Annotated in this window: 51 protein-coding genes, 1 tRNA gene and 1 rRNA gene (1 of these 53 running past the window's edge); 8 read left to right on the plus strand and 45 right to left on the minus strand. The window is 57.6% G+C overall.

Features of this window, described 5'->3' with window-relative positions; genetic code table 11:
- The 3 genes from KF767_11860 to KF767_11870 form a co-directional block, all read right to left on the minus strand.
- A 16S ribosomal RNA gene (locus KF767_11860) occupies positions 1–1,118 on the minus strand; the annotation flags it as partial.
- A 332-nt stretch (positions 1,119–1,450) separates the two neighbouring features.
- Positions 1,451–1,526, minus strand: a tRNA-Ala gene (locus KF767_11865).
- A 113-nt stretch (positions 1,527–1,639) separates the two neighbouring features.
- Positions 1,640–2,158: a hypothetical protein gene (locus tag KF767_11870; GenBank protein ID MBX3018579.1), complete on the minus strand. Its 519-nt coding sequence runs from the start codon at positions 2,156–2,158 to the stop codon at positions 1,640–1,642.
- A 253-nt stretch (positions 2,159–2,411) separates the two neighbouring features.
- Between KF767_11870 and KF767_11875 the strand changes: the two genes are divergently transcribed.
- A complete protein-coding gene (locus KF767_11875) occupies positions 2,412–2,717 on the plus strand; it encodes a cupin domain-containing protein (GenBank protein MBX3018580.1) in 306 nt (101 codons plus the stop codon).
- A 75-nt stretch (positions 2,718–2,792) separates the two neighbouring features.
- Here KF767_11875 and KF767_11880 read toward each other — a convergent pair whose 3' ends face one another.
- From KF767_11880 to KF767_11980, 21 genes are all read right to left on the minus strand, one after another.
- Positions 2,793–4,112: an AAA family ATPase gene (locus KF767_11880; GenBank protein ID MBX3018581.1), complete on the minus strand. Its 1,320-nt coding sequence runs from the start codon at positions 4,110–4,112 to the stop codon at positions 2,793–2,795.
- Positions 4,113–4,212: 100 nt separating this feature from the next.
- On the minus strand, positions 4,213–4,806 hold the full coding sequence (locus KF767_11885) for a hypothetical protein (protein MBX3018582.1): 594 nt from the start codon (positions 4,804–4,806) through the stop codon (positions 4,213–4,215).
- Between the two features lie 27 nt (positions 4,807–4,833).
- On the minus strand, positions 4,834–7,092 hold the full coding sequence (gene pilQ, locus KF767_11890) for a type IV pilus secretin PilQ (protein MBX3018583.1): 2,259 nt from the start codon (positions 7,090–7,092) through the stop codon (positions 4,834–4,836).
- Positions 7,093–7,136: 44 nt separating this feature from the next.
- The gene (locus KF767_11895) at positions 7,137–7,850 is read right to left on the minus strand and encodes a pilus assembly protein PilP (GenBank protein MBX3018584.1); all 714 of its coding nucleotides are present in this window, start codon (positions 7,848–7,850) and stop codon (positions 7,137–7,139) included.
- Complete coding sequence (gene pilO / locus KF767_11900) at positions 7,847–8,476, minus strand: type 4a pilus biogenesis protein PilO (protein ID MBX3018585.1); 630 nt, start codon at positions 8,474–8,476, stop codon at positions 7,847–7,849. The genes KF767_11895 and pilO overlap by 4 nt, the downstream gene beginning before the upstream one ends.
- On the minus strand, positions 8,473–9,114 hold the full coding sequence (locus KF767_11905) for a PilN domain-containing protein (GenBank protein ID MBX3018586.1): 642 nt from the start codon (positions 9,112–9,114) through the stop codon (positions 8,473–8,475). Before KF767_11905 ends, pilO begins: the two co-directional genes overlap by 4 nt.
- A complete protein-coding gene (gene pilM, locus KF767_11910; protein MBX3018587.1) occupies positions 9,111–10,163 on the minus strand; it encodes a type IV pilus assembly protein PilM in 1,053 nt (350 codons plus the stop codon). The genes KF767_11905 and pilM overlap by 4 nt, the downstream gene beginning before the upstream one ends.
- A 175-nt stretch (positions 10,164–10,338) precedes the next feature.
- Positions 10,339–11,115, minus strand: coding sequence for a prepilin peptidase (locus KF767_11915; GenBank protein ID MBX3018588.1), 777 nt, complete (start codon positions 11,113–11,115; stop codon positions 10,339–10,341).
- A gap of 22 nt (positions 11,116–11,137) precedes the next feature.
- Entirely contained in the window at positions 11,138–11,899 is a 762-nt protein-coding gene (locus KF767_11920; protein ID MBX3018589.1) for a hypothetical protein, read from the minus strand.
- On the minus strand, positions 11,896–12,786 hold the full coding sequence (locus KF767_11925) for an ABC transporter ATP-binding protein (GenBank protein ID MBX3018590.1): 891 nt from the start codon (positions 12,784–12,786) through the stop codon (positions 11,896–11,898). Before KF767_11925 ends, KF767_11920 begins: the two co-directional genes overlap by 4 nt.
- Positions 12,787–12,839: 53 nt before the next feature.
- Entirely contained in the window at positions 12,840–16,040 is a 3,201-nt protein-coding gene (carB, locus tag KF767_11930) for a carbamoyl-phosphate synthase large subunit (protein ID MBX3018591.1), read from the minus strand.
- Positions 16,041–16,050: 10 nt separating this feature from the next.
- On the minus strand, positions 16,051–16,719 hold the full coding sequence (locus tag KF767_11935) for a hypothetical protein (protein MBX3018592.1): 669 nt from the start codon (positions 16,717–16,719) through the stop codon (positions 16,051–16,053).
- On the minus strand, positions 16,716–17,807 hold the full coding sequence (gene carA / locus KF767_11940) for a glutamine-hydrolyzing carbamoyl-phosphate synthase small subunit (protein ID MBX3018593.1): 1,092 nt from the start codon (positions 17,805–17,807) through the stop codon (positions 16,716–16,718). Before carA ends, KF767_11935 begins: the two co-directional genes overlap by 4 nt.
- Positions 17,804–18,700 carry an aspartate carbamoyltransferase catalytic subunit gene (locus KF767_11945; GenBank protein MBX3018594.1) on the minus strand — a complete coding sequence of 299 codons (897 nt, stop codon included), beginning with the start codon at positions 18,698–18,700 and terminating at the stop codon, positions 17,804–17,806. The genes carA and KF767_11945 overlap by 4 nt, the downstream gene beginning before the upstream one ends.
- A 98-nt stretch (positions 18,701–18,798) precedes the next feature.
- On the minus strand, positions 18,799–19,476 hold the full coding sequence (gene lepB / locus KF767_11950; protein MBX3018595.1) for a signal peptidase I: 678 nt from the start codon (positions 19,474–19,476) through the stop codon (positions 18,799–18,801).
- A gap of 28 nt (positions 19,477–19,504) precedes the next feature.
- Complete coding sequence (gene lepB / locus KF767_11955) at positions 19,505–20,248, minus strand: signal peptidase I (GenBank protein ID MBX3018596.1); 744 nt, start codon at positions 20,246–20,248, stop codon at positions 19,505–19,507.
- A gap of 7 nt (positions 20,249–20,255) precedes the next feature.
- Complete coding sequence (gene lepB / locus KF767_11960; GenBank protein ID MBX3018597.1) at positions 20,256–21,053, minus strand: signal peptidase I; 798 nt, start codon at positions 21,051–21,053, stop codon at positions 20,256–20,258.
- Entirely contained in the window at positions 21,054–22,853 is a 1,800-nt protein-coding gene (gene lepA / locus KF767_11965) for a translation elongation factor 4 (GenBank protein ID MBX3018598.1), read from the minus strand.
- Between the two features lie 15 nt (positions 22,854–22,868).
- A complete protein-coding gene (metK, locus tag KF767_11970; GenBank protein MBX3018599.1) occupies positions 22,869–24,026 on the minus strand; it encodes a methionine adenosyltransferase in 1,158 nt (385 codons plus the stop codon).
- A gap of 127 nt (positions 24,027–24,153) precedes the next feature.
- Complete coding sequence (gene raiA / locus KF767_11975; GenBank protein ID MBX3018600.1) at positions 24,154–24,528, minus strand: ribosome-associated translation inhibitor RaiA; 375 nt, start codon at positions 24,526–24,528, stop codon at positions 24,154–24,156.
- A 77-nt stretch (positions 24,529–24,605) separates the two neighbouring features.
- Complete coding sequence (locus tag KF767_11980) at positions 24,606–26,009, minus strand: hypothetical protein (protein MBX3018601.1); 1,404 nt, start codon at positions 26,007–26,009, stop codon at positions 24,606–24,608.
- 167 nt (positions 26,010–26,176) lie between these two features.
- Here KF767_11980 and KF767_11985 point away from each other — a divergent pair, with 167 nt between their 5' ends.
- Genes KF767_11985 through KF767_11995 form a run of 3 tightly spaced genes read left to right on the plus strand, consistent with a single transcriptional unit; the run spans position 26,177 to position 30,298 of the window.
- The gene (locus tag KF767_11985) at positions 26,177–28,492 is read left to right on the plus strand and encodes a hypothetical protein (GenBank protein ID MBX3018602.1); all 2,316 of its coding nucleotides are present in this window, start codon (positions 26,177–26,179) and stop codon (positions 28,490–28,492) included.
- Positions 28,493–28,517: 25 nt separating this feature from the next.
- Positions 28,518–29,744: a hypothetical protein gene (locus KF767_11990; GenBank protein ID MBX3018603.1), complete on the plus strand. Its 1,227-nt coding sequence runs from the start codon at positions 28,518–28,520 to the stop codon at positions 29,742–29,744.
- The gene (locus KF767_11995) at positions 29,732–30,298 is read left to right on the plus strand and encodes a hypothetical protein (GenBank protein MBX3018604.1); all 567 of its coding nucleotides are present in this window, start codon (positions 29,732–29,734) and stop codon (positions 30,296–30,298) included. The genes KF767_11990 and KF767_11995 overlap by 13 nt, the downstream gene beginning before the upstream one ends.
- Here KF767_11995 and KF767_12000 read toward each other — a convergent pair.
- From KF767_12000 to KF767_12010, 3 genes are read right to left on the minus strand one after another with little or no spacing between them, the layout of a single operon-like run.
- Positions 30,245–31,054, minus strand: coding sequence for an ABC transporter permease (locus KF767_12000; GenBank protein MBX3018605.1), 810 nt, complete (start codon positions 31,052–31,054; stop codon positions 30,245–30,247). The two genes, KF767_11995 and KF767_12000, sit on opposite strands and share 54 nt — an antisense overlap.
- Positions 31,051–31,860: an ABC transporter permease gene (locus KF767_12005; GenBank protein MBX3018606.1), complete on the minus strand. Its 810-nt coding sequence runs from the start codon at positions 31,858–31,860 to the stop codon at positions 31,051–31,053. The genes KF767_12000 and KF767_12005 overlap by 4 nt, the downstream gene beginning before the upstream one ends.
- Entirely contained in the window at positions 31,857–32,960 is a 1,104-nt protein-coding gene (locus KF767_12010) for an ABC transporter ATP-binding protein (protein ID MBX3018607.1), read from the minus strand. Before KF767_12010 ends, KF767_12005 begins: the two co-directional genes overlap by 4 nt.
- A 38-nt stretch (positions 32,961–32,998) precedes the next feature.
- Between KF767_12010 and KF767_12015 the strand changes: the two genes are divergently transcribed.
- Positions 32,999–34,081 (plus strand): spermidine/putrescine ABC transporter substrate-binding protein, encoded by a 1,083-nt coding sequence (locus KF767_12015; protein MBX3018608.1) that lies wholly within the window; start codon positions 32,999–33,001, stop codon positions 34,079–34,081.
- A 1-nt stretch (position 34,082) separates the two neighbouring features.
- The gene (locus tag KF767_12020; protein ID MBX3018609.1) at positions 34,083–34,532 is read left to right on the plus strand and encodes an AgmX/PglI C-terminal domain-containing protein; all 450 of its coding nucleotides are present in this window, start codon (positions 34,083–34,085) and stop codon (positions 34,530–34,532) included.
- A 4-nt stretch (positions 34,533–34,536) separates the two neighbouring features.
- Here the strand turns inward: KF767_12020 and rpoN are convergent, their stop codons facing one another.
- The 14 genes from rpoN to KF767_12090 all read right to left on the minus strand — a co-directional run bounded on the left by rpoN (position 34,537) and on the right by KF767_12090 (position 49,936).
- On the minus strand, positions 34,537–35,946 hold the full coding sequence (rpoN, locus tag KF767_12025) for an RNA polymerase factor sigma-54 (GenBank protein ID MBX3018610.1): 1,410 nt from the start codon (positions 35,944–35,946) through the stop codon (positions 34,537–34,539).
- 33 nt (positions 35,947–35,979) lie between these two features.
- The gene (gene lptB / locus KF767_12030) at positions 35,980–36,702 is read right to left on the minus strand and encodes an LPS export ABC transporter ATP-binding protein (protein ID MBX3018611.1); all 723 of its coding nucleotides are present in this window, start codon (positions 36,700–36,702) and stop codon (positions 35,980–35,982) included.
- Positions 36,699–37,637: an LPS export ABC transporter periplasmic protein LptC gene (gene lptC, locus KF767_12035; GenBank protein ID MBX3018612.1), complete on the minus strand. Its 939-nt coding sequence runs from the start codon at positions 37,635–37,637 to the stop codon at positions 36,699–36,701. Before lptC ends, lptB begins: the two co-directional genes overlap by 4 nt.
- A gap of 53 nt (positions 37,638–37,690) precedes the next feature.
- On the minus strand, positions 37,691–38,281 hold the full coding sequence (locus KF767_12040) for a biopolymer transporter ExbD (protein ID MBX3018613.1): 591 nt from the start codon (positions 38,279–38,281) through the stop codon (positions 37,691–37,693).
- A 1-nt stretch (position 38,282) separates the two neighbouring features.
- Positions 38,283–38,756: a biopolymer transporter ExbD gene (locus KF767_12045; protein MBX3018614.1), complete on the minus strand. Its 474-nt coding sequence runs from the start codon at positions 38,754–38,756 to the stop codon at positions 38,283–38,285.
- A 3-nt stretch (positions 38,757–38,759) separates the two neighbouring features.
- Positions 38,760–39,443 (minus strand): MotA/TolQ/ExbB proton channel family protein, encoded by a 684-nt coding sequence (locus tag KF767_12050; GenBank protein MBX3018615.1) that lies wholly within the window; start codon positions 39,441–39,443, stop codon positions 38,760–38,762.
- 15 nt (positions 39,444–39,458) lie between these two features.
- A complete protein-coding gene (locus KF767_12055) occupies positions 39,459–41,528 on the minus strand; it encodes a TonB family protein (GenBank protein ID MBX3018616.1) in 2,070 nt (689 codons plus the stop codon).
- Between the two features lie 74 nt (positions 41,529–41,602).
- The gene (locus tag KF767_12060; protein ID MBX3018617.1) at positions 41,603–41,842 is read right to left on the minus strand and encodes a hypothetical protein; all 240 of its coding nucleotides are present in this window, start codon (positions 41,840–41,842) and stop codon (positions 41,603–41,605) included.
- Positions 41,843–41,927: 85 nt separating this feature from the next.
- Entirely contained in the window at positions 41,928–42,821 is an 894-nt protein-coding gene (locus tag KF767_12065; protein ID MBX3018618.1) for a tetratricopeptide repeat protein, read from the minus strand.
- A 2-nt stretch (positions 42,822–42,823) separates the two neighbouring features.
- Positions 42,824–46,075 carry a tetratricopeptide repeat protein gene (locus KF767_12070; GenBank protein ID MBX3018619.1) on the minus strand — a complete coding sequence of 1,084 codons (3,252 nt, stop codon included), beginning with the start codon at positions 46,073–46,075 and terminating at the stop codon, positions 42,824–42,826.
- 3 nt (positions 46,076–46,078) lie between these two features.
- Positions 46,079–47,725, minus strand: a complete 1,647-nt coding sequence (locus KF767_12075) for a tetratricopeptide repeat protein (protein ID MBX3018620.1) — start codon at positions 47,723–47,725, stop codon at positions 46,079–46,081.
- Complete coding sequence (locus KF767_12080) at positions 47,722–48,519, minus strand: outer membrane beta-barrel domain-containing protein (GenBank protein MBX3018621.1); 798 nt, start codon at positions 48,517–48,519, stop codon at positions 47,722–47,724. Before KF767_12080 ends, KF767_12075 begins: the two co-directional genes overlap by 4 nt.
- Before the next feature lie 177 nt (positions 48,520–48,696).
- Positions 48,697–49,416, minus strand: coding sequence for an outer membrane beta-barrel domain-containing protein (locus KF767_12085; GenBank protein ID MBX3018622.1), 720 nt, complete (start codon positions 49,414–49,416; stop codon positions 48,697–48,699).
- Between the two features lies 1 nt (position 49,417).
- The gene (locus tag KF767_12090) at positions 49,418–49,936 is read right to left on the minus strand and encodes an HAD hydrolase family protein (GenBank protein MBX3018623.1); all 519 of its coding nucleotides are present in this window, start codon (positions 49,934–49,936) and stop codon (positions 49,418–49,420) included.
- 150 nt (positions 49,937–50,086) lie between these two features.
- On the opposite strand from KF767_12090, the gene KF767_12095 reads away from it, so the two are divergent.
- Positions 50,087–51,529, plus strand: coding sequence for a GNAT family N-acetyltransferase (locus KF767_12095; GenBank protein ID MBX3018624.1), 1,443 nt, complete (start codon positions 50,087–50,089; stop codon positions 51,527–51,529).
- On the opposite strand, the gene KF767_12100 is transcribed toward KF767_12095, so the two are convergent.
- On the minus strand, positions 51,488–52,204 hold the full coding sequence (locus KF767_12100; protein MBX3018625.1) for an iron-containing redox enzyme family protein: 717 nt from the start codon (positions 52,202–52,204) through the stop codon (positions 51,488–51,490). The genes KF767_12095 and KF767_12100 overlap by 42 nt on opposite strands.
- Before the next feature lie 121 nt (positions 52,205–52,325).
- On the opposite strand from KF767_12100, the gene KF767_12105 reads away from it, so the two are divergent.
- The gene (locus tag KF767_12105) at positions 52,326–54,554 is read left to right on the plus strand and encodes a GAF domain-containing protein (GenBank protein ID MBX3018626.1); all 2,229 of its coding nucleotides are present in this window, start codon (positions 52,326–52,328) and stop codon (positions 54,552–54,554) included.
- Positions 54,555–54,571: 17 nt separating this feature from the next.
- On the opposite strand, the gene KF767_12110 is transcribed toward KF767_12105, so the two are convergent.
- The 3 genes in view from KF767_12110 to kdsB are tightly spaced (at most 53 nt apart) and all read right to left on the minus strand, a layout consistent with a single transcriptional unit that may run on beyond the window.
- On the minus strand, positions 54,572–55,531 hold the full coding sequence (locus tag KF767_12110) for a KpsF/GutQ family sugar-phosphate isomerase (GenBank protein MBX3018627.1): 960 nt from the start codon (positions 55,529–55,531) through the stop codon (positions 54,572–54,574).
- Positions 55,532–55,584: 53 nt separating this feature from the next.
- Positions 55,585–57,360 (minus strand): CTP synthase, encoded by a 1,776-nt coding sequence (locus KF767_12115; protein MBX3018628.1) that lies wholly within the window; start codon positions 57,358–57,360, stop codon positions 55,585–55,587.
- Positions 57,357–57,671 carry the final stretch of a 3-deoxy-manno-octulosonate cytidylyltransferase gene (kdsB, locus tag KF767_12120; GenBank protein MBX3018629.1) on the minus strand. The gene runs 429 nt beyond the window's last position, so 315 of the gene's 744 nt are visible here — the last part of the coding sequence; its start codon lies off the right edge, out of view — the gene reads right to left on this strand; its stop codon occupies positions 57,357–57,359. The genes KF767_12115 and kdsB overlap by 4 nt, the downstream gene beginning before the upstream one ends.

The raw sequence follows: 57,671 nt of genomic DNA on the forward strand, positions 1-57,671 counted from the left end.
TCTCTAGAGTGCCCAACTAAATGCTGGCAACTAAAGACAAGGGTTGCGCTCGTTGCGGGACTTAACCCAACATCTCACGACACGAGCTGACGACAGCCATGCAGCACCTGTGAACCGACCCTTGCGGGCGACGGCGTTTCTGCCAATCTTCCGGTCCATGTCAAGCCCAGGTAAGGTTTTGCGCGTTGCATCGAATTAAACCACATACTCCACCGCTTGTGCGGGCCCCCGTCAATTTCTTTGAGTTTTAATCTTGCGACCGTACTCCCCAGGCGGGATACTTAACGCGTTAGCTACGTCACTGAAGGGGTCAATACCTCCAACAACAAGTATCCATCGTTTATGGTGCGGACTACCAGGGTATCTAATCCTGTTTGATCCCCGCACTTTCGGGTCTGAGTGTCAGTGTCTGGCCAGCTATCCGCCTTCGCCTCCGGTATTCCTCCAGATATCTACGTATTTCACCACTACACCTGGAATTCTAATAGCCTCTCCAGCACTCAAGCTCTCCAGTATCAAATGCACTTCCTGGGTTGAGCCCAGGGCTTTCACACCTGACTTAGAGAGCCACCTACACCCGCTTTACGCCCAATGATTCCGAACAACGCTAGGGTCCCTCGTCTTACCGCGGCTGCTGGCACGAAGTTAGCCGACCCTTCCTCACAAGGTACAATCACTTTCTTTTTCCCTTGCAACAGAGCTTTACGAACCGAAGTCCTTCATCACTCACGCGGCGTCGCTGCGTCAGGCTTTCGCCCATTGCGCAATATTCCCTACTGCTGCCTCCCGTAGGAGTCTGGACCGTGTCTCAGTTCCAGTGTGACTGATCATCCTCTCAGACCAGTTAAAGATCGTCGCCTTGGTAGGCCATTACCCTACCAACTAGCTAATCTTACGCGGGCTCATCTTAGAGCGAAAAACCTTTGACCCCTAGAACCTCAGTTCCTGTGGTCTTATGCGGTATTAGCTAATCTTTCGACTAGTTATCCCCCACTCCAAGGCAGATTACCCACGTGTTACTCACCCGTGCGCCACTATGTATTGCTACATCGTTCGACTTGCATGTATTAGGCACGCCGCCAGCGTTTGTTCTGAGCCAGAATCAAACTCTCCAGTTTAAATTCTGTCTTAAGAACAAAGCTTCAAATTTCGCGTTTGCGATTTATTCGAATCATTGTTTTTGGTGTACAAATCTTATTTCTGTACGACTCAATTCACTAGCTATTCAGATTTCAAAGAGCGCTTCAAACTTCGAGCTTTTCAGCTCTTCGTTTCTCAAACTTTCGTTTTTCCGAGAAGCAGAGGTTTATTTCCTCCCCTTCCGCCCGTCAACCCCTTTTTTTAATTTTTTCGAAGATTTTTTTGCTCCGAAAAACATCAAAAGTGGCTGCCTTCGCTCAGGAATCCCATTTTGCCGAAAGCTTCGGCAGAAGCGGGTTTCAAGAGTGTTTGGTGGAGGCAACAGGGATCGAACCTGCGACCTTCTGAATGCAAATCAGACGCTCTCCCAGCTGAGCTATGCCCCCAAACGGCGTGAGAGGCCTTTTGTACTAAGGGAGAAAAAGGGTCAACAGAAAATAAAGAGATGCCCAAACGTCGTTCAGACGCTGGGCTAAGTTATTGAAATGAGGTGGGCAAATTAAGCCGAGGCGCGGAAGGCCGAAGGGGTCAAACGCTCCAACCAGCGGCGTTCGAAGTGCAAATCGAAGCCCGCGAGCTCTCCGCCCTTCAAAATCGCGTGGTACACGCGCTTCAGAATCTCCAACTCGTGCTCCACGAGGGAATCACTCGAGAGAGTTTCTTCGATCGCCTCGAGAACCGAGACGAGATCGGGAGTGGTGACGACCTTCGGAAGCTTCGTCATATCAAGACCCATCACTTGTTCGGGTTTGAAGCCGACAAGATTTTCCGTCAGCAAAACTTTGAGACCCGATTTGAAATTCACCTGAATGAAGACCTTGCCGTCGGTGTCGAAGCGATGAACGACCTCGGAGAGATCTTGCGGATTGAAGCGGAAACACTTTCCGTCGACCGACTGAGTGACTTGCATACGTCCACCATCGGCTTCGATGAAGCTCAGGCCCTGGGCCTGCCCCACGAACGCGGAGACTTCATGAAGAAGCTGGGCGGTATTCACTGTGCTATCCGAGTCGCTCAAACGGAGCCTCCTGTTAACTCACTCATAGCTTCTATCGACGAACGCGATATTGAACTGAAGGAAATCCTGATGAATTTTCTCGGACATTCGCGAGCATACCAGGGTGATACGGGAACCCGGGATTTGTGCCCTCCCGCGCGGGTTTTCAGAGGGGAATCCTCATTCTGAAACAGGCCCTGAGTCCTGCAGGAAAGAATTCCCACGGCACAAGGGCTGTGCTAGAACCGAGTCTCGACAGCAAGGAAATACGATCATGTTGATTACCCGTTGGCAGGCCCCGAACAAACTTTCGCGTGAACAAGCCCAGATGATTCTGGAGGCGGAAGGACTTGAGTCCTTCGAAGAAACCCTCGCCCCGCAAAAGAAGGTGAGCGAGCACCGTCACCCCTTCACCGAGGTCCGCATCATTCTGCAGGGCGAGCTGCTTTACAACATCGCCGGTAATCAAGTGCTTCTACGCGAAGGCGACCGCATCGAGATTCCCGCGAACACCCGCCACTCGCATCTGTGCCAGAGCGGCGAGACCTGCTTTTCGGTCTACGCGCAGAAGATCGTTTAGCGTTTTCAGGCCAATCACGGAGAGAAACGAAAAAACCGGCGGAAGCGCCGGTTTTTTTGTTTTGGAACTCTGGGTTTATTCCGTGGGCTCGGTTCCGGGATCGCGGCTCGCAATCTTCGACTGGCGCAGCCACTGGAGATACTCGATGAGTTTCTTCTCCTGACCGCGACCGGTCCAGCTCATCACGGGCGTTTCGGCGGTCAGGCCTTCGGGCAGGTAGCGCTGCTTCACCCAGCCCCGCGATTCGTTGTGCGGATTTTTGTAGAGATCTTTGCCCTCTTGGGTGAGCGGCGCCGGCACTTTCCACGGATAGCCTTGATCCACCCACTTCGTCGCGTTGCCGGAGCTCACGTAGACCGCGTCGGACTTCGGGCAACTCGCGAGGAAGATCACCGCCTGCGCGATCGTCAGCCGTCCCTCGGGAAGTCCCACCCACTCAAAGCCCTGGGCCGCGGCGACCGCGACCTGCAGCGCGCGCGGCTCGGCGTTCCCGATGTCCTCGGACGCCGAGATGATGAGGCGGCGAAGGATCAGGCGCGGATCGACCCCGCCCTCCATGAGCTGGGTCGCCCACAGAAGGGCCGCATCCGGGTCCGAGCCGCGGATCGACTTGATCATGGCCGAGAGGCCCGAGTGGTAGTCGTCCTCGGGAAGCGCCGGGCGGGTCTGCTCGGACAGGATCTTGAGGGCTTCCTCTTCGGTCAGATCCGTCGCCTGCGACTGCTGGGCCTCCCACAGGAGTTCGAACTGCACGAGCGCGCGCCGGGCATCGCCCGTCGTCGCTTCGGCCACGAACTGCAGAAGCCCCGTCGGAAAGGCGCGCGCGGCCGGCTGGTCCACACGCAAGGTGGCCTCGGCCCTTTCGAGGAGCGGGCGGATCTCGTCCGCGGTCAGCTTCCGAAGCTCGAGCGTGCGCAGGCGGCTACGGAGGGCCGGGCGCAGGAAAAAGACCGGATTTTCGGTGGTCGCGCCGAGCACCACGATGTTTCCCTTTTCCACGGGGTCCAGCAGCGCCTCTTGCTGCACTTTCGTGAGCCCGTGAATCTCGTCGATGAAGACCAGGGTCTGTTTATTCTCCACAAGCTTACGGTGACGTCCTTCCTCGGACAGGGACCGCAACTCGGACACCTTCAGCTCCGAGCCGTGGGCGCGAATCCAGACGCCTTTAAAGTGATTTTCAAGAACGCTCACGATCGAGGTCTTACCGCAGCCCGGAGGACCGTGAAGCAAAAGACTCGGCCAGAATTCACGTCCCGCGAGCTCTTTCAGCCGGGGAAGGACGTGGGTCTGCCCCAAGACGTCGCCCCACTCACGCGGGCGCAGGCGCTCGGCCAGCGGAGAGAGTCCGGAGTTTCGTTCGTTCTGCGTAAAAAGGGTCGGTTCGTTGATCGGCACGTCGTGGATTTAACGGCGATGGCCACGGGGGTCAACGGAAACGGCCCGGTTCCCCGGGCCGTCATACGATCTGGCGGTGAGCGGGAGCGGCAAACTCCGCTTAGAAGATCCCCTGGAACGAGAAGCGGCCGGAAGCGCGTCCCACCAAAGGCGTCTCGCTGCCGTCCGCGCGTTGCTTGATCGCGTAGACGATCATGTTGACCGTCCCGCTGAAAGACGAGCGCAGGGTCCCGTCCGTGGCCCGCAGCCCCCCGACCATGATGGACTTCTGGAAGGGGAAGGTCGCCTGCGCGGGTTTGAGTTTTTCCTCGTCGCGGGAGCCGTTCATCAGGCAGTTCAGATCTTGGCTCGCGATGGTGATCGGCCGGTCGCTGGAGGACAGTCCTCCCGAGACGACGTTCAGCTTCACGTAAACCACCTTCAGCTCGGTATTGGCCTCGCCGTCCCAGGTGATGGTCATGCGGCCCAGGTTCATGTGCAGCGGCGAAACGTCATCCGCCGAAGCATTGTCGATCACCGCGCGGCAGCTTTTGCCGGGCGCATCCAGCAGGATGAACTCCGAAGAGGACAACGCCACGGTGATGTCCCCACCCGTTTGTTGGAGCGGTTGGCACGAGCACAGAAGCGCCACGGCACTCATCAGCGCCGCGCCCCGGATCCCCATTTTGAATTGGCCAAGAGATGTCATCGTCATTGGAAATTCCCTTCCAACACCGCGCCCCTAGAACGAGAAATCGTCAGATTCTCCACTGCTTCCTCCAGTTTGACTCGGAATCACCTGGCTATCAAGCTGGCCGAGGATTCGCGGAGTCAGGAACATCAGCAGCTCGTTCCGCTGCTCGGATTGGTTATTAGATCGAAACAACCAGCCAATGACCGGCAGGCGTCCCAAGCCCGGGACGAGCGTATCAGTATTACGCGCATCATTTTGATAAATCCCGCCGATGACCGCCGTCTGACCGTTCTTCACCATCACGCGAGTCGACGCCTTACGACTGTTGATCGAGGGCGCGCCGTCTTGATTGTTCGCGATTTCCCCCGCGAACTCACGCAGCATATCGATCTTCATCATGACCGCGCCGTCGTTGGTCAGCTGGGGAGTCACTTCCAGCGCGAGTTTCGTGTCCTTGAAGCTGACGGACGTGATCGTCGAGCCGTTCGAGATCTGCGTCTGCCGCACCGGAATCTGCAGGACCTGCTCGATGTTCGCTTTTTCGTTATGCATGGTCACGATCCGCGGTGAAGATAGAACGCGGACTTTCCCCTCTTGCTCGAAGAGGTTCAGCGTCGCATTCAGATCCCCCAGGATATCGAAGGTCCCGAGGTTGAATCCCAAGGTCATGGAGCGGTTCGCGGGCACGTCCGGGTTCACCGAGAAGTTGTTGTTCATACGGACCGGCCCCTGCGAACTCGAAAGCACGTTGCGGCCCGAGCCGATTTGGGTCGGCGCCCCCGTGAAGTTCCACTGAATTCCCATGGACTCTTCGGAGTTCTCGACGGCTTCGACGATTTTACCCTCGATCAAGACCTGCTGCGGAGGCACGTCGAGCGACTGCACCACTTTCGCGGCACGATCGATGTTTTCCTCGAAGTCCGTGATGATGAGCGCCGAAGTCCGGGGATCCGAAACGACGGTTCCCGTTTTGGAGAGCATATTCTTGATCTGCTTCTCGAGGTCTTCGACCTTCGCGTAGTTCACCTGCAGCGTGCGCACCTTCGGGGCCGCATTCTGACGGCGCTGGGCCTGCAGGTCGAAAGAGTCTTTCTCTTCTTTCTGGATGTCCGCGATATTCGCGATCCGCAAGACGTTGCCGCTGCGGGTGTAGCCGAGCTTCTTCGTTTTCATCAGCAACACGAGCGCTTGATCCCAAGGGACGTTCTTCAATTTCACGCTGACTTTCCCGTCGACGCCGTCCGCGAGGATCAAGTTCACGTTCGCTTCGTCGGAAATCAACTTGAAGACTTCGCGGACTTCGACTTCATCCGTTTCGATCGAGATCTTTTTGCCGTAGAAAGTCTGGTTGTTGGCCAAGAAGTCCTCGAGATTTTCCGAAGTCATCAGCTTCGACGGCGGAATGTCGGACTCGGTCGGCCCCTCGTCGTAGTTCTCTTGGTCCATCGAGGTGTTTTGCGCCATGCTGTCCGACGAAGGCATCGGCGGCGACGTCACGACCAAAAGGGCGTTCCCCTCGGCCTGAATGACCGGCTCCGGGCTGTTCGGACGCAGTTGGACGACGACACGGGTGGTGGTGCTGCCCGCGTTCTGGTAAGCGTCGACCGCCCCGACGGTGCCGCCGAAATCGCGTGTGTTCAACGGGCGCTTCAAACGCGCCGGCAACTTCGAGTTCGGGATCTCGATGACGAACTGATTCGTGTCCGAATTCAGGCGTTGGTTGAACTGCATCGGACCGTCGCCCTGAACGACCACCGTGCCGCCGTTGTCGTTCGCACGGAACTGAAGTTCGGTGATATTGACGATTTGTCCCGTGGGCTCGCCCATCGCGGGCTCATCCCCCATGGGAGGCTGCTGCGCCATCGGATCGGAACCGGGGATGTCCGTCGGCGGAATTTCGGCCGGGGGAATCTCTTCCACCGGAGCGTCCCCTTGCGCCTGCTGGTCCATCGGCGCTTCTTCCGCCGGAAGGCCGAGCGGATCTTCACCCGCGAACGAATCGCCGCCACCGGGATCCACGGCCGCATTGCCGTCTTCGCTGGGCGCTTCTTCGAATTGCGAGAACTCATCCGAGCCGCCACCGCCGGAGCTGTCCTCGGCGATTTCACCTTCGATCGCGTCTTCCGCTTCGGTGCCGAAATCGCCGCCGGCGTTATCGCCCGAAGACTCGAAATCCGAGAAATCATCCGCCGCGACGTCTTGTTCGCCTTCAGGGCTATCCACGGACTGCGTCGAGCAACCGGTCACCATCGCGAAGATGACGATCGCCGAGATCCCCAGGCGCATACTTTTTTTGAATCCGTCCATGGCCACTCCTATCCGGGTCCGCATCCTTGCGGTCCCGCGCAAATCTACTTCCGCATTCCAATCACCCGGGTGTTCGCATTCACATACGTTCCATCCGGATTCGGCTCCGCCACCACGATTTCGCTTTCACGAATCGCCACGACGACCGCTCCTTCACGTCCCAAGCGGATCTTCTTACGAATCACGTACGTCTTTTTGTCGCCCGCCAGGATCATCGCCCGCGGTTCGCGCACGCTCCACATCACCGCGACGAGTTTGTACTCGCTGAGCGGGAAGGCCTGGAGCGGATCTTGCGCGTTGTAATCCAGCTCGGTCACGGGCCGCGCTTCCTCCAGAGGAATTTCGGGGCGCCCCTGTCGCGAGGGGAAGAACGGATCGCGCAAGCCTTCGGGGTTGTAAATGAAACCCTCGGGATTCACGTTCCGTTGCATCAGCGCATCGGGAGTCTGCATGTCCAGACCTTCCCCCGGAGGCAGATCCGGTGGCATCGCCTGCCCCTCGGGAAGCGGCATATCCGACGGCGGCGGCGCCCCCATCATATCGGGCGGCAAAGCATCCGACGGAGGAGGCAAAGACCCGTCCGCAGGCGGCGGCAAATCCATGGCCGGCGGCAAAGCATCGCTCGGCGGCGGGAGCGCGCCGTCGACCTGCGCTTGCGCGCTCGAGCCGCGGCCGCTGGCGAAGTAAAGTCCGCTAGCGACGCCTAAAAGCATCATGCCCGCGGCGATTCCCTTTTGGATGGAGAGCTTGGAATTCATCTTCCGGCCCCCCGGCGCGAATTGCTGCGCTTCTCTTTCGCTTTCGGCTCGGGTCCGACGAACTTGAAGCTCGCGATCTCGGCGTCCATGGTCATGCGGTTCGCCGCGGTTCCGCCACGGCGCTTTTCCGTGGGACCTTCGAAAGTAAACGACCGAACGCGGTACACGCGCTCGATCGTGGAAAGATTGAAGAAAAACATCGTCATTTCCGAGAAGCTGCCCTCGGCGGTCACGCGGATGGGATACGACTCAAGGATGTCCTCGCGAATCGCCGCTTTCGGCTCTTTCGTTTTGATGGTGATCCCCGACGTTTTCGCCATCGTATCGACGGTACGGATAACTTCCGCGGAATCCAGATCCGTCGGAATCTGCGAGGACACGATCTGGAACTGTTCCGAGAGCGCCTTGTAGCTGGCCTCAAGCTGCGAGCGGCGGGCGAGGGCGCGGTCGGTCTCTTTCTCTTTTTCGCGCTCGACATCGAGCTGCTTGCGCGTTTCGGCGATACGGCGACGAACCGCCGATCCGTCGTCGTAAGCCGCGCCGTAATAGATTCCGGTGATGATCAAACCGATCACCAAAGCTTTACCCGTCGTGAGGCTAGCGATGCGCGCGAGAATAGGATTCATTGGGACCGATCCATGTTACAGACAATTTCGAATCTTTTGACCGCGCCAATTTCCGCAACCGTCGCTTCGGTGGATCTGACCAATTGAATTTCTTTAAGGTAGGCACTCCGCTGCAGACCTTCCATGAAGGTCGTCAGTTCAGAGTCCGTCGTGGCATATCCCGCGATGCTGAGGCGGCCTTGATTCAGATCCATCCGTTGCAGCCAGACTTTTTCGGGAATTTCGCGTTGAATATAGTCCAGCACCCGAACCTCACGTAGACGATCGCGCTTGATCGCTTCGATGGCATTGATTTGGTTTTGCAGGACCGTTTGCTCGGACTCGAAACGCGCGATCTCTTTCACGACGTCCGCGGCGCCGACGTTCTTCTTCTTCACTTCGTCGAGCTGACGGCGAAGGGACGTCGCCGACGAGCGAAGCGGGGGCACGTTCGACTGCTCGTAAATGTAAAGGGCCAGTACGCCGATCAACATCAACACCAAATTGATGAGCAATGTGCGGTTCGTGTTGTCTACGCTCGCGAATTCATCCGCCAGGCCCGCATCCGAGATGCCCCCCGAGCGCAACGAGAAGTTGCCGAGCCCACCGCCCGACTTCTTTCCGCCCATCCCTTTTTTGGCGAGGTTGACCTTAATCATCCGTCGCCCAGCTTTCTGAGCCCCAAACCGAACGCCACCGCGCAGAAGGGCGCGATCTGCTCCATGTACATGGTCGAGATTTTTTTATTCCCTGAAACCACGCGCTGGCAGGGATTTAAATATTCGAAATTAAGGCGGGTCGCTTGCGACAAATTCCGAATCAAGCCCGGCGTCGCGGCCGCGCCCCCCGTGTAATAGACCTGCGAGATATTCAATCCGCCGGAGCTTCCCGCGAAGAAATCGAAGCTGTTGCGAATCTCTTCGGAAAGCACTTCGGTCGTCGAGCTGAGAACGCTGTGGACTTCGTCCGGCACCGCGCCGCCCGAAGCGGCCGACAGCTTCAACGACTCGGCCTCGCCCAAAGACACGCCCATCTCTTTGTGGATGTCGTTGGTGTAGTTCTGCCCGCCGATCGGCATATCACGGCAGAAGACAACTTCGCCGTTCGCCACCACGACAAAATTCGTGATCGCCGAGCCCACGTTGATCAAGCCGACGGCCTGCCCTTCCGGACGGCCGTAGTTGAATTCGAAGACGTTCGCGAGAGCGAACGCGCTGACGTCCAGAACCCCCATCTTCAGATCGGCGTTCTGCACGACTTGATAGTACTCGGCGACGAGCTCGTTCTGCGCGGCGATCAGCAGGATGTCCATCGTCTCGGAGGCTTCTTTGGGATTGATCACATGGTGCGCGAGCGAGATCGAGTTCACGTCGAAGGGGATGTACTGCTCGGCTTCCCATTTCACCTGTTCGTTCACGAGCTTCAAATCGATCCGTGGAATCGTGATCTTCTTCACGATGACGGCGGTACCGAACATGCCGACCGCGGCGTTTTTGCGTTTGGCTTTGATTTCGGCGCAGACGGTTTTGATCGCGACCGCCAAAGAACTGACATCCGCGATGTCCCCACCGTTAATCGAGTTCGGTGGCGTCTGGATCATGCCGAAGTTCACGAGCTTCGCCCCGCTCTTCGAGACGTCGAGTTCGGCCACTTTGATGGAGCTCGAGCCAATGTCGAGTCCTAACACTTTATTGGCGCTGAAAAACACGACGATGATCCCCCAACAGAAAGTCCTATTCTGATCTTCAAATTATTGAATTCACATGTTTCGTTGTCAAAGCGAAGGGGCTGGACGGACGAAAGGAGCCCCCAGCTCTGGCACGAAGTCCAGCCGAACGGATATTTCCTGGTCTAGGTCCAGGTGGGATGTAGGTCCAGTTCCCTTATCCCGGAGGCGGGAAAAGCCAAGCGAGGGAGCTCGTCGAGATCCAATCCCCCGCAAAAAGCAGAATGAGTGCCGCCAGCGCCAGGTAAGGCCCGAAGGGAATCACGGCCTTCATTCCCGATTTATCCCGCAAGGCGACGATCAAGCCGCCCACGCTGCCGAGAATGCTGCTGCAAAGAATGACGAAGGGAATGCTCTGCCAGCCGAGCACGGCGCCGATCCAGGCCAGAAGTTTCATGTCGCCACCGCCCATGCCGTCTTCTTTGCGCACAAGAAAGTAAACGTAAGCGAGTGACCACAGAAAACCGTAACCGAACACCGCGCCGATCAGAGCGTCCCAGAAACTGCGATCGGGATTTAGGGCGCCGCCCACGAGCCCGATCACGATTCCCGAAAGCGTCAAGATATCCGGCAGCAGAAAGTGATCAAGGTCGATCACCGAGGCCGTCACCAGCGCGAAGATGAAAGGCAAACTTTCCGCGAAACTCCAAGTCCACCCGAAGCGCCAGAAAGCGAGCGCGAAAAGCGTCCCCATCAACAGTTCGACCATCGCGTAGCGAATCGAAAACTTCGCGCCGCAGTTGCGGCACTTCCCCCGCAGGATGAACCAGGTCAGGATCGGGATATTGTCGTACCAAGCGATCTGCTTTTTACAGGAGTTGCAGCGGCTGCGGGGGGTGACGACGCTTTCCCCCTCGGGCCAGCGGAGGATGAAAACGTTCGCGAAACTTCCCCAAAGCGCACCGAACACGAAGAAAAAAACGATCCCGTAAATCGGCGGAAGCGCCGTGATAAGCTCAAACAAGGTCCCTCCGAGAGAAGGACCATGACGCCAGCACCAAGAACAGCGCGAGCCAAAGTCCAAAGTGCAAACTTAGCATCGCGGCGGTCACTTCGGCCGCCCCGATTTCCAAAAATCTTTCCGAACGGAAATTCAGCAAATACAAATTCGGGAAAACCCGCTGGAACACGTCCGCGAGCGCCTCGAACTCTTGGCTTTTCTGCTTTTCCGCGAGGAACTTCATTTCTTCGAGCCAGTTCCCAACCAGGAAAAGGCCGATGCCGCCGAAGACCGCCACGATGGGGCGTACCCATTGCGCCAGGAACAGCACGAACGCGAGCAGCACGAGGTTTTCGGCGAACATGCCAAGCAGGACCGCCGCGAATCGGCCCGCCGGAGCCTGGCCGCCCAAAAGCAAATACAGCAGTATGCCCTGCAGGAAAATGTGCGCGCCCACGAGGAGCGCCACCCCCAGGAATTTCCCGAGCAGGAAAGCGGTGCGACTGACCGGACGCGCCAGCACCATCAAACAGGTCTGACGATCGATTTCACGCTGGAGGGTGAACGCGCCTTGAAAAATAACGAGGCCGAATGCCGTCCAATGAATCGCCCCGAAACCGAGGTGAATCAAAATCCGGCGCTGTTCATCCAGCGACAGCGATCCCAGGAAGGATGACAGGACGACGAGGACGATGGCCGAAAAGAAAAGCAGCGAAACCGTCCGGTCACGGACCATTTCACGCAAGACATTGGCGGTCAGCACCCAAATCGTTCTCATGAGCCGCTGTCCTTCGTGCCGCGCAGGGATTTAAATGCGATCTCGAGACCGACGTGCTCGCTGCCCATCCCCAAGATGCGCGCGTTCTGCCCCTGGAGTCCCTGCAGGGCTCCGATCACTTCCTCTTGTTCGCAAATGAGCTCCGAGGGCGAACGTTCCGTCGGAAGCTGGTACGCGATCCGCACGCGACTGGTCCCGCGCCCGACGAGATCGAGCGTGGGTCCCTGATAAAGAATTTTTCCTTGATCAATCACGATCAGGTCTTCGCAAAGTTCTTCGACATCGCTGAGGTAGTGCGTGCTGAAAAATACCGTGCGTCCGCGCTTCTTTTCTTCGCGCAGAATGTCTTTGATCAGGTAACGACCGTCGGGATCGAGCCCCGACATCGGTTCGTCCAGAATCAACATTTCCGGATCGCGCAGCAGCGCCTGCGCGAAGCCCACCCGTTGCATCATCCCTTTGGAGAACGTGCGGATGCGCTTGTGTTCGGCGTGACGCAAGTTCACGCGATCGAGCGCGCGCGCCCCGGCCTGCGGAAAGTCCGCGCCCCCACCCGTCAGCTCCCAATGAAACTTCAAAAATTCGTGCGCGGTCAGATATTCATAAAGATAAGGACGCTCGGGAAGATAACCGATCTTCGAACGCACGCTCAGGTCCGACTGCGGTCGACCGTAGATCGAGACCTCGCCCCGCTGGGCGTGGATAAAACCGAGAACGCACTTCAGGCTTGTCGTTTTGCCGGAACCGTTCACACCGATGAAACCGGTCGTGACGCCCGCGCGGACGCGAAAAGAAACGTCGAAAAGCACCTGACGGGACTTTTCAAACGCGGACCCAGGGAAAGATTTGTTCAGGCCCTCGACCTTGAGGGCGAACTCTTCACTCATCGTGCCGCTATTGCAGCACGATCGAACTCTCTATTGCAAGGCAATGAGCTCACTCATTGCAAAGCAATGGAATTAGACAACGGGGACACTTCGAACTGACCGGTCCGGGCATTTTTCAGCGCGAGGATGAACGCCTCGGCCGTGTCGGTTTCGGTCAAGCACGGCAGCATCAGATCGATGCACGCGCGACGAATATCGAAGCTCGCTTCCACCGACTTGCGACCGCGGGTCGTGTTGATCACGAACGACACGTTGCCCGAACGCAGACGATCGACGCAATGCGGTCGACCTTCGTGAACTTTGCGGAGCGCGAGCGCCTCGACACCGTTGTCCTGCATGTACTTCGCCGTTCCGCTGGTCGCCGAGATCGTGTAGCCAAGCGACACGAGCTCTTTCGCGAGGCCAAGCATCTTCTCTTTATCCTTTTCCCGCAGCGAGAAGAAGACTTCGCCGCCCGCCGGGAAAGTGACCTGACTCGACAAGAGCGCCTTCATGAGCGCCTCGGGGTAACTTTCGCCGCGGCCCATGCTTTCGCCCGTCGATTTCATCTCGGGGCCCAGGATCGAGTCCGCCTCCGGGAATTTTTTGAACGGGAAGACGACGCCTTTCACCGCGACTTGATCGCCCAGACGCCAGCTCAAGGGAAGGCCGGGCAGCTCGGCTTTACGCATCCCGAGCGTCGCGTGGACGCCGAGATCGATGAGCGGCATGCCGGTCGCCTTCACGATGAAGGGCACCGAACGCGAGCTGCGGGGGTTCGCCTCGAGCACGTAGATGACGTCATCTTTGATCGCGAGCTGCAGGTTCAAATGCCCCAGGACGCCGATGCGGTTGGCGAGCTGGATCGACAGCTGTTCGATTTTTTCGCAGGTTTCATCTTTCAAGCGCTGCGGCGGCAAAACCCCCATCGAGTCGCCCGAGTGCACGCCCGCGGCCTCGATATGCTCGACCACGCCGCCGATCACGCACCAGTCGGGACCGCGGACCAAGTCCACGTCCACTTCCAACGCGCCCTCAAGGAACTGATCGATCAGGCAAGGACGATCCGGCCCGAAGGCCTCGGCGTGACGTTCGAAGTAAGAAACGAGTTCTCCGTCCGTTTCGATGACCTCCATCCGGCGCCCCCCGAGCACGAAGCTGGGACGGCAGATCACGGGGTAACCGAGTTCGGGCATGACGTTCAGCGCTTCGTCGATGTCCGCGGCCATCGCCGATTTCGGGATGGCGAGGTTCAGCTCGCGGCAAATTTTCGCGAACAGGCCGCGATCTTCCGCCAAGTCGATGACGTCCATGCTGGAACCCAAAAGCTTGAATCCACGGGCCAAAAGACCCCGCGTGAGATTGATCGGTGTCTGTCCACCGAGCTGCGAAACGAAACCGTCGACGCGCGCGAACTCCAGAACGTCGGTCAGATGCTCGAGCGTGAGCGGCTCGAAGAACAGGTAGTCCGAGGTGTCGTAATCCGTCGAAACCGTTTCGGGATTCGAGTTGATCATCGCGACCTTATGGCCCAGCCGCTGGAACGCGCGCACGCCACGAACGCAGCTGTAGTCGAACTCGATCCCCTGCCCGATGCGGTTCGGCCCGCTGCCGATGACGGCGACGACGTTTTTCGGCTCGAGTTCGAAAGTCGGCGCCGACCAGTACGTCGAGTAGAAATAAGGCGTCTCGCTTTTGAATTCGGCGGCGCAGGTGTCGACCTGCTGGAAGCTGGCCTTCACGCCCAGCTCGCGCCGCAGATTGAAGATCTCGTCCTCGCTGCGTTCGGTGAGTTTGGCGATGCGGGCGTCCGAAATTCCGAAACGTTTCGCGCGCAGCAGCTGCGGAGCCTTCAGCGCGGCCTTCGGGTCGGCCTTGATCTCGTTTTCGAGGCGGATGACGTCTTCGATTTTTTCGAGGAAGTAGGGATGGATCTGCGTGAGCTCCGCGAGTTCCGCGACCGTCTTCCCGTCGCGCATCGCTTGGAACAGGTGGAATATCCGGCGGCTGTTCGGGAACGAGATCTTCTCGAGTTCGCAGGCGATCTCGGGCACGCCCTCGGGATGCCCCTCCAGCGAGTGCAGCGCCTTCATCATCGACTCTTGCAGCGTGCGACCAATCCCCATGACTTCGCCGACCGACTTCATCTGCGTCGTCAGGATGTCTTTCGCGCCGGGGAATTTCTCGAACGCAAAACGCGGAATTTTGGTCACGACGTAGTCGAGCGCCGGCTCGTAGCAACTGGGCGTCACCTTCGTCACGTCGTTGCGGAGCTCGTCGAGCGTGTAGCCCACCGCGAGCAGGGCCGCGATCTTGGCGATCGGGAAGCCGGTCGCTTTCGACGCCAGAGCGGAAGAGCGGCTGACCCGCGGATTCATTTCGATGACGACGCGCTGGCCGGTCACGGGATGGGTGGCGAACTGGATGTTCGCGCCGCCCGTTTCCACGCCGACCTCGTTCAGGATTTTGCAGGCTTCGTCGCGCATCGATTGGTATTCGGCATCGGTCAACGTCTGCTGGGGCGCGACCGTGATGGAATCGCCGGTGTGGACGCCGCAGGGATCGAAGTTCTCGATGGTGCAGACGACGACGAACGTGCCCGCGCGGTCACGCATGACCTCGAGCTCGAATTCTTTCCAGCCCAGGATGCTCGCTTCCACAAGGACCTCGCTGGTCGGGCTTTCGTGGAGTCCCGTCGCGAGCATGGTTTTGTACTCTTCGGGCGAATAGGCGATGCCGCCCCCGCCCCCGCCGAGCGTGTAGTTCGGGCGCAGGACGATCGGGTAGCCCAGGCGATCGCCCGCCTCGACGCCTTGCTCGAAGGTGCGCACCATTTCCGAGGCGGGATATTTCGCGCCGACTTTGTCCAAGATTCCGCGGAAGGTTTCACGATCTTCCGCCGCGCGAATGACTTTCGGATCCGCGCCCAACAGCTTCACGTTGTACTTTTCGAGGATGCCTTCCTCGTGCAGCGCGAGCGCGAGGTTCAACGCCGTTTGGCCGCCCAGCGTGGGGATGACCGCGTCGGGGCGCTCCTTCGCGATGATTTTCTCGAGGAAGGGCGTCTTCAGGGGCTCGACGTACACGCGCGTCGCGATCTCGGGATCGGTCATGATCGTCGCGGGGTTCGAATTCACCAGGATGACTTCAAGTCCCTCTTTCATCAGCGCCTTGCAGGCTTGAGTTCCGGAGTAATCGAATTCGCAAGCCTGACCGATGACGATGGGGCCAGAACCGATGATGAGGACGCGTTTCAATTCTTGACGACGGGGCATGTTCGTCTCCTTAAGCGCGGGCTTCGTCCGAGTAAATCTTCTGCACGGAAACGTGTTTGTACTGTTCCGTGCGCATGTTCATTTTCAAAAGGCGGAGCATGAGATCCTGCGGACTGAGATCCGGATCTTTGCGATGCGCTTTCACTTCGGCCAGGATGTACTTGCGCGCGTCCTGCGGATGGAAGCAAAAGCCGCGCATGAAAATCCAATTTCCACCGTTGGGAACCAAACGCGCTTCGAAGATCTGTTCACTTTCCACGCCGAAACCGAAGTTCGGGTTCACGATCTGCAGTTTTTCGTTTTTCAGCAGATCCAGGAAGATCACGGTGTCGCCCTTGGTCTTCACGTACTCGAACAGACCGTGGCGATGGTGGCGCATGTGATCGATCAGGACGATCTCTTCCGGATCGAACCGCAGTTCACGCGTCAGGAAAAGCGACTCCAAAGGCGTTTGGCGAAAGCCGTTCAACGAGCGCGTGAAAAAGTACCAGTCGAAAAACTGCGACATCCGCATTTCGAACTGGGGTGAAGACTCTTCCGGCACCGAAAGCGGCTGGAAGAAACGCACTTTCGCGTCCTGAACCTCGTCTTTGTGCAAGGGACCCGCGAAGTGCGCGAGCGACTTCTGAATCACCGCCGCGTAATCGCCGAACAGCTCTTTCGGAGTTTTAATCGTCATGACTTCCCTTTCATGGGTTGGTCCTGGATCATCTGACCCACGAAGAAATCGAACAGCGGACTCGCATCGTGCGGACCCGGGCGGCTCTCCGGATGGTATTGGATTCCCAGACACTTCCGCTCGGCCGAAAAAAGACCCGCCACGGTCATGTCGTTGAGATTCGTCTGCGTGACCTTCACGTCTTTCGGCAACGTGAGCGGGTCGACCGCGTAGCCGTGGTTCTGGCTGGTCATGTACACGCGGTTCAGCAGATCGTCCTTGATCGGATGATTGCTGCCACGGTGACCGAACTTCAGCTTGTAAGTCTTCGCGCCCAGCGCGAGGCCCAGAATCTGGTGCCCCATGCAAATCCCGAAGACCGGCAGTTCGCCGATGAGCGAGCGCACGGTTTCCGGAGCTTTTTGGACATCCGAAGGATCGCCGGGGCCATTCGTCAGCATCAGCCCCTGGGGTTTCACGGCCAAGATCTCTTCCTTCGTCGCCCGCGAAGAGAACACGGTCAGCTCCGAGCAGCGCTGCTCGAGCTCGCGCAAGATGTTCTCCTTCGCGCCGAAATCCATGACGGCGAGTTTAGGTCCCGCGGGATTGGTCCCGCGGCGGACTTCGACGCCACGGCGTGAGGCGGCCCAAACCCAGTCTTTGTCTTTCACTTTTTCTTTGGCGATGAGATCGCGCGCGAGGGCCCGCGCTTCGTCCTCTTTTTCGGCTTTCACGAGGGCGCCCCAGGGGGTTCCGCCTTCGCGTAGACGCAAGGTCAGACGGCGCGTATCGAGTTCCGCCATCGAGGGGATGCCGAATTCGGCCAGCCGATTGACCCAGGTCTTATCGCGTTCGTTGTCCTGGATCTGGAGCGCCATGAAGCCTTGGATCCAGTATTTGCGCGACTCCCAGACCGCTTTGTCGACGCCGTAGTTGCCCATCATCGGCGCGGTCATCAGAACGATCTGCGAGTAGTACGAGGGATCGGTCGCGATTTCTTCGTAACCCGAGTGCGAGGTGTTGAAGACGACTTCGCCGGCACGGTTTTCACCGCCCTTCCAGACGCCTTCGAAACTTTCGCCGGACTCAAGAATCAAAAAGCCCTTCATTGCAAATCCCCTTTCAGCACCGCACGGAGGAGCGCCTCACGCAACCACACGCCGTGCGCGACCTGGTCCAAAATCAAACTACGATGGTCACGATAGACCTCGGTGTCCAGCTCGACCCCGTGATTGACGGGGCCGGGATGCAGAATCAACGTCGACTCCGGAATCCGCGCCAGATGTTCTTTCGTCAACGCGAAGTCGCGGCGAATCTCCGCCAGAATCTTCGAATCGCTCGCTCCCGAGCCGTGCCGTTCATTCTGATAGCGAAGCGCGATCACCACGTCCGCCCACTCGAGCGCCTCATTCACATTCGCAAAACGTGCGACGCCCGAATCCGGAAGCATCGAAGCGGGGCCGCAGAAACGAACCTCGCCCCCGAACTTCGGCCACAACTCCAGATGGGATCCCGCCACGCGGCTGTGTTTCAGATCCCCCAGAAAAACGACCTTGAGACCTTCGAGGGGACGGCGCTCGCCGATGGTGAACAGATCGAGCAAGGCCTGCGTGGGGTGCCCGCGCTTCCCCCAACCCGCGTTGATCACCGGAATTTTGAAGTCCCGCGCGAAAGTGTCCAAAGCCAGCTCATCGCCCCCGCGCACGATCATCACCGAAGGCCCCATCGCCGCCACATTGGCGAAGGTATCCTCGGGCGTTTCGCCCTTTTCCATGGAGGTCCCCGCCCCACCTTGGAAAACCAAGGGGCCGAGCCCCGCACGGTAACAGGCCGATTCGAAGCTCAAGCGCGTACGCGTGCTGGCCTCGAAGAACAAAAGGGCCGCGGTTTGGCCCAAAAAATCGGGACGACCGGGTTTATTTTTAAGGGAACGCGCCAGGGAAAAAAGGCTCTCCGTTGATGTTTTGGAGATTCCGCTCAGAGAGAGTAGGCCGTTGGTCATTAAAAACCCAAGCTAGCGGCCACCCCGGCCCCCGTCAATGAAACCCGTGTCAGTTCTTTTGCAATTTGGGTCAAGACGCTTCTCGAGTGAAAAAGCGACTAATCGACGCGCATCCAAAGGCGGTCCGTGCGCACCGAGGGCGGCCACTTCGCTTTCGAGCCCGCCCAGTCCAGGGACAGCCAGATCAAAAACACGCGGCCCTCGATCCGCTCGAGCGGGACCGAGCCCCAGTACCTGGAGTCATCGCTCGAATCACGGTTGTCGCCGAGAAGGAAAACCTGTCCCTGGGGCACCAAAATCGGCCCGAAATCCTGGCGGACCGCGTTCCGCTTGAGCAGAACCTCGCGGGCTCCCTCCGTGGCCATCTCACGGTAAACGTCGAGACCGTCAAAACCGGGAAGGTCGCGGATCAGTGACGCGTCCCCGGGCTCGTACTTCATTTGCACGCCGTTCACTTCGAGCCGACCCGCTTTGATCTGCACCAGATCACCCGGCAGCCCGATGACGCGCTTCACATAGTTCACGCGTGGTTGATCCGGAAAGGTGAAAACGACCACTTGGCCACGGCGGGGGGCCTCGATGCCCACTTTGATTTGCGTCAGCGGAATTTTCAGGCCGTAAGGAAGTTTGTAACTGAAAATGAAGTCACCCGGCTTGAGCACCGGCGCCATCGTGCTGGTCGGGACACGGTAGCCCGAAACGACGAACGTGCGCACGACCAGCGCGAGCAGCACGGCGATCAAAATGCTTTCGACGTAGTCCTGCCAACGGCGCAGGCCTGGAGAGTTCTTCTTCACACGTTGTTTAGTCTACGCGCTCATGAATGGATGTCAAAAGGCGGGTCCAGCGAATCGTTTCTGGATCGCAAACGAAAGGCGCCGTCGCCAGCGTGTCCCGGCACGCGAGCCAAATGAAAGATGCACGTCCCAGGACATTGTCGCGGGGAACGAAGCCCCACACGCGCGAGTCCGCCGATTCGTCGCGGTTATCCCCCATGACAAAAAGGGAGTCGGGCGGCACCTCGAAGTCCTCGGCGGGATTCTGGATCATGTCTTCGTCCGCTTGAAAGCGCACCCAGTGGTCATTCTCGGTGAAGTATTCGTAATCGTGATCGGCGCCTTCTTCCGGCGACCGAATATCATCCGGCAAAGAGGACAGATCCGCTTTCGCCCGGCGCGCGACTTCTTTTTCGTTGATGAAAAGACGGCGACCGTCGACGCGAATGCGATCTCCGGGAAGTCCGATGACCCGCTTCACGTAAAAGACTTCGGGATTTTCCGGATAGTGAAAAACGATGACGTCGCCACGGGCGGGCGCGCGCCAAGTGACCATCCACTGCCGCGAGAACGGAACCCGAATTCCGTAAGAGAGCTTATTCACGAAAACGTGATCGTGGATCAGCAAGGTCGGAATCATCGACCCCGAAGGGATCACGTAGGGTTCGATCAACAGCCAACGACTGATGGCGATCAGAAAGATCGGCAGGAAGAAAGAAAACAGGGCCCGGGGCCATGTCGTTTTCAGGCTGGTCCCGGTCGGCGCGGACATGCGCGACTCAATTCACGCCGTGGAAGAAACGGGTCCAGCGCAAGGTCAGCGGGTTACACAGGATGTTCACGACCGGCAGGGTCTCTTCGCACGAGAGCCAGACGATGCTCGCCCGCCCCAGGATCAGGTCACGGTGGAGCATGCCCCACACGCGGCTATCCGAGGAGTTGTTGCGGTTGTCGCCCATCATGAAGAAATGCTCGGCCGGCACGGTCACCGGACCATAGGTATCGAAGTTTTCGCCCTTGCGGACCAGAATGGAGTGCTCTTTGTTTTCGAGCACTTCCGTGAAGTGCACGTAGTTTTCCAGAACGTCCTGGCGTCCGCCGTCGGTACCGAGGTCTTCGTCACGCATCCACTGCAGATCGTCGTTCGACACCGGGGGCTTGCGCTCCATGGGTTTGTCGTTGATCCACAAGACGCCGTTTTCATAGAAGATCTTATCGCCCGGAAGACCCACGATCCGCTTGATGTAGAAGATGTCGGTGTCGTTCGGATATTTGAAGACGATGACTTCGCCGCGCTGGGGTTCGTTGAAGCGGGTCATCCACTTCGAGCTGAACGGAACGCGCAGACCGTAGGTGAACTTGTTCACGAAGATGTGATCGTGGATCAAAAGCGAAGGCAGCATTGAACCCGAGGGGATCACGTAGGCTTCGAAGAAACCCCAACGGATGAACAGGGCCAGCAGAACCGCCAGCGCGATCGAGCCCCAGCCTTCTTTCCAGAAATACGCGCTCCGGATATTCCAGGTGTCCGCGTTTTTAGAGGTGTCGGTCTGAGTCTCGGTCGGTTTTTCAGCCACTTAATCTTCGACTTTCAGAATGGCCAAGAAGGCTTCTTGCGGGACATCGACCGTGCCGATCTGCTTCATCCGCTTCTTTCCCTCTTTTTGGCGTTCAAGAAGTTTACGCTTCCGAGAAATATCTCCCCCGTAACACTTTGCGGTCACGTCTTTACGCAAAGCTCCGAGAGTCTCGCGCGCGATGATCTTCGCGCCGATCGCCGCCTGAATCGCGACTTGGTACTGCTGCCGAGGAATGAGTTCTTTCATCTTTTCCGTGAGCTTGCGACCCTTCGTCACCGCCTTCGAACGGTGGACGATCAACGAAAGCGCGTCGATGGCCTCGCCGTTGATCAAGACGTCCATTTTCGCGAGGTCGGACTCTTCGAAGTCCATGAATTCGTATTCCATCGAGGCGTAGCCTTTGGAAATCGACTTCAAGCGATCGTAGAAATCCATGACGATCTCGTTCATCGGCAGTTTGTACTCGATCATGACTTTCTTTTCGGTCACGTAATCGAGCTTCAACTGCACCCCACGCTTGTCCTCGCACATCTTGAGGATCGCGCCGATGTATTCGGTCGGCGTGTGGACCGTCATCTTCACGTAGGGCTCTTCCATCTTAAGGATTTTCGGCTCGGGCGGAAGCTGCGACGGATTGTCGAGAGTCATGTGCGTGCCGTCGGTCAAATGGACTTGGTAAACCACCGTCGGCGCCGTCGTGATGAGGTTCAAGTTGAACTCACGCTCCAGACGCTCCTGAACGATCTCCATGTGCAAAAGCCCCAAGAAACCGCAGCGGTAGCCGAAGCCCAGGGCTTGGGATTTCTCGACTTCGAAAGTCAAAGACGAGTCGTTCAAGCAAAGTTTGTCGAGAGCGTCGCGCAGGCTTTCGTATTCGCTGGCCACCACGGGGAACAGCCCCGCGAAGACCATGGGCTTCACGCGCTGGAAGCCGGGCAAAGGCGCGGCCGCCGGCTTCTTCGAGTCGGTGACCGTATCCCCGACTTTCACGTCACGGATGTCCTTGATCCCGCAGATGATGAAGCAGACTTCGCCGGCTTCGGCGCCTTCGATCATTTGTGGGAAAGGAGCATACTTACCGATGCGCAAGATCTCGTAGTCACGATCGGTCGCCATGAACTTGATCTTGTCGCCCTTCTTGAGACGACCTTCGACCATACGGACCAAGACGACGACGCCCTGATAAGCATCGAACCAGGAATCGAAGATCAGTCCGCGCATCGGCGCGTTCGGATCGCCCTTCGGCGGCGGTACGCGTTTCACGACGGATTCGAGAATATCGCGAATGCCGACTTTCTCTTTCGCCGACGCCTTGATGATGTTCGTGCAGTCCAGGCCGATCGTTTCTTCGATCTGCTTCGTGACCCCTTCGGGGTCCGCGGCGGGCAGGTCGATCTTGTTCAGGACGGGAATGATCTCGAGATCGTTCTCGATCGCGAGGTAAACGTTCGCGAGGGTTTGCGCCTCGACGCCTTGACCGGCGTCGACGACCAGGATCGCGCCCTCGCAGGCGGCCAATGAGCGCGAGACTTCGTAACTGAAGTCCACGTGCCCGGGAGTATCGATCAGATTGATCTGGTAGGTTTCCCCGTCGTCGGCTTTGTAGTTCAACGAGACGGTCTGCGCCTTGATCGTGATGCCACGCTCGCGCTCCAGCTCCATATTGTCGAGGAACTGGTCTTTCTTTTCACGATCGGAAAGCGCGCCCGTTTCACCCATCAGGGCATCGGCGAGCGTCGACTTCCCGTGGTCGATATGGGCGATAATGGAGAAATTCCGGATTTTACTCTGATCCATGAGGTCCCCTGGCGATTACGCCAGGGTCTTTGCCGCGTCTTTGAGTTGATCGACTTTATTCAGCTTCTCCCAAGCGAACTCGGGACGACCGAAGTGACCGTAAGCCGCGGTCGGCGAGTAGATCGGCTTCAGCAGATCGTAGTCGCGCAAAATCGCGCCGGGCTTCAAATTCCAAGTCGCGCGAACGGCTTTTTCCAGTTTTTCGCTACCGACTTTCGAAGTGCCGAAATCGTTGACGTAGATTGAAACGGGATCCGCGACGCCAATCGCGTACGCCAGCTGAACCATACACTTTTCCGCCAGGCCCGCGGCCACGACGTTCTTCGCGACGTGACGAGCGGCATAGGCTGCCGAACGGTCCACCTTCGAAGGATCTTTGCCCGAGAACGCGCCGCCACCGTGAGCGCCGTGCCCACCGTAGGTGTCGACGATGATCTTACGGCCGGTCAAACCGGCGTCACCCATCGGCCCACCGGTCACGAAACGACCCGTCGGGTTGATGAAGTACTTGGTTTTCGCGTCCAACCAGTTCGTGGGGAGCGATTTTTTGACCAGCTCTTCCATGATGAATTCTTTGATCTGGCCTTGCGATACGTCTTCCGCATGCTGGGTCGACAGAACGACCGCGTCGATCCGCTTCGCTTTGCCATCCACGTACTCGATCGTGACTTGAGACTTCGCGTCGGGGCGCAGCCAATTCACCTTGTTCGCTTTGCGCAGGCTCGCGAGGTCGCGCACCAGTTTGTGCGAAAGCGCGATCGAAGCCGGCATCAGCTCTTCAGTTTCGTTCACGGCGTAACCGAACATGATCCCTTGGTCGCCCGCGCCCTGCTCTTCCGAAAGGGTCTGCTTCACGCCCATGGCGATGTCGGGGCTTTGCGCGCCGAGCGCGACCATGACCGCACATGTGTTGTAGTCGAAACCTTTGTCCGAATGATCGTAGCCGATTTTTTTGACGGTCTCGCGGACGATCTGCGCGACATTGATGTGGGCTTTGGTGGTCACTTCGCCGCCAACGACGACAAGTCCCGTGGTCAACATCGTTTCACAAGCCACGCGACCCGTCGGATCTTGCGCGAGAATCGCGTCCAGAACCGCATCGCTGATTTGATCGGCCATTTTATCCGGATGGCCCTCGGAAACGGACTCACTGGTGAACAGAAAATTCGACATGAAGACTCCTCAGTATGAATCCCGTCAGAGCTATCCCATGTCCCCCCTGAATGCAAGAAGGCAGGGTCCTTGGCCCTGCCTTCGAAAGATGCAGTAAAAACGAGTTTGGAATGCGGCGAGTCGCCCCTTAGGCGCTCTTCCGGAAGGACGTCGGATCGTATTCGAGCATATCGTTGACGTTCTCCAGCTGTCCGGCACGTGAGCGCATCGGGCTCTTGTGGGTTTGCAGTTGATCTTTGCGGCGCTGAAACTGCTTTTCGAGCTTCTGCGCGGCTTGATCGACGGCGACGTAAAAGTCGGCCGCGGTCGCGGTGGCCTTGAAGTGACCCCAGGGTCCCGAAACATTGACCTCGACGTTGTAATCGTAACGGCCCATCGAAAAGGCGACATTCCACCGGCTGTCTTTCAGCAGCAGGCGACCCACACGTTCAAATTGCTCTTGCGAGTACGCGTTGAGCGAAGTGGATACGTCGACATGGCGATAGGTGAAGTTGAACTTCATGCAAGCTCCTTGGTTACTTCTATTATCGGTCTTTTCGGAGCCTGGATAAAGGGCCGGAAGCGAACTCCCGTGATTTTTCACTCTTCGGTCAACCACTGAGCGCTGCAAGGCGAGACGGAAGAGAAGTCCGTATTGGGACGGAAGGCGCTATTGGGAATGATCTCTTCGGTGCCGTCGGGTTTCGTCCAAAAGAGCTTCAAATAGGACTGCCCCACCAACGCCGAATACTCGATCACGATCGGATAGTGATAACCCTTCGTCAGTTCGTAACCGATCGAATGCGCCTCGCGGATGGCGTTCTCGCCCTTCATCAAAAAGATGGGTTCGGATTCGATCGAAATCTTCAAAGGATCCATCCCCTGAACCCGGAAAACGTAAACCCCGTCCGTCGGCGGAATCAGAAAGCCCGTGTAACGAACCGAGAAATTGTCAGTCGAAACCCCCGCCACCGGAGCCGAAGCCCCCCAGTTGAAATTGATGTAAGGCTCGATCTTTTCGACCCGGACGTCACGGAAATCGGTGCCTTCCGCGTACCGTGCGAAGAGCCCCCGGGAGGGATCCAGCGTGGGCGCCGTTCCGCCATCCGAAATCGGCGCGTAACCGTACATGATCCGCACCGAGTTGATGTCTCCCAGAGACAACCCCAGACGCTGCCCGATCGTGATTCCCGCGGGGACGGCCACTTTCGGCGTGATGGTGTCGGACACGAAGTCCGAGGCGAACGCATTCCGGGTGTAGTGCATGATCGAGCCAAAGTCGTAGAAGTTGTAGTTCTGGTACCCGTCCACGATCTCGAAGTTCAGCTTATACGCCGGCGCGATGTTCGAGTAGTTGATGGTGACGTAGTTGTTTCGGTCCAAGCGATTCTGCTCGTGATCGAGGCCCACGATGTGGCCGATTTCGTGCGCGACGTTCCCCGCGCCGCAGTCCGGCCCCACGTTCACGGGGTGAATGCCGTCTCCGGCCAGGAAACCCACCGGCGCCGAGCAGCCGCTGTTCACTTTCGTGAAGCGCAGATAGTCCGACTGAGTCGTCCGCGGAATCAGGGAAATGACACCGCTCAAATTTTGATTCCAATGCGTGATGGCGTCCGTCACCCGTTGCTTATCCGGCAGCGTGGGATCGATCTCGTAAGGAATGACCCCGTCCTTCCAGCGACCCGAGGCCGGCACTCCGACCCCTTGCGATCCCGGAAGCGGTTGGGACGGCAAAATGCCGCCCTTCACTTTCAGCAGGCGGTCCCCGTCGACCAGAATCCAATCGTCTTCTTGCGGAATGTAATGGACTTTGCTTTGGCCGATATAGCCCACACGGTAGTCGTCTTGCCGGTATCCCGACAAATGCGTCTCGTCTTGGCGACACATCGATTGCAGATCGAGGTCATCGTCATTCGAGAATTGAAAATTACGAGAGCAGGCGTTCCCGAATCCCATAAGGACGACGATCGAGACCAGCCACACCCCTAGAACCTTGCGACTCATGTCTAGTTAGTATCGGCGAATTCGAGACGGAAATCATGGAAGCTCCGTCGAAAAATGTCTCGCGTTTCAAGGTGATGCGAACGTCTTAACCAAACCTTCGAAGTGGTGAAAAAAGATCAAGACCTGGCCCAAACTGCCGATCTATTATTCAGCAAGAGGAGAACTCCGTGCAGTTGAACCACCGTGTCTCGAAATTAGACCGCCGAACTCAACGCGGATACGTGTTGGTGGAGGCCTTGCTCGTCACCGTGGGTATCGGATTTCTCGCCGTGGCCTCGATCAGCTTGCAAGATACGTTGACCCGCAACCAAGCGAAGGTTTCGATCCACTCGCAGCTTTCGGAAATGCGCCGGATGGTCATGGAGAACCTCAACAATCCCGGCGTCTGGGAACAGATCGTTCAAAATCCCGAAAACGGAATTAAACAATGTCTGTCGGACTCGGATGAGGTCTGCGACTACCGTCCGCCGAAAGCGATCGGTCTTGAAGTCAGCGCGGCCTCGAAACTTTATATTGATCCGAAGAAACCCGAGATCGGCTTCGGGATGAACCTCGAGGGTTGTGAAACCTTCGAACTGAAAGAAAGTCCCGCCACCGCGTGCCCCTTCCAAGCGAGTCTGCTGTGGCAACCCATCTGTTCGGTCGGGGGGGATTGCAAACAAGTCGAAGTCTCGGTCGATCTGAAGGCCGATCCGCGCTTCGAAAAGCTGTACTCTTTTTCGTCGGAGTCCTACTCGCTGAAAATCAAGAAAAACGTCAGCCTGAAGAGAACCGAAATGGTTCCGGGCAGCCGCACTTTGAGTTTCAAAGCGGACTCGAGCGCGCCGAAAGCGGTCAAAGTCTTTCTGATCGTCGATAACTCGACCTCCATGACCGATAACCGCGAGACGATGGCGAAGGGACTCGAAAGCTTCGTCGAAGGCATGAAGGGTTATGACGTTCAGTACTACGTTTACACCACGGAATCGATCGTCAACGCCATCTGGAATTACTATCCCTACATCGACGAGACCGAACTTTCGCCGACCCGAGTTTGGGACTACGGCCCCGGAATCTGGACGATGCCGGATAACTCGACCAAACCGGGCCGCTTCGATTGGATGACCGTTCCCAGTCAGAAATTCAAACGTTGGGACGGACGGATTCAGCTCGCGCCCGACATGGGTCAACGCTGGAACCTCGATCTTCACCAAGATGCGAACGAAACGAATCTTGCGGGAATCAAAGCGACGCTCACCAAAATCATGAGGGATGTCGAGAATCCGAAGGCCGATCTCGAGGGCGGTCTTTGCACCATGGCGCACATCCTGAACGATACCGGACCGAACAGCCCCCTCAAACCGGGCGATAGCGCGATCTTTCTGACGATGTCCGACGAGGACGACGTCGGTTTCACAAACGACGGCGGTTACAGTACGATCTGTCCGGGAAATATCGGCGTTCGTCCGAATGACGAATCTCTCGTTCACCACGCTCACTGTGATCGGAGTAGGCCCGAGACTTGCGACTCGATGCAAATCTCTTTGCGTAAGCCAGACAAGTACTACAAGACCCTCTACTTCCAGTGGAAGCAGAAGGATTCCGTGTGGGACGCGTGGGCGGACACCTGCGAAAGCTTCGTAAAAGGCGAATGCGGCGAGACCGGAACGGAAATGGCCTGCACACGCGCCGAAGTTCCCTGGGCGGACCCGGACGGCTGGAAGTGGAACAATAAATGTACCGCCAAAGTCCAGCGATCGACTCAGGAAGAGTGGTGGCTCCTGGATCGAAAAGACCTCGATAGCGGAAACGTGAATCCCAACAAAGACTACTGCACGCAGCCTTTCACCTACAAAGGCGTGAACTATACCGACGCGAAAGATTTCGCCGTCCGCTTCGGCAAGATCGACCTCGCGTCCCTGCACGCAACCAAACCGACGTGCTGGCTCAACTTCTACACGCACGAACCCTTCCAGGAAGCGCAATGGGCGATTCTGAACTCGGAGCACGAAACCGGGAACGATCTATGGGACTGGAAAAAGTATCAAAAACCAATGGAGACTCTGTACGCGTCCATCCCCGGGAAACTGCGCGAAACCTTCGGTCAGGATGGATACGGTGTTTACACGGTGGTGCACGACAAGGATCGCGATGCCTCGGCAGGTTGCGTGCTCGCGGAGGACTCGGGTTCTTACGGCAGCAAATACAAAGACGTTCTTCTGGCCACCGACACGCCCGGGAACTTGATCAGCGTCTGCCAAGACAACTACTCGGCGTCGATCGAACACATGCGAACCCAGGCCCAACAGATCGCGCGGGATACGTACGTCCTCGATCCGTTTGATCCGAACACCGAGAGGGTCTATTCGGTGCAGGTCCAGCGCGGCGGCGCACCGCTGATCTTGACCAAAGCCGACTACGGAATCTCGGGCAGCAACGTCCAGTTCAAGGCGGGCTTCATTCAGGGAAGCGACCAGATTACGGTTGTCATCGTTCCGAAATAAGTTTCTCATTGAAGGGATGGGAGCGATGAACGACCGCTACGGACAACATGGATTTTCATTGCTCTCGGTCGTCGTCGCCAGTCTGATCATGACGATCAGCTTTCTATTCATCAGTCAGATCCTTCTGCAAACCCAGACCATCGGCCAACAGCAAGAGCGTTTCGCGCAGTTCAACGATCTGCGCGACGACATGATGGCCCAGCTTTCGAACAAATGCGCCATTGCCAATACCGTGATCGCCCAAGACAACGCCGAAGGAATGCGTTGTCTGTACGAAGGCGATTGCCGCGCCGGCGAACCGCGCGTGCTCAATCTGCGCGATGACCGCAACGAAAGCGTTTACGACGAAAAGTCGACGAAGAATCGCCAATTGAACGGCCAAGGTGCGCCCTGCACCCCCGAGCGCAACGACTGCAGTCACGAGTTTCACATGCAGTACACGTTGAAATGCGCGGACGGTTCGGCCTGTAAACTTCCATTCCTTCTGGTGGAAGGTAAGTTCCAGGAGTTTCCCCAGAAAAAAGACGATCCGAAAGAGGAAGGCGAGGAAGCGCCTCCGACTCACGGAAAGAACTCGGTGAACTACAACCTCTACCGTTTCGAAAAGCAGGTCGTTTACTCGCGCCCGTACAAGAACTGCAAGGAAGTCATGTCACGCGGACTCGCGCAGTCCCCGCCGATCCAAATGGCCTCGGGCATTTACACTCTGGATCCCGATGGGGCCGGTGGCGAGTGTCCCTTCGAGGTCTACTGCGACCTTGCCCCCACCAGTGATGGCGGAGGCTGGGCCCTGGTCGCGAACCAAGGACTCGCTTCGGAAATTCTGACGGAACGAACCCCGCCGCTTCACCAAGGCATGACCGGGCGACTGCCGGAAAAGATCTTCAAAGTGCTTCTCGAAAATTCCGCAAGCCCCGGCCACAACAACGTCCGTCTTAAAATCGACAGTCGCATTTCGCGAAAACACGTCCTGAGCTTCAGCATCCCGAAATCCGCCACCCCCGGCTCCTACGTGACGGCGCAAACTTACTGCCAGTCCGTCGAGCCTCAGGCCGAAAGCACGAGCTTTGAAAAGGGCGGGGTTTATTCCTTCCGCGCCGCCAGCCCGGCGACAACGATCGGTTTTTCGGATCAGAAGTTTCAATGCAATTCGTGTGACCCGACGGTCGTCAATACCGTCTGCAACGAAATGCCGAACGCCGGCTGCTGTTCCGCGACCACTCCGGTGGAAGGCTCCGTATGGATTCGCTAGCGCCCCGCTACCTACGGGATCAGCGCGGCTTCGGCTTCGCCCAACTCATGGTCATCATGCCCATCGTGTTGATCATCATGGGGTCTGCGGCCAGCTACTTTTACGACAAACTGCTGACCAACATTCAAGTGCGCGCGCGCTCAAATTTCGAAATCCATCACCAGAACATGATGACGGACCTCGAGAACCCGATGGTGTGGGACGAAATTCTGCGCGTGAATGAAGCGTTTCATTGCATGGAAGACGAGACCTGCTCGACCGTCGCCAAACGGGACTTCATCGTGGTCGGCGTCGACGGCAAATATCTTTCAGGCCCGACCACGCCCGGCTATCGAATGGATGGCACGCCCTGCAAACCACCTCAAGCCGGTGAAGAAGATCAAGTCTGCCCGATCCGGTGGCGCTTCCAGTGGCGGCCGATGTGCTCACGCGCGGACCAGTGCCCTTCGGATAGCGAGGTCGAATTTTTCGGAGAGCTGGTCGAAGACGCGCTTTTCGAATCAAACCTCAATCTTGATCGCTACAAGATCGTCCTTTACCGTCGGCTGTTCTGAGCCTAAAAGCCCGCGCAAAATACGCGTCCGCGACAGCCACAACACCAAGAGTCCCGAAATCAGACTCATTAGAAATGCCAACGCGTTGGTCTCGTTCGTCATGCCGGTTTTCATCGACGAATAAAGTTTAATCGGCAACGTATCCGAGCCGACCCCGTTCACGAAAAACGAAATCAGAAAGTCGTCGAACGACAGCAAAAAGCAAAGCATGCACGAGGCGCCCAAACTGGGCAAAAGAAGCGGCAAAGTCACACGACGGAAGGTCTGCCAGCCGCCCGCGCCCAGATCCGCCGCGGCCTCGAACAGCGCCGGATCCAAACGTTCCAGTCGGCTGCGCAAGATCCAGAACGCGAAACTGACCGAGAACGTGATGTGCGCGAGGATCAGCGTGTTCAGCCCCAGCCGCAATCCCAGCGCCGAGAACCACAACAGCAGCGTGAGCGCAAAAACGATCTCGGGCATGACCATGGCGGCCGCCATCATCGCGCCCAAGACGCCAGGACGACGGTTCGCGAGCGCGAGCGCCGCCAGCAGACCCAGCAGCGTGCTCCCGACCGCACTCGCCAACCCCAGCCACACGCTGCGCACCAAAGCGTCCATCCAGTAAGGATTCTCGAGCACGCCGACGAAGGCCGCGAAGTCCCAACCGTCAGGCCCGCGAAAGGCGCCCACGGCCATATTCACGAGCGGAAAATTCAAAAGAATCAAAGTCAGAATCAGCAGCGCGAAACAGGCGCGCGGAGCGGCGGGTCTCATGATTCGCGTTCTCCCCAGCGGCGGAAAGCCCCGACGAAAAAGATCATGATCGCGACAAGGACCACCGCCAGTGCGGCGCCAAACGGCCAATCGCGACTTTTCAGGAACTGCTCGGTCACCAGCCCCCCGGCCATCATCGAGCGAGCCCCGCCAAGCAGATCCGGAATGACGAACTCACCCAGCGCCGGCACAAAAACCATCACCGAGCCGGCCGCGACGGGTTTGCGTAGCTGCGGCCAGATCACGCGACGAAGCTGCGTCCATGAGCTCGCACCCAAGTCCTGCGCCGCTTCGATTTGCAGATAGTCGAATTTTTCGAACGCCACGTAGACCGGAAAGAACATGAACATCAGGTAGCTCGAAACCATGCCGTAGAGGACCAGCCCCCACTCGGCCCCCACGGCCGCGATCCAAGTCCCCAAAAACGCGAGGGGTCCATCATACCCGAGCACCCCGCGAATGGCGTAAATGCGGCTGATCAGATTCACCATGAACGGCAACGCGAGCAGGATCAGCCAGGTCAGACGCTGACTCGCGGGGCGGGTCGCGATCGCCCACGCCAGCGGGATGGAAAGAACCAAACACAGAAGCGTCGTCGCCGCCGCAAGCCCCAAACTCTTCGCGAAGATGAGCAGGTAAAGACCGTCGAAGAGTCGCAGGTAATTTTCGTGAGTCAGGGTCCACTCGACCCTGCCGTAAAGCCCCCGGGTCGCGAAGCTCATTGCGACCAGGATGCCCATGGGCGCGACCATGAAGACGCCGAACCAGGCCAGCGGCAACCAGCCCGTCTTGGGGGAACTTTTCATGTGGCGGCCCGGGCCGTGACCGTTTCGGTCGCGGACCAGAAAATGCGGGTGTCGGCCGGATCGAACGCGACTTCGACGCGCTCACCAACTTGGTAACCGGCGCCCCCCGCCTTCACGGGACGGTAAAACGACAGGGCGTCGCCCGCTTCGGTTTCCAGCAGAACTTCGATCCAGCCGCCCCGGAAGGTGCTCTGGCGAACCACGGCCGACAGCGAGTTCATCCCCTCGGCCGCGGAATCGCCGCAAGTCAGGCATTCCGGGCGGATGACCGCGTAGGCCTGCCCCTCGCGGCTGGCGCCAACCGGCATTCCGCGCAGAAGGCGACCGCGATAATCCACTTCGACCTGCTCCGCGCCCTGCGAGGACACCACGCCCAACGGCAAACTGGCAGCCGCTCCGACGAAACGGGCCGAGAACAGGCTTTGCGGCTGCAGATAAAGCGAGAGCGGATCACTGATCTGCTCGAAGCGGCCTTCGCTCATGACCGCCACGCGATCAGACATCGAGAAGGCTTCCTGCTGATCGTGCGTGATGTAAACGAAGGTGATACCCAGATTTTTTTGCAATTGGCGAAGCTCCAACTGCATGGATTCACGCAGCTTTAAGTCCAGCGCGGACAGCGGCTCGTCCAAGAGGATCACCTGGGGACGGCCCGCAATCGCCCGGGCCAGCGCCACGCGCTGGCTTTGCCCGCCGGAAAGCGAGTCGGGTTTACGATTCGCGAATTCGGTCATTTTGACCATCTTCAGCGCGTTTTCCACGCGCTCGCGGATCTCGGTCGGGGGCAGTTTTTGCAAACGCAGGCCGAACGCGACGTTCTCGAACACCGTCAGGTGCGGAAACAGGGCGTGACGCTGGAAAACCATGTGGAAAGGGCGCTCTTGGGGGCTGAGGTCCGTGATGTCACGGCCATTGAACAGCACTTTTCCCGCATCCGGCTTCTCGAGCCCGGCGAGAATACGCAGCAGCGTCGTTTTTCCGCAGCCCGACGGCCCGAGCAGCGAGAAAAACTCTCCAGACTCGATCCGCAGGCTGATGTCGTTCAGCACGGGAGTCGTAGAGTTGACAAAATTTTTCCGAATGGAAACAATCTCGATCATTTCGAAAATGTGTGTGACTGAAGCGAGGGAAAATCACAATGAAAAATCGCGTGCGGGACGGCTTCAGAAAATTATTTAACTTCGGAAACCTGGGTTTGCTCCTCGCGCTCACGCTCACGGCGTGCACGGGCAAATCCGGCGAAGAAAAATCCGCCAAGCGCCAGCTTAATCTCGCCATCTGGGGCAACTACTTCGAGCCCGGCGAAGAAAAACGTTTCGAAGAGCTGACCGGCATCGACGTGCAGATCACCAACTACTCGTCGAACGAGGAGCTCCTGGCAAAGATCCAGGCCGGCGCGGGCGGCATCGACGTCGCCGTCCCTTCGGACTACATGGTCGATATCCTGATCAAACAAGGGATGCTCTTCCCGATCGAAAAATCGCAAATCAAACACCTGAGCGAGATCGACCCCCAGTACCTGAAACAAGCCTACGATCCCGAAAACCAGTTCTCGCTGCCCTACGCGTGGACCACGACCGGAATCGCCGTCCACCGGGATCTCTTCAAAGGCGACGTGGGTTCTTGGAAAAAACTTCTGGAATCCCCCGAGCTCAAAGGCAAAGTCTCGATGCTCGACGACACCCGCGAGGCCTTCGCGGTGGCGCTGAAAATCCTTGGCTTTTCGGTCAACGAAAAGGACGAAGCCAAGATCGTTCAGGCCAAGGATTACCTGGTCAAAATCCGCCCGCAGGTGAAGGCCTACCGCTCGGATGTCATCGACCTGATCCTACGCAAGGAGGTCGCGGCGGCGCACGCTTACGGCACCGAAGCGGTCCAAGCCTGGAAGAAGTCCGGCGGCAAGATCGAGTACCTCTTGCCGGAAGAGGGCGGTACTTTTTCGATCGACAACATGGTCATCCTGAAGTCGGCCGAAAACGTCCAAGAAGCCCACGCGCTGATCGACTTCTTCCTGACCCCCGAAACCAACGTGAAGTTCGTCGAGCGGATCCTGGCCGGCCCGGTTCTGAAAAAAACCCGCGACATGCTGCCCGCGGATCTGAAGAACCATCCCGGGCTTTTCCCGCCCACGGAGGCGCTGAAGAAGTTCGAACGTATCGAAGATATCGGCGAAGCCACGCGCGTGTATGATCGCGCGTGGACCGAGCTGAAGAGCCGGTGACATGAAACGCGCCTACGCCCTGCTGCTCGCGCTGTCCTTCTTCAACCCCGCGCCTGCCGCCGCGTCCACGACGCTGCCGCGGCCGGGCCTCACGCCGACGCCGGAGCCCGCGTCGCCGCCCTATCTGGAACTTCTCAGTACCGATTTGCGGACTCCGAAAACCCTCAGCCACGAAGCCACCGAGAGGGTGATCCGCGCCACGCTCGCCGATCTGCGGGCCTGCCATCGCAAGCACCGCCCTCACCTTGCCGGTCGGCGGATCGCGGGACGCCTGCACGTCACCGTCGGAGCCCGAGGCAAAGTAACGAGCGTGCGTTTTGAATCGAAGGACGCGGTCGAAGACGAACTCCGTCGCTGCATCGCGGACCGCGTCTCGCGGCAGCGCTTTCCCGACCCGACGGCAGAAGCCCCCGCCGACGTGAGCGTGACGCTGACCTTCACCGAAGAATGAAGCCCTAGAAAAGTTTTTTACGGCGCGACGAGGGCAAGATCTTCAGCAAATCGCGATATTTCGCGACCGTGCGGCGAGCGATCTGGATGCCCTCTTTCTTGAGCAGATCCACGATCTCTTGATCCGAAAGGGGGGACTTGATGTCTTCCTTCGAGATCAGCTCTTTGATCTTGAGCTTCACCGACTCGGAAGCGAGCGACTCGCCATCCGTCGTCGAAATCCCCGAATTGAAGAAGTACTTCAGCTCGAAAATCCCTTGGTGGGTGTGAACGTATTTATTGGTGGTAACCCGCGAAACGGTCGACTCATGCATCCCGATGTCGTTCGCGATATCGCGTAGAACCATGGGTTTGATGAAGGCCGAGCCCTTATCGAGGAAATCGCGCTGGTGCTTCACGATCGACTCGGTCACCCGGTAGATCGTGCGCTGACGTTGGTGGATCGATTTGATCAGCCAGACGGCGGATTTCAACTTCTCTTGGATGTACTCTTGAGTCGTCTTTGTCCCGTCCCCGCCCGCGCCTTTCAGCATGTTGCGGTAGAAGTTCGAGATTTTCAGACGCGGAAGACCGTCTTCGTTCAGCGAAACGACGTAGTCATCGCCGACTTTGTAGACGTACACATCCGGCGTCACGTAGTGCGTATCGGGAACCGCGTAAGCGCGTCCCGGCTTGGGATCCATCGCGAAGATGATTTTACACATATCCGCGATTTCACGAATATCGCGGCCCATCGCCTTCGCGATGCCGTCGTAATTTTTCTTCTCAAGATCTTTCAGGTGATTGTTGATCAGGTTCACCAGATCCGACGTGTCTTCCTCGACGGCTTTCGCCTGGATGAGCAGACATTCGCGCAAATTGCGCGCGCCGACGCCCGGAGGGTCGAATTCTTGCACGAACGGAAGAACGTCTTCCAGATCCTGCACGGTGACCTTTTCGCTTTCCGCGATCTCTTCCAGCGGGGTCAGGATATAACCGTCGTCATCGACGTAATTGATCAACATCTCGGCGAGGTTCAGCTCTTCATCGTTGAAGCCGAACATCTTCGCCTGCCACATGAGGTGATCGAACAACGTCTGTTGCGTCGAGATCACGTTCTCATAGTTCATGATCTCTTCGTTACCGCCACCCGACTGTTGCGGCGGTTTATAATTGTTATCGAGGTAGTTTTCCCACTCGAACTCATCCTGACGCTGCGGATTTTGATCCGCATCTTGGCTGGCGGGCGTGACTTCCGCGTCCGCCTCTTTCAGACGGTTTTTGTCCTCGTCTTTGAGATCGAGGGTTTCTTCCAGGATGGGGTTTTCATCGAGCTCGGTGCGAACGGCATTTTCAAGTTCCATGCGCGACAGCTGGAGCAATTTGATGGCCTGTTGCAATTGAGGAGTCATCCTCAATGTCTGGCTCATCTTCATTTGCTGACTCATCTTAGCCATTACGCCGTACCCCTATAACTTAAAATTTTCGCCCAAGTAGAACTTTTTGGCCAGCTCGTTGTTCGCAATCTCATCCGAGGTCCCCTGGACCTGAATGCGGCCTTCTTTCAGGATATAGGCGAAATCGCAAATTCCCAAGGTTTCACGGACATTGTGGTCGGTAATCAGGACGCCGATGCCGCGTGCTTTGAGCTGACGGATGATTTCTTGGATATCCGCGACCGCGATGGGATCAATTCCGGCGAAAGGCTCGTCCAACAGAAGAAATTTTGGTGAACCCGCCAGCGATCTTGCGATCTCGACCCGACGGCGCTCACCGCCCGACAGGGCGTAACCGAAGCTATCGCGGATGTGCTGGATACGGAAATCGTTCAGCAGCTCTTCGAGCTTGTCCTTTTTTTCGGCGCCGCTGAGGCCCTGCGCTTCCAGCGCGACGATCAGATTTTCGGTCACGGTGAGCTTGCGGAAGATGCTCGCCTCTTGGGGCAGGTAGCTCAGGCCGATGCGCGCGCGGCGGTACATGGGCTCGGTGCCGATGGACTCACCATCCAGGACGATGTCCCCGCTGTCGGGCTTCACGAGCCCCACGACCATGTAGAAGCTGGTGGTCTTGCCCGCGCCGTTCGGGCCCAGCAGTCCCACGACCGCCCCCGACTCCACGGAAAACGAAACGCCCTGAACGACTTTGCGCTTCTTAAAGCTTTTCGAGATGTCTTCGACCTTGAGGATACTCACTTCTTACTTTCCACTTTCACTTTTTTGCCGCCATCGATGAACGTGATCTGCTCACCGTTGATCTCGTCTTGATTCTGCACCAGACGAGGCCCTCCCGACAGTACAAACTGATTCAGCTCGGGGTCAAAACGCACGGTTTCAGCGGTGGCATATTTGTCGATATCGCTGACTTTAACGCCCCCGCGAATCAACACGGAGCGCAGAAAATCCGTTCCGGAGCGATATTCAAAACGGGCCTCGGGCCCCTCGATTCGCATCGAGTCGACCTCGATCCGGACCTGATCGGTAAAATGCGCCGAGGTATTCTGCCCACTGAGTTTCAAGCGCCCCGACTGGACGGAAAATGAGCGCCCCCGTCCCAACTCCCGGCGCGCGGTGACGCCGCTCTTAATCAGAATTTCTTCCGCGTCGACGCGCGACTCCAGCTGACCACCGGTCACATGAAGCTGGCCGCCCTGCTCATCCTTCGGGCCGACGACGGTGACCTTCGAGCGACTGGAAAGAAAACGCCGCTCGGCTTGATAATCCATTTCACTGGTTTCGAAAGTATAGCCATTCGAGGATTTCGTGCGGACATTGCCTTCAATCCGCAGATCCCGCGTTTTGGCGTCGATCCGTCCGCGATTGCCGGTGACGACGAACTCCATTTTTTGATTCGAATAGAACTGCACGCGGACCTGCTGCAGCTCCCAATTGCCTGCGCCCTCCGAGCCCGTGGCTTGATCGGCGAAAAGCTCCCAATCGCGATTGCCTTCACGGCTTTCCACGAGGTGAACCTTCTGCATGACTTGGGATTGCTCGGGTCGAGAGAGAACTTCTTGCGCGAGGGGATCAGGCTCGGGCGCTTGCTCCAGGTGGATCGGAAAGCCGATCAAAACCTGAAAAAAAATCGCCGCGAGCAAAAGAGCAAAGATGACTTGTCCGATACGGGTCATTCAAGCATTTCCCCGGCATTTTCGCCGCTGGCACGTGGCGAGTGTCGAGTTGATTACTCGGTATCGCTCCGCTTCATGACCGCGAAATTGATTTCGCTCGCGCCAGCCTCGGTGACCGTATACATGACCTTCTTGACGGTCAAGAAATCGATCCCTTTATCGGCTTGAACGGTGATTTTGCTCCAGGGCGTGGGCTCGTCGGGAACCGGCTCACCCGGCGCCGTCGGCGGTTGAATCGCCTGACGAAGCTGATTGCCCAGTTTCGCTTCGTGCTTTTGCTTGGCCAACTCGATCGCTTTTTTCAGCGGCTCGGACAGGGGTTGCAGCAGCCAGTCTTCCTGGGTGCGCACGGCATCGAACGTCATCACCGGCGTTTTGTCGATCAAGAGTTCCTTGGTGGAAATCGTGACGACGACCGCGGGTTTCAGTTCTTTGATTTCGGTGGCCTTCGGCAGCGTAACTTCCTTCGGGATGTAGATGATCTCGCCCGTGGACGAGTAGCTCTGCAGCAGGAAGATCACGAGCACCGTGAACATGTCGACCATCGCCGTCAGCGACAGCGCAGCGACCATTTCGCGCTTGCCGCCCCGACGAGACAGCAAACGGTGGTAGCGGAATTTTTCGCCTGGACGATGGATTGCCATACTAGTTCGGGCCCCCTGTGAGGACGGAAATTTGCGGGAACTGCGCTTGGATCATGACATCCATCGCTTTGATCAAATACTCGTAGGGAAGTTCATCCGACATCGCCACCGCACCGTCTTTTTTGTTCGGGTACTGTTGTTTGGCGTAGTCGAGCTGCTGTTTCAGCGCGACATCGTCGTATTGTTCACCCAATTTAGGAATCTGGTACGTGTTCTTCGCGAGCACCAAAACGTATCCGTTCGGACGCACGTCCAAACGCAGCGGCACGTCCGCTTCCTCGGGAACAGGCGGAGGAGGAGAATTCTCCGTTTTCTTCCCGTAAATGGAAGTACCGATCTGGATCATCGAAACTTGCGTCCACACCGCGGTCAGCAGCAGGAACGTGATGAGGACGGACATCAAGTCGATGAAGGGGACGAGGTTCGGTTCGAATGTCTTCTTTCGTCCCCCGCCGGATTCCTGAACTTCTGACATTGTTTACTCCCGGATCTTATCCCGGTTTGCGGTCACGAGATTCATCAGGCTCATCGAGCTTTCGAGAATTTCGTTTTCCGCGCGTTGGATTTTCTGCATGAAATAACCGTAAGCAACGATCGAGATGATCGCGACCGAAAGACCGAACGCCGTACAGTTCAGGGCGTGCGAGATACCTTTCGAGAGTTCTTCCGCTTTCGAAGCGGGATCCGCCGCCGCGACCGCCGAGAACGATTGGATCATACCGATGATGGTTCCGAGCAGACCCGCGAGGACCGCGATGTTACCGGTGACCGCCAGATAAGCCGCCGAACCTTCGATGCGGGGCTGTTCGCGCAGGACCGAAGCATCCATCGCCACTTGTACTTCTTCGTCGGGACGTTTGTTCATCGCCTGCACCAAGCCGGCCTTGATGACGTTGGGAAGCGGAGCCGGACGCGCATCACAAAATGCGATGGCCTGGCGGATATCGCCGCGGATGACCATTCCGAAGATCTGATCCATGAAGTCTTTGCGATCAACCAAAAGGCTGCCGAAGTCCATGAAGCGCTTCGCGATGATACCGATCGTGGCGATCAAGATCAGCAAGATGATGATCATGACGGGGCCACCCTCTTGGAAGGCCTTGATCAGCCAAAACTGATGCTCTTGGGGGACTTGGGCGACTGCTGCTGCTGTAGGTTCCATATTTCTCCTCGTAAATTACTTTTGCATTCCGAAAACAAAGGGATAATCCACTTCCGCGATCGTTCCCGCGGGCGGATCGGGGAAGCGCTGTTCGCGAATCCGCATCGCGACGCAGGCCTCGACATCACGATCGTTCAACGTCGAGCTCTTCGTATCCGCGCGACGGACGCGGCCTTGCTCTTCGATCACGAACCGGATGACGACTTTACCTTCAAGGCCCGAGTTGTTGCGTAAGCGACGCTCGTAGCACGACTTGATCTGTGACAGGATACTGCGGATCACGCGACGAACGGCCTCGCGATCGATCGATCCTTCGAAGACTTCTTCCGATCCTCCGGCATCAATCGCGACCGAGCCCTTACCGCCCGATCCGATCCCACCGTACGCCGAGGTTCCGCCCGCGCGGCCTTTGGTGCCGACGCCCGCGATCCCTTCGGTCGCGGTGCCTTTACCACCGGCGCCCGAGTCTTTGAAACGTGAACCGATGCCGTCACCGGCGCGGTTTTCGTTCTGACCCGAGGTTCCGCTCGACTTATCCGCCATCCCCAGAAGCTCGCCGGCTCCCGAGTAGGCTTTATCCAGTTTGGAGTTGATCCCGCCGCCACCGAAGGCGCTGAGAAGTCCCGTCTTCGTCACGTCTTTCGCGGACTGCGCATTCGCGCCGGCCTTTTCACCCATTTTCACCGCGCCACCTTGGCGGGTCGATGTCATGGTCTTTTGTCTATCCAGCGAAGGCTTCGGACGCACTTCCGCCGCACGAGTCGCCGCACGCTCCGCGGTGGCTGCTTGCGAGGGATTCTTTGCCTGCGCGGCCTTGGCCGTCTCGGACACCTTGATCACCTTCGGCGGAGGCGTCGGCGTGGGACGCGGAGTGGGCGTCGCGCGCGGAGGCGGCGGAGGTGTGGGTTGCGGGGGCGGAGGCGGCGTGGGCGTCGGCGTGGGAGTCGGGTTCGTCGGCTTGTTGTAGACGAACTGCGCGACCCGCATTTCTTCTTCGGGCTTCGGCTGCTCAGGCGGCGTCAATGTCGACACGTACACCGAGAACAGAATCGCCAAGATGATCGAACCGACCATCGCCGTCAGCTCACCCGCGCTCAAATTGATCGGCGAAGCGAGGATCGGCACCGGTGCGGCCGGCACGAAGCGAACGAAAATTTGAAAGTTGCCGTCACCGAAAGTCATCGCGACCAGATCACCCTGATCCAAACGGATCGCGGTGCCCGCCGCCTGGCGAGTCGCCTTCCCTTGGCGCTGCAGTTCGTTCATGTCCGCGCGACCGCTCAGATTGATCGTCTCGGCGGTCACGGAATCGGGAACGAAGATACGTGTTCCACCCTGCAGTTCGATGAACGGCATGGGCTGCGGAACGTATTGAATCGGCGCAAAGACGTCGCCCTTCGGTCCCAGGTTCAGAACGCGGGTGCCGACGAAGTGGTGCGTTTGCAGAATGCGCTCGCGCCAAGCCGTAATGACCTCGACGATGGGTCCCTTCGTGGGACGCAGGTAATCGCGAAGGTCCTTGATCTCCGACGGGGGAGCGAAGCCTTCTTTGTGTTTCGTTTTATGAGTGCCACCCACGCTCGGCGTGCGCACGGAATCCGGCAACTTCGGCGGAGCCGACGAGGCCGGAGTCGTAACCGTGGCGACGGAAAGACCGCCTCCACCCTGCGAGGGGATTGACGGAGGAGCCTGGGGCGTCGTCGCCTTCGCGGCGGGAGGCGTTTGCACCGCCCAAATCTGCGGAGTCGTCGAAAGCCCTTCGTTGGGATTCAGATTTTTCGTTTTTTCGGTCGTGGCGTCCAAGGCCGCCGGGGGCGTCGGTGTCGCTCCGGGAACCGTCACGCTCGGCGGCGCCTTCGGTTTCGGTACGCCGACGAAGAAATGAATGGTGAATGGACCAAAACCGATTTGATCGCCCGAAGAAATGGGCTCATCCAAAATCGGCTTACCATTTTTGGTCGTTCCCGACTGCGAACCCAAATCACAGATGTAATAACCCGAATCGCGCAATTCGATCAGCGCGTGAATCGGCGATACGGACGAGTCCGGAAGATCGACGTGAACTTCACCTTCGTGACCGAAGATGATCTGGTCGAGGTCGTATTGTTTGACCTCGAGAAGATTCCCGCCTTTAAAGATCCGGAGAATAATCGGTGTCTTCAATTTGAACCCCGCCCGCGCTGCACGTCTTCAGATGTTCTTCTCATTTCCGGCACAAAATTCTCACGGAGTTTGATGAGTCGCTTGAAGTTGAAGTTCTTCTTTTGGAAGAGGTAGAACAGCTCGGGCTTCGCCGTCGCGCCTTCGACCAATTCATCTTCGAAGCTCAGCGACTTGGTTTTTTCACCCGCGGCGGGTTTACCCTTGGCTTGTGCTTGCGCATTCTCGAATGCACGCACGAATCCACCTCTCTGAAAAGAGGCGAACGACACGAATAGAACTAGAATCGTCGTCAATAATTTCATGCTGCAATTCCCGCGCTCACTACTTATTAGAGCCTGACTTTGCTTTATTTTCCAACGCATTAATTCGGTCCCTCATACCATCAGCCAGACCGAGGAAGCGGAGCTGATTCAAAGTATCAAGCCCACCATTCCAATCGTTCAGATGATCTACCTGTAGGATTGCGAAGTTAAAAAGGGCGTCCCTATTGTTACGGTCGAGTTTGATCGCTTCTTTGTAGATCTCTTTCGCGTCTTCGTACTTCCCGGTCGCGGTCAAAGCGATCCCGTAGTTGTTGAAAATCCGCGAATCTTTGATCCCCGCCTTGATCGCGCGGTCGAGGACCATCTGCGCTTTGACGTAATCGCCTTCCGCCGAATAGATCGAACCCAAGTTCGCCGCCGCCGCGCCGTCATTCGAGTTGAGCTCCATCGCTTTTTTGAAAGAGCGAATCGCATCCCGACGTTCATCCAGCGCAAGCTGCGTGAGCCCCATATTCGTGTAGCAGTCGCTCATGTTGGGATTATGTTTCAAAGCATTGTTGAAGTAGTACATCGCCGCCAGATAACGGCCACGGCGATAGTTCACGAGTCCCAATGCATGCAGCGCCTTCGCATCCGAAGGATTTTGCGCGAGCAGCCCCGAAGCCACCCGTTGCAAAAGCTCATCATCATTTTTCCGATGGGCATCGTTGAGCGCACTCGCCGCCTGCTGGGCCGTGGGCGCCTTCGCTGCCGGAGCCGTTGGGGCCTCCGTCGCGCTATCCGTTTTCGATGAGGATGCCGACGAAGGCGTCTCGACCGAAATCGTATCGCTACCGCCTGCGCCGCCTTCACTCTCCGCGGACTTCTCGCTGGAAGAACACGCCGCCAGGGTTGAAACCAACAGTGCGGCCGCCAACAACTTCATTTCGGATTTCATATTCGCGGTTCCCATGATTAGTTCGCCCAGCCCGTCTGTTTAAACTCCGAGGCCCGCTCGCCACCGAAGTAAACTTCCTTCGGCTCCCATTTGCCCAGCATCTCACGCGCTTTCTTATACTCGGGCGAGTAGGTCTCGAACTCGTTGCCTTTGTCGATCGCGGCCTTCAAAGATTCTTTCGCCTTCGCGAAGAACGGATCGGCCAGCTTCTGCACGCCCGCCTTGTACTGCGCGATCTCTTCCGGCGCTTTCAGTTCGCCCGGAACCGGCGATCCGGTCAGCGACTCGCCCATGTGCAAGTTCGCCTGACCCAGCAGATACAAACTCGCCACGACCTCTTCCGGAGAATCGTACGCGATCACGTTGGCCAGTTCCTTGTTCAGACGGGTCAGGAACGAGATCTTTTCATCCACGTTTTGCTTCAGCTTGCTGGGGTTGCGCAGCGAGATCCGACGAAGCTCGGTGTACGTCTCTTGGGTATCCAAGAACTTGATCTTCGCGGCGTAGCTCGCGCCCACGCCCTTCTTGTTCGGAGCGTAGCGCGCCTGCATGCCGACCGTCTTGCGTTTCCACTCTTCCGCGTCGGTCGTGCGTCCCACGCGACGACTCAACTCGTAGATGTGATACGCGCTTTCGACGTTCTTTTCTTGCTCGGTTCCGCCGTAGTTCAGGAACTCTTTGTAATGCTCGATCGCGCGGGTCAGACGCTTGTTCTTGCGGTGAATCGTGGCGATGGAATAGTGCGCATCCGCGCGGTCCTTCGCCTTCTTCGTCTTCGCCATGAACGCTTCGTAGTTCTTCACGGCGGCGGTATCGCGGCCCAGGGCCTCGTTGATCACCGCGGCGTTGAAGAACAAGTTGCCCGCGATGGGATCGTTACCGGCTTCGATCGCCGTCTGCTCAAACGCGGTCGCCGCTTCTTCCAGCAGACCCGAATCTTGATACAACTTGGCGATGATCCGGCGCGAACGGGGCTTATACTTCGTCGCGTTTTTGTCGTTCGACTTCAGGATCGCGTTGTGCGCGCCAATCGCTTTGGCCGTCGCCCCCGCACGCTCGTGGTTGATCGCGGCGTTGAACATCGCGGTCAAAGCTAAATCCGACTTCGGATTCTGACGGGCGAAAGCGTCGAACTGATCGGCGGATTTGCCGTATTCCTTCTGGGCTTCCAGCTCTTGCGCTTTTTTGAAGTTCGCCTTCTCGAGGATGCCGCGGATATCCGCGCCCACCTGCGAGTTTGCGAGGGGACCTTGCAGAAGTTCCCGACCGGTTTTCTCCAGGCCGGCGTAGTCTTTCTTCAGGTTGTACAAATCCAGCAGCAGGTTCGCCGAGTACTCCGCGTACTTCGTTTTCGGATACTTCTGGATGATTTCCTTGAAGGCCGGTTCCGCACGATCGAACTGGTTGTGCTGATAAAGCAGACGCGCGATACGGAAGCGAATCTCGGGCGTCTTTTCCGTATTCGGGAACTTCTGCACGTACCAAGCTCCCGCCTGGACGAACTTTTCCACTTTGGGATCGAGCGGGACGGGGTCGACGGTTTTGCCGACCTTCTCGACGATCTCTTCATCCTTGGGGACGTTCTTTTCCAATGCGAGGACCATGTTTTCGCCCGCTTTGGCCGCGAACTTCGAAGTGGGAGCGTTATCCACGACCCACTTGTACCGCGCGCCGGCGTCGTCGAAACGACCCATGTCGTACAAAAGTTCCCCGTAATAGAAGTGCATGTCCGGCGCCTGCGGTGCCGAGCCGAACTCGGTCAGATACAAACGATAGCCTTCGTAGGCCAGACCCTGCGCGAAGGGCGTCCGCGCGTTCTGCGCCGTCTGGTGCTGTTGCAGAACCCAAGTGCGCAGCGTCTGTTCGCGCAGCTTGTTCGAGTTGTCCACCAGGTCTTTGTTCGCCTTGTTCGCCTGTCCCCACGCCGTCGTCGCCGAGAAGTCCTTCACCCAAGAGTAAAGTTCTTCACGGAACTCACGCGTACGGTTCGCGGTCGAATAGGTTTGCACGATCTGGTACTTGTAATCGAATGCCTTCGGCGAGGTCGGATTGCGCTCGATCAAGTAGTTGAACAGGAAACGCGCGCCTTCGCGGTTTCCTTTGTCCGCGTAGAAGTACGCGAGTTTTTCCAGATAATTGCCCGCATCTTTGCCGGCGAGCGACTGGAAGTAGCGGGGCGCATTCTGCGCATCGCCCACTTCCGAGTAGAAAAGGACCATGTCACGCAGACCCTCGGCCTCGAGACGTCCTTTGTTCAGCTTCTTGTTCCCCGCCTCGGCCACCATGGCTTCCTGCTTCGATTCACGAATCAGGCGCTCCATGACGACCAAAGCTTGCTTCGCATTGCCGCCGCGGAACAAACACCACGCCGATTTGTACATCGAGAAGACGTACAAACGATGCTTACGATTGCGGGTGACTTTGTCGTAGAAGGTTTTCGCTTCGGCCCACTTTTCGTTCTCGAAGTAGAACTCCGCCAGAGCGAACGACGATTCAACCAGGTACGGGCTACGGGGATAGTTTTCGGTCAAACGGGTGTAGTACTCGGTCCCCTTCTTGGTGTTGCCGACTTCGTAGTAGTTGTAACCCAGGAAGAAAAGCGCTTGATCGATCTTGGGATCTTTCGGGAAGTCGCGCACGAACCATTCGTAAAGCTGGATCGCCTTCTGGTTGTACTCGCGGGCTTCCGAGGCATCGAGTTTGGGGCGAACTTTCGTTTTGCCTTCCTCGAACGCTTTCAATTTGGCGTCGTATTCATCCTGTTTGCGGAAATCGATGATCCCCGCCTTTTCCACATATAGTTCCGCCAAGCGCAACCACAACTCCCCGCGCTGGGGCGAGGACTTAAAGCGTTGGGTCAGCTTGAAAAGTTCGTTGATCTGACGATCGGTGATCGACTCGAGGCGCGCTTTGTCGTCATTGCCGTCCTGATAGAAATTGCGCGTACGGGGCGGCTTCACTTCCCCCAGATTCACGTTTGACGTGGCTTTCTGGTTGAAAAGATCCTTCTGCACGGTGGGCAGCGAGGTATCGCCTTTGTTTCCCAGATCGACGTTCTGACCGCGATCCGCGCTTTTGAAGAGCTCACCCACTGTCTTACGCTGACTCGAAACCCCTTGCTGCGACGGCGCTTTGCCGCGGGCCGCGGGTTTCGCCTTGGACTTCGAGCGGTTGTTCTGCGCGGAAGCGCTCGTGCCCGCGGCAACCAAGGCCGTCAGCACGGTCACGAGAAGGAACTTCGGAATGGATTTCGGCTTTTGCACTGTCATCGCTTACTCGCAGTTCTGTTTTCCGAGATAATGATAGTTCCCGATTTCATCGATCCAGTATTCACCCTGGAACGGCCAGTATTCGAATCCGTTCTGGATATAGAAATCGCGGTCGATATTGTCGTCCACGGCCTCATTTTCTTTACCGGCGATTTTCTTCTTCAGGATTTCCTTCTTACCGTTGATCGTCTCGTAACGGATGAAGCTCGCCTGTTCGAAGAAGTCGCGCATATCCGAACGGATGTTTACCAGGTGCGCGCGCACCATCTCGCCGACCGCGATTTTGGTGTTTTTGAAGCGGTTCGAAAGGACCTTCAACGAATAGACGCCCAGCGGGCTACGCGCGAAGCCGCCGTAGCTCTCAAGCTTCAAACGCTCGTCGTTCAGCGACCGCATATATTGGAAGGAACGTTTCACGTCCCCCTCGTCCAGGATACGACGCGAAACCATGTACGGGACTTTCAAGCCCATGATGGGCTTGCGGTCGCGACGAATCGTGTAGGCACGTTCAATTTCATTGAAATAATGGATCGGATCTTTCACCGACTGCAGGTAGCGGTCGATCGAGGTCAGCACGGGCTGGTAGGTCTTCTCGAACAAGTTGAGCGTCTTGTCGGTCTCGTCAAACTTACAGATGTAGAGGTAAACGATCCCGCGAACGAGCAAACTTTCGGGGATGAAGTAGTCCTCGTAGAAGGCCGAGTGCAGGGACTGCAGCGCGCTCAACGTCGTCCGGAATTTCGCCGCCCGCAGCGACGCCCAGGTCGATTCGAACAAAGAGTCATGCCAGATCTCGGTATCGCGCGGGATATCGCGGTAATACTCCAGCGCGCGATCCCAGTCCTGCATCTGGTAGTACGAACGGGCCAGGGCGATCTGCGCCTGCACCTTCGTCAAATCCGTCACGGGAGCACCCGCGCGGCTGTTCAAGATGTCTTCGAAAATCGGAATGGCTTCTTTGGGGCGGTTGCCTTCAAGTAGCGCCGTCCCGCGACGGTACTGGGCCGCTTGGTAGTACCGGCTGTTCTGGGTCACCCGGCCGAAAAGCTGTTCCGCTTCGGTGGGATTGCGGTTTTTCTGCCGAATCTCGCCCAAACGGTAATAGACGATGTCTTTCTGGTTCGGCGGGAACTCATCCACGCGCACTTTCGAAATCGCGTAGTTCAAAAGCGTATCGTCGCCGAGCTGATCGGCCACGATCGAAAGCTTCTCGAGGGCCTGACGGACGTACTTGCTATCGCCGCGACGAACGACGTCGACGAATTGGAACGCGGCGATTTGGTAAAGCTTCAGTTCCATTAACGAGACGCCCAAGATGTACTTAATCTGCATCCGCTCGCTGGTGAACTCCGGGCGACGGGACAGGCTGTAAAGTTGGGGCGCGGCCTGCAAATGTTGACCGGCGCGCACGAGTTGCAACGCTTGAGTCAATTGATTCGCGGGCGTGACTCCGGAGCGGCCCGTGGCGGGACGTGCCGGACGCGAGGGGCGCGCGGTTCCCGTATTCGGACGTTTCACATTCTGCTTACCGCCCGCACCGGGACGGATCACGCGACCCGATTTCCCACGCGATCCCGAGGATTGCGCGTAAGCTTCACCGGTCATCAAAGTCAGACAAAGGCCGATTAGAATCAGGTTTGATTTTCTCATCTGTACTTCGCCTCCGGGAAGAAGAAGCTGGCGCCGATCGTCAGCAAGAGGTTGTTGAACTGACTTTCCCCGGGGGGCGTTCCCGTCGATCCGGGAGGCGGGTTCGGAGTCGCGTTATAGAAATTCCAGCTCAGATCCCAACGGAAGCCGATGCCTTTCGACATTGCGAAGATCTGACCGCCGCCCACGTGAAACGCGGTCGCCGAGGACTGCTTCGCGTTCGTGATGCCCGCCTGTCCGCCCCCGATCGAGAAGTACATATCGAACGGCACGATCCGGCGGTTGAACAGACTCATCTTGCCGTAGATCGGCGACCAAACCAAATCGGCGCCCAGGTAGTTTTGCGCCGAGATGATCGAGTCGGTTTTGACCAAGTTGTTATTGCGCAGATCGCGAACGGCGTCTTTTTCCGAACTCGACAGGAAGGCGAAGTTCGCTTCGATCGCCAGGGACTCGGTGAAGTGATAGCCCAGACGGCCCGCGCCGCCGACGCCCCAGAACCAGGGATCATTCGAGATCGCGGTAAAGCCCATGAAGAACTGAAAACGTTCGGTCTTCGGCAAGAAGCGACGTTGGATCACCGACACTTCACTGAAAGGTTGGAGCTTACCGAGATCCGAAAGCCGCTCGGGCTCTTTCAAATTCGGCTCAGGAGTTTCTTGAGTTTTCGCCGGAGCCTGTGTGCCGCCCGGGGCCGAACCACCGCGATCGATTTCCGCTTCGATGGTGTCGAGGTCAACATCCGGTTCTTCACCCATATCTTGCGCGAAGGACGGACGCGCGACGGCGAACACGAGAAGGCTGAGACAAATTGTCTTCGCCCAAAAAATACGAAATGGTGGGACAAAACCCGAGCGCGGTTCGATCATGTGCGGATTGCTCCTGTCATTCTAAGATAGCGAAGCGACTTGCAAAAAAGTAGTTTGCAAGCGCAGCTCTCGACCTCTGTCGATGTTAGAAGGACTATTCTGTTACAGAAGGATGGTGAAGCCGGCGTCGAGGATTGTGCCGAGATAAAATTTGTCTTCGAAATCGCTGGGCGACGGCTTGGGATTTCCGGTCAAGATGCCTCCGCGCAAGAACGGATTCACCCCTTGGGCCATTTGCAATTTGAAGTCGAAGCGTAAGGCGACGCTGTTGGTGAAGTAAAACTTCATGCCCAACCCCGCGTTCACGCCCGGATAGACCTTGTGCGTGTACTTGGACATACCGATGCCCATGATCGGGTACAAATGCAGATTCGTGACGGCGTATTTCGACATCGACATTTTGCCGTAGTAAGCCTTCATCTCGTAGTTTCCCCACACGGCCATTTCCAAATTCGGCGCGCGGTTGAAATCAAGACCCTGTTTCGCCAGAAGATCGGTGTACTGCGCGTTTCGCCCGTCCATCCACTTCACGAAATTGATCATGAAGGCGTGGGTTTCGTCGAAGTGGTAGCCCAGATTCAGGCCCGCCTTCGTTTGATTATAGATCGGCTCGGTGAAGTTCCAACCCGCGTAGGCCCCGAGTTCCAGACGGCCCGCAGTCGTCACCAAACGATTCTTCACGGCCTCGCCACGCTCGAAACGAGGCAGGACGGATTCCTTCGCGAGTTCCTCTTCGGGAACGTCGAGCTGAGCGAAAGCCACCGATGACAAGGACAAAGCGAGCATCAGGAAAGCGGATTGCAGGAAGTATTTCGAAGCCATGCTATTTGTCCTTACCCGTGGCCGGTTTCGGCGTTGCGTGTTTCATCAGAAGTTCGCAGATTTCCCGAACCGCCCCATTCCCGGCGGGGCGTTTCGCGACGTAGTGCGCGCACTTCTGCGCGCTCTCCATGGCGTCACTGACCGTGGCGGCGAACCCCACGGCTTCGAGGATCGGGACGTCAAATTCATCGTCGCCCATATAGGCCATTTCTTCGAACTTGAGTCCGGACGTCTGCGCGAGCTCTTGAAGACAAGACATCTTTTCGAGATGCCCTTCGTAAAAAAAATCAATTTGCAAATGGCGCACGCGCTCTTGAATATCGCGCGCCTTCGATCCGGTGATCACGGCCGTCTTGAAACCCGCCTCTTTCAGGCGGGCGATCCCGTAGCCGTCGCGAATCGAAAAGAAACGCCGCCACTCTCCGCTCGAATCCATAAAGACTCGGCAGTCGGTCATGACGCCATCGACATCCAGAATCAACATCCGGATTTTCTTCAATCTTTCGCTCAGATCAGCCATCTGACTTATTGTTTGGAAAATTCACGCCAAGGGCAACCGCACGCGCGTCCCCTCACGACTTACGTCGTGAGAATGAATCAAAGTCCGCGCGAATTGCGTAACACCTCGATTATGAGTCAAGCCGCCGATCCCGCCCGTCGATAATCAAAAGTGAGCACCGCCCGCCAGCTGAAACCCAAAAACCCCGAGATGACCCAGCGACATCAAAGTCGTTTGGAGATCCGTCTCAGTGACGGGATCAAGGCCCACGTTATCCTCAGCCCCACCGATCGTTTTGAAGTCGAAGTCTTCGACCTCAATTCTTTTGGCGCAAGCATCGTCTATCGCGGAAGCGACGACTCGCGTTTCCAGCAAGGAACCGAGATCAGCCTGCATATTCACTTCCCGGACGGCGCCGCACTTTCTTACACCGCGCGGGTCTGCTGGATCGCGCCGTTGGGTTCGGCCGCCCGCATCGGCGTCGAATTCGCGGGACAAGTCGGCGTGCCGCACCCGTGGAAATCCGAAAGCGATGTTGTCCGGTTCGAACTTCCCGACTACTTCGCGATTACCGGATTTTTCTACAAGCCCTATATGTTCCTGGAGCGCGGGCACTTGCGGGTGTCCCATGTCTCGGCGACGCATCTGGGATTCATTTTTTATGACTCGGAAGTCATTTTATTCCGAGGGCAAAAACTGAAAGTCTGGATTCTGGGAGGTTCGCGGGACAGCGACGGACTGGAAATCGAGATTCAAAATGTTCGTCGTGGCGACGGGCGCTCGGTCCTGGTCGATGCCACGATCACGCGCGCGCCCAAGTCCTTCCTGGAGTGGCTGGCGCACCAGCTCATCTTCATTTGCGAAAAATCCCCCTCCGACGTTCGCAAATACGGATTCACCGTGAATCGCGTCAGCAACGGGTTTCGCTTTCGTTTCGTCCGCACGCAAGAGGAATACGAAGCTGTCCTCGACCTTCGCTACCAAGCCTATCTGGAGGCAGGCAAAATCGACGCGACCAAAACTCCGGCGGATATGGCCGCGCCCCTGGACCCCAAAAGCCGCATTCTGGTTTGCTATCATGGCGACCGGATCGTCGCGTCGGTCGCGATCTCGTTCCCGAGTCACGACGACGAAGTGTTGGATACCGAACGCGCCTTCGTCGGCGGCTACCCGAAACCGATGCCGCCCAAAACGCAGATGGTGGAAATCTCGCGTCTGTGCACGGATTCCGACTATCGCAAAACGGATCTGCTGAATCGCATGTTCGAGTACACCTACAAAGTGACCGTCTGCGGGGACCGCGACTATATCACGACCTCGACCGACGCGAAATTGTGGCCGCTCTACAAAAAACTCGGCTTCAAAAAGACCGGGATGAGTTACGCGCATCCCTACCTCTCGGGTCTGGAGCACCACGTGATCGTGGGCAAACGCACGCAGCCCGATTTCGGCAATCAGATTTCGCCGCTGGTGTGGAACTATCTGTGGCGGGACATGAATCAGTTCATGGATCAACGCGGTCTGATCGAAATGACCTGGGGACGTCGCCTCAAGAACCGAATGATGGTGGCCTTAGGACGACTTCTGAAGATTCAAACCGACCGCATGTACTGACGCGTCCGCGCCGAACATCTTTTCGCCGTTCTCGAAAGCCGCTTCCAGCATCCGCGTATGCAGCACGATGCACTCACGCAAACATCCCAGGAAAAGCTTACGTTCGTCTTCCGTGCGTACGACCTCGCTCAGGTAAGTGCGCATCAACTTCAGATGATTGATGTCGACCGTCGAATGCTCGTGCAGAAAGGTCAGCGCGCCCTCGGGAACGCCCTTCGCTTTCAGCATTTGCATGATCGCGGGCCCGTTCTGGGTCGGCGTGTATTCCAAATGAAAGAGGTAGGAAAGATAAGACGCCGGTCCACGCGATTGAATGCTGTAAACCGTGTTCGCGAAAAAAGCGCGGGTTTCGGGTAAAGGTTCCGACGACAGAACTTCAGTGCGCGCAACGCCCAAGGCTTCCAAATCTTCAATCGCGAGCAGATCGTGACCCAGCTCCGAAATCGCGTGCTGGAAGAACTTTTTGAAAGCGTCACGCGGCCGCCCGTCGATGAACAGCGTCGCGTAGGCCTGCAGTTGCGGATTCAAGCCGGCGTTATGATACGTTTCGAAGAGGAAGCCTTTGTAGTGAGCTAGACCAAGGTCCCCGCTCGCCAGGCGGCGATTCCAAGGACGGGTCGCCTGCTGCGCCATCTCTTGGTTCCATACTTCAACCGCGTCTTCGAAAAGCCCCATACGTGCACCTCTGCGGTCAGTTTCCGTGAGGATTCGGACGATGACAAACGCGCCTCGACCGAAGCTGGTCGTACGTCGGTCGGATTTAAAATTCTTAATGTTCTGCCGATAGATAGAGTGGATGGCCGCCCTCAATTACGAACTCACCAAACAGCACTTTCACGTTCGGATCTATCGATCCTACCTGAAGTATTTGGCGGATCACTACCCCACGGTCGACACGCGCGCGCTTTGCGAAAACGCGGGTCTACCTTTCGAGTATCTGCAAAGCGCCGACGGTTGGGTTTCGATCGAGTTCAACTCGCGCTTCATGGCCGAGATCCGCAAACACGTTCATGAACCCGACTTCGAATTCCAGGTCGGTCAAATCTCGTTCAGTCCGCAGATCATGGGCCCCGCGTATTACGCGATGAAGCTCATGCCGCTGGAAGAGATCTACGCGAACATCTGGCGCCTGACCGGACAGTTCAACAAGGCCCTGCGCTTCGAAGCCCGGAAGGTGGGCCTGGGTCAAATCGAAATCCGGATTCTCGCCTCGGACAACGAACTCACGAAAACGGAACGCCAGATTCTGGTCGACTCGATGAGCGACATCGTACGCAACTCGATGGGCTTCTACGCCGGTTTCGCGAAAGAGAAAAACGTCTCGGACGTGCGTTCCTCGACCACGAAGGTTTCAGACCTCGAGTACAAACTGAACCTCAGCTATCCCATCGCCGATCGGCGCGTTCTGCGTGGAGTCTTCTACCCTTCGCTCGCCGCGATCCTCGCGTTCGCATTCGATCAGTGGATCGTCGGGGACTCCCTTCTGACCGGCGGCGCGCTGGCCGGCTTCGGCTTTCTGGCCGTGTATATGTACTTCGCCCGCCGCAGCACCCAGGATCTGCGTTCGGCCCTGAACGAGTCCGAACAGGCGCGCACCCACGTCGACACGCAATACCGTATGCTCGTGGACGCGAAGATTTCGCTGCAACGACGCCTGAGCGAAGCCGAAGCGATCAACCAACTGACCGCCGCGCTCTCGCACACCTCGAGCGAGGACGAGATCTTGCAAAAGGCCACCGAGGCTTTGACGACGGTTCTTTCATTCGACCGCGTCGTCTTGATGCTCGCCAACAGCGAAATTCAAATGCTCGAGGTTCGCGGCTATTCGGTTTTGGATCCACAGATCACGCAAGACGTGAAGTTGTTCAAACTGCCGATCGACATCTCGAGCAGCGATCCGACCAAAGTTTCCAACATCTACCGCTTCGGTCATCCCGTCTTGATTTCCGACGTGGCGGCGCACATTGATTCTTTGAATTCCGAGTCCCGCGCGCTACTGCAAGCCTCGCAGTCGAAATCCTTCGTGGCCGTGCCGATTCGGTCCGCCGAAAAGGCGCATGGCGTGCTGTTGGCGGATACCTTCTACTCGCAACGCGAACTGACTGTCGAGGACAAGGACATCCTGACCCTGGCCGGACAACAGATCGCCATGGCCCTCGAAAAGCATCATGCGCAGGCCGAAGCCGTCGAAGCATTCGTCGAACTCGAGATGATGGCGAAGTCCTACAGTCGTTTCGTCCCTTTCCAGGTCATCGAACTTCTGGGTTACAAAAAGGTGACCGACATCGAAGCCCGCGCGGGCAAAGAGATTTCGATGGCGGTCCTGTTCTGCGACATCCGCGGTTTCACCTCGATGTCCGAGATCATGTCCCCTGCGGACGCGATCGCCTTCCTGAATTCCTACTTCACGCATCTGGCGCCCACGATTCAGAATAACAACGGTATCATCGACAAATTTATGGGCGATGGCATCATGGCGCTGTTCATGGATCCCAAGGACGCGCTACGCGCCTCGTCCGAATTCCAGCATGCCTTGCGGAAATTCAACGAGGTTCACCGCTCGGGCGGCGTCCGCAAACTGATCCGCACCGGCATGGGCATCCACTTCGGTCGCGTGATCTTGGGCGCGGTCGGTTACGAGGATCGCCTTTCCATCAGCGTCGTTTCGGATTCGGTCAATCTGGCTTCGCGACTGGACGGCCTGACGAAAAAATTCGGGGTCGATATCGTCTGCTCGGAAGAAACTTATGCCTTTGGCGAGCCCGAAAACTTCCGCCTGATCGGCCACCTCAGCGTCGACGGTCGCCAAGGCTTGAATCGCATTTACGAATATTTCGGACACCTGAGCGTCGCGGACAAACAGAAACGCCGCGCCTCGAAGGAACTTTTGCGGCAGATCGTGGAATCCGAGAATGAAGAACGGATCTTCGAGGTGCCGGCGACGCTTCTGGAAGATAGCGTCTTCCGTTACTACGCCGAGCAGGGGCGCATTCACGCCCCCGGCATCGACCGGCGCGGCGCTTAGCGTACGATCTTTGAGTGCTAACGCACTTTCGCTCTGATGAGATCTTGAACGTGGATCACCCCGACGGGGCGACGCGGATTTGGCGCCTCTTTATCCAGAACGAACAGCACGTTGATACGGAATTGCTCCATCAAGAAGAGCGCTTTTTCCGCAAGCTCTGCGGCGTCGATGGTGCGGGGATTCTTGGACATCAACTCCGAAGCCGTACCCGAGAACGGATCCTGATCGCCATCCAAACGACGGCGGATGTCCCCGTCGGTCACGATACCGATCAACTGTTCTTTTTCATCCAACACGCCCGCCGCGCCACGAACGTCGCCCCGGCTCATGACCGAAAAGACTTCGCGCATCGGCGTCGTCAGCGACAGAATCGGCAGTCCCGCGCCCCCGTGCATCAGGTCGCGCACTTGCGACAAACGGAAGCCGATCCCCCCGCCCGGATGGTTCTGGAAGAAGTCCTCCGAGCGGAAACCTTTCGCGTCCAGCACGACCATCGCCAGCGCATCGCCGATCGCGAGCGTCGCGGTGGAAGACGCCGTCGGCGCCAGCCCCAAAGGGCAAGCCTCTTTCGGGATTTTCAGATCCACGATGACCTGCGCACGTTTCGCCATTTCGCTTTCGGGATTCGCCGTCAGCGCGATGAGCGGTACGCCCTTGCGGCTGCAATAACTCAAGATCGGCAACAGCTCTTGCGAACCGCCGCTGTAACTGATCGCGACCACGAGGTCTTTCTTTTCGACGAACCCCAGATCGCCGTGGGAACTTTCCGCGGGATGCAGGAACATCGCGGGCGTACCGGTCGAAGACATCGTGCTCGCGATTTTACGCGCGATGTGACCGCTTTTACCGATGGCCGTCCACACGACCTTCCCTTCGCAAGCCAAGATCAGCTCGACGGCTTTCTGAAAATTCTCGTCCAGCCGGTCCTTCAAGGCGAGGATCGCCTGCGATTCGATCTCGAGGACTTTGCGCGCCAGTTCTAAATTGTGTTCGGTACGGGACACTCGGTAACGCCTTCCTAAGATGGACTCTAAGACTGGATATTCAGCGCTTTCGCGCCCGCACGGGTGGCGGCGGATGTGGTTTTCACACTCGACGTCGAACGGCGCTCCAGCAGCTCTTTGCTCTTCAAACTCGCCTTCACGAATTGCGTGAACAGCGGATGCGGAGCCAGGGGTTTCGATTTGAATTCAGGGTGGAACTGCACGCCGATGAACCACGGATGATCGACAAGCTCGACGATCTCGACCAGATCGCGCTCTTTGCAGATTCCCGCCGCGTTCATCCCCTTCTTTTCGAACAACGCTTTGTACTTGTTGTTGAATTCGAAGCGGTGACGGTGGCGTTCGAAAATCAGATTCGACTTGTAGACCTGATGGGCTTTCGAGCCGGGCATCAGATTGCAGCTATAGGCGCCCAAGCGCATGGTGCCGCCCTTGTTCTGGATCCCACGCTGCTCGTTCATGATGTCGATCACGAAACTTCCACGCGCGTTCTTGTCCTCATGCCATTCACGCGAAGTCGCGTCACGAATACCGCAAACGTTGCGGGCGAATTCGATCGCCGCGAGCTGCATGCCGTAGCAAATACCGAAGAAGGGAATCTGGCGCTCGCGCGCGAACTTGATCGCCGCCAGCTTGCCCTCGACGCCGCGGGCGCCGAAGCCCCCGGGTACCAAGATGCCGTGAACCTGCGATAGCGCCTGCACGACGTTGCGGTCGTTCACTTTGTCGGAGTCCACGTAGACGATTTCGACACGCGAGTTATTCGCGATCCCGCCGTGCACGATCGACTCGTGCAGCGACTTGTAGGACTCACGCAGATCGACGTATTTCCCGACGACGGCGATACGCACGGTCTTCGCGGGACGTTTCAGGATCTTGACGATATTTTCCCAACCGCGGATGTCCGGTTTGCCGCCTTCGAGCCCCAGGCGCTCAACCAAAAGACCGTCGAGATTTTCGTGGGACAACTTCAACGGCACTTCGTAGATCGTCGACGAATCCTGCGCGGCGATGACCTGTTCGGGTTTCAGCGAGCAGAACAGACCGATCTTCGCTTTCAGTCCTTGATCGAGCGGCTTCTCGGTACGGCAAACCAGGAAGTCCGGCTGCAGACCGATTTCGCGCAGCTCTTTCACCGAGTGCTGCGTGGGTTTCGATTTCAACTCACCGACCACGCCGATGTACGGCACGTAGGTGACGTGGATCAGTACCGAGTTCTCGTGTCCGATATCGGTGCGCATCTGACGAATGGCTTCCAAGAACGGTAGCGATTCGATGTCACCCACGGTCCCGCCGATTTCCACGATTGACACTTCCGCGCCCTGCGAGGCTTCGAAGATGCGGGCTTTGATTTCGTCGGTGATGTGGGGAATGACTTGGACGGTGCCGCCCAAATAGTCGCCGCGACGTTCGCGCGAAATCACGGTGTCGTAGATCTGCCCGGTGGAAACCGAATTCGACCGCGTCAGGCTCACGTTCGTGAAACGCTCATAGTGCCCCAGATCCAGATCGGTCTCGGCGCCGTCCTCGGTGACGTAGACCTCACCGTGTTGCAGCGGCGACATGGTCCCCGGATCGACGTTGAGGTAAGGGTCCATCTTCATGAGGGAGATACGGATCCCGCGCGCTTCCAGCAACGAACCCAGCGACGCCGCCGTCAGTCCTTTACCGATGCCCGAAACGACCCCGCCCGTCACGAAGACGAACTTCTGCTGGAATCCTTTTTTGGTCGTTTTTTTGGTCGAAATTTTCGCGCGCGCGGGTCGGGATGCCGTTTTGGTTTTCTTTTTCGAAGTCTTCATTCATCCCTCCAGATTTCATTCAGTTTTACAAGATCGTCCGGGGTGTCAACTCCCAGGCTGCGGCCTTCAACGCGGGTCACGAAGATCCGCTCCCCCATCTCGAGCGCCCGCAGCTGCTCCAGGCTTTCCGCCCGCTCGCAGTAGCTCGGAACGGTGCCGCAGAACTCATCTAAAAAGCCCTTCCGGTAGGCGTAAAAGCCCATATGCTTCAGCACGGGACCGGCGCCCATCTCCGCGAAGCTCTGCCGCGAATACGGCGCGGCGTAGCGGGTGAAGTAGATCGCGTGGGATTTGGAGTTCACGATGGCCTT

The organism is Pseudobdellovibrionaceae bacterium, assembly GCA_019637875.1.
Classification (GTDB): domain Bacteria; phylum Bdellovibrionota; class Bdellovibrionia; order Bdellovibrionales; family Bdellovibrionaceae; genus JAHBUW01.

Bases quoted from the DNA above. Each gene is read 5' to 3' on its own strand.
- metK (MBX3018599.1), bottom strand. From the start codon at position 24,026: ATGTCGAATTTTCTGTTCACCAGTGAGTCCGTTTCCGAGGGCCATCCG.
- KF767_12050 (MBX3018615.1), bottom strand. From the start codon at position 39,443: ATGGAACCTACAGCAGCAGCAGTCGCCCAAGTCCCCCAAGAGCATCAG.
- KF767_12100 (MBX3018625.1), bottom strand. From the start codon at position 52,204: ATGGGGCTTTTCGAAGACGCGGTTGAAGTATGGAACCAAGAGATGGCG.
- KF767_12070 (MBX3018619.1), bottom strand. From the start codon at position 46,075: ATGACAGTGCAAAAGCCGAAATCCATTCCGAAGTTCCTTCTCGTGACC.
- KF767_12015 (MBX3018608.1), top strand. From the start codon at position 32,999: ATGAAAAATCGCGTGCGGGACGGCTTCAGAAAATTATTTAACTTCGGA.
- lptC (MBX3018612.1), bottom strand. From the start codon at position 37,637: ATGACCCGTATCGGACAAGTCATCTTTGCTCTTTTGCTCGCGGCGATT.
- KF767_12085 (MBX3018622.1), bottom strand. From the start codon at position 49,416: ATGGCTTCGAAATACTTCCTGCAATCCGCTTTCCTGATGCTCGCTTTG.
- pilO (MBX3018585.1), bottom strand. From the start codon at position 8,476: ATGAATCCTATTCTCGCGCGCATCGCTAGCCTCACGACGGGTAAAGCT.
- KF767_12045 (MBX3018614.1), bottom strand. From the start codon at position 38,756: ATGTCAGAAGTTCAGGAATCCGGCGGGGGACGAAAGAAGACATTCGAA.
- KF767_11905 (MBX3018586.1), bottom strand. From the start codon at position 9,114: ATGATTAAGGTCAACCTCGCCAAAAAAGGGATGGGCGGAAAGAAGTCG.
- KF767_12065 (MBX3018618.1), bottom strand. From the start codon at position 42,821: ATGGGAACCGCGAATATGAAATCCGAAATGAAGTTGTTGGCGGCCGCA.
- raiA (MBX3018600.1), bottom strand. From the start codon at position 24,528: ATGAAGTTCAACTTCACCTATCGCCATGTCGACGTATCCACTTCGCTC.
- carA (MBX3018593.1), bottom strand. From the start codon at position 17,807: ATGAAGGGCTTTTTGATTCTTGAGTCCGGCGAAAGTTTCGAAGGCGTC.
- KF767_12115 (MBX3018628.1), bottom strand. From the start codon at position 57,360: ATGAAGACTTCGAAAAAGAAAACCAAAACGGCATCCCGACCCGCGCGC.
- KF767_12090 (MBX3018623.1), bottom strand. From the start codon at position 49,936: ATGGCTGATCTGAGCGAAAGATTGAAGAAAATCCGGATGTTGATTCTG.
- lepB (MBX3018596.1), bottom strand. From the start codon at position 20,248: ATGTCCGCGCCGACCGGGACCAGCCTGAAAACGACATGGCCCCGGGCC.
- KF767_11885 (MBX3018582.1), bottom strand. From the start codon at position 4,806: ATGACGATGACATCTCTTGGCCAATTCAAAATGGGGATCCGGGGCGCG.
- KF767_11895 (MBX3018584.1), bottom strand. From the start codon at position 7,850: ATGAATTCCAAGCTCTCCATCCAAAAGGGAATCGCCGCGGGCATGATG.
- KF767_12005 (MBX3018606.1), bottom strand. From the start codon at position 31,860: ATGAAAAGTTCCCCCAAGACGGGCTGGTTGCCGCTGGCCTGGTTCGGC.
- KF767_12010 (MBX3018607.1), bottom strand. From the start codon at position 32,960: ATGATCGAGATTGTTTCCATTCGGAAAAATTTTGTCAACTCTACGACT.
- KF767_11945 (MBX3018594.1), bottom strand. From the start codon at position 18,700: ATGACCAACGGCCTACTCTCTCTGAGCGGAATCTCCAAAACATCAACG.
- carB (MBX3018591.1), bottom strand. From the start codon at position 16,040: ATGCCCCGTCGTCAAGAATTGAAACGCGTCCTCATCATCGGTTCTGGC.
- KF767_11990 (MBX3018603.1), top strand. From the start codon at position 28,518: ATGAACGACCGCTACGGACAACATGGATTTTCATTGCTCTCGGTCGTC.
- KF767_11935 (MBX3018592.1), bottom strand. From the start codon at position 16,719: ATGACGATTAAAACTCCGAAAGAGCTGTTCGGCGATTACGCGGCGGTG.
- KF767_11995 (MBX3018604.1), top strand. From the start codon at position 29,732: ATGGATTCGCTAGCGCCCCGCTACCTACGGGATCAGCGCGGCTTCGGC.
- lepA (MBX3018598.1), bottom strand. From the start codon at position 22,853: ATGGATCAGAGTAAAATCCGGAATTTCTCCATTATCGCCCATATCGAC.
- rpoN (MBX3018610.1), bottom strand. From the start codon at position 35,946: ATGAAGATGAGCCAGACATTGAGGATGACTCCTCAATTGCAACAGGCC.
- KF767_11925 (MBX3018590.1), bottom strand. From the start codon at position 12,786: ATGAGTGAAGAGTTCGCCCTCAAGGTCGAGGGCCTGAACAAATCTTTC.
- KF767_12105 (MBX3018626.1), top strand. From the start codon at position 52,326: ATGGCCGCCCTCAATTACGAACTCACCAAACAGCACTTTCACGTTCGG.
- KF767_11980 (MBX3018601.1), bottom strand. From the start codon at position 26,009: ATGAGTCGCAAGGTTCTAGGGGTGTGGCTGGTCTCGATCGTCGTCCTT.
- KF767_11875 (MBX3018580.1), top strand. From the start codon at position 2,412: ATGTTGATTACCCGTTGGCAGGCCCCGAACAAACTTTCGCGTGAACAA.
- KF767_12040 (MBX3018613.1), bottom strand. From the start codon at position 38,281: ATGGCAATCCATCGTCCAGGCGAAAAATTCCGCTACCACCGTTTGCTG.
- KF767_11920 (MBX3018589.1), bottom strand. From the start codon at position 11,899: ATGAGAACGATTTGGGTGCTGACCGCCAATGTCTTGCGTGAAATGGTC.
- KF767_12000 (MBX3018605.1), bottom strand. From the start codon at position 31,054: ATGAGACCCGCCGCTCCGCGCGCCTGTTTCGCGCTGCTGATTCTGACT.
- KF767_12075 (MBX3018620.1), bottom strand. From the start codon at position 47,725: ATGAGAAAATCAAACCTGATTCTAATCGGCCTTTGTCTGACTTTGATG.
- pilQ (MBX3018583.1), bottom strand. From the start codon at position 7,092: ATGGACGGATTCAAAAAAAGTATGCGCCTGGGGATCTCGGCGATCGTC.
- KF767_12020 (MBX3018609.1), top strand. From the start codon at position 34,083: ATGAAACGCGCCTACGCCCTGCTGCTCGCGCTGTCCTTCTTCAACCCC.